Origin of the sequence: Acetobacter lambici (assembly GCF_011516885.1) — a bacterium.
Lineage (GTDB): Bacteria > Pseudomonadota > Alphaproteobacteria > Acetobacterales > Acetobacteraceae > Acetobacter > Acetobacter lambici.
Window position 1 is genome coordinate 1 of record NZ_WOTD01000018.1, and the last position, 51,440, is coordinate 51,440.

General features: G+C 55.6%; 68 protein-coding genes and 1 pseudogene. 54 read left to right on the top strand and 15 right to left on the bottom strand.

Translation table 11 applies throughout. The features are described from left to right. The 4 genes and pseudogenes from GOB86_RS09195 to GOB86_RS09210 all read left to right on the top strand — a co-directional run. Window positions 1-99, top strand: a pseudogene (locus tag GOB86_RS09195) (IS5/IS1182 family transposase); the annotation flags it as partial. 608 nt (window positions 100-707) lie between these two features. Then, window positions 708-1,802: a L,D-transpeptidase gene (locus tag GOB86_RS09200; protein WP_165992046.1), complete on the top strand. Its 1,095-nt coding sequence runs from the start codon at window positions 708-710 to the stop codon at window positions 1,800-1,802. A 76-nt stretch (window positions 1,803-1,878) separates the two neighbouring features. Then, a complete protein-coding gene (locus tag GOB86_RS09205) occupies window positions 1,879-2,862 on the top strand; it encodes a bifunctional enoyl-CoA hydratase/phosphate acetyltransferase (RefSeq protein WP_165992047.1) in 984 nt (327 codons plus the stop codon). A gap of 27 nt (window positions 2,863-2,889) precedes the next feature. Beyond that, window positions 2,890-4,095 carry an acetate/propionate family kinase gene (locus GOB86_RS09210; protein WP_165992096.1) on the top strand — a complete coding sequence of 402 codons (1,206 nt, stop codon included), beginning with the start codon at window positions 2,890-2,892 and terminating at the stop codon, window positions 4,093-4,095. Window positions 4,096-4,109: 14 nt separating this feature from the next. On the opposite strand, the gene GOB86_RS09215 is transcribed toward GOB86_RS09210, so the two are convergent. Then, complete coding sequence (locus tag GOB86_RS09215) at window positions 4,110-5,051, bottom strand: helix-turn-helix domain-containing protein (RefSeq protein ID WP_165992048.1); 942 nt, start codon at window positions 5,049-5,051, stop codon at window positions 4,110-4,112. A gap of 231 nt (window positions 5,052-5,282) precedes the next feature. Here GOB86_RS09215 and GOB86_RS09220 point away from each other — a divergent pair, with 231 nt between their 5' ends. The 4 genes from GOB86_RS09220 to GOB86_RS09235 all read left to right on the top strand — a co-directional run bounded on the left by GOB86_RS09220 (window position 5,283) and on the right by GOB86_RS09235 (window position 9,687). Next, on the top strand, window positions 5,283-6,248 hold the full coding sequence (locus GOB86_RS09220) for a thiamine pyrophosphate-dependent dehydrogenase E1 component subunit alpha (protein ID WP_165992049.1): 966 nt from the start codon (window positions 5,283-5,285) through the stop codon (window positions 6,246-6,248). Between the two features lie 25 nt (window positions 6,249-6,273). Further along, a complete protein-coding gene (locus GOB86_RS09225) occupies window positions 6,274-7,305 on the top strand; it encodes an alpha-ketoacid dehydrogenase subunit beta (RefSeq protein WP_165992050.1) in 1,032 nt (343 codons plus the stop codon). Window positions 7,306-7,308: 3 nt separating this feature from the next. Then, on the top strand, window positions 7,309-8,430 hold the full coding sequence (locus GOB86_RS09230; protein WP_165992051.1) for an acetoin dehydrogenase dihydrolipoyllysine-residue acetyltransferase subunit: 1,122 nt from the start codon (window positions 7,309-7,311) through the stop codon (window positions 8,428-8,430). A 360-nt stretch (window positions 8,431-8,790) separates the two neighbouring features. Next, the gene (locus GOB86_RS09235) at window positions 8,791-9,687 is read left to right on the top strand and encodes a transporter (protein ID WP_242012579.1); all 897 of its coding nucleotides are present in this window, start codon (window positions 8,791-8,793) and stop codon (window positions 9,685-9,687) included. A gap of 32 nt (window positions 9,688-9,719) precedes the next feature. Here the strand turns inward: GOB86_RS09235 and GOB86_RS09240 are convergent, their stop codons facing one another. Beyond that, complete coding sequence (locus GOB86_RS09240; protein WP_165992052.1) at window positions 9,720-11,048, bottom strand: Nramp family divalent metal transporter; 1,329 nt, start codon at window positions 11,046-11,048, stop codon at window positions 9,720-9,722. Between the two features lie 278 nt (window positions 11,049-11,326). Between GOB86_RS09240 and GOB86_RS09245 the strand changes: the two genes are divergently transcribed. Further along, entirely contained in the window at window positions 11,327-11,824 is a 498-nt protein-coding gene (locus GOB86_RS09245; RefSeq protein WP_165992053.1) for a peptide deformylase, read from the top strand. 283 nt (window positions 11,825-12,107) lie between these two features. On the opposite strand, the gene GOB86_RS09250 is transcribed toward GOB86_RS09245, so the two are convergent. The 9 genes from GOB86_RS09250 to GOB86_RS09290 all read right to left on the bottom strand — a co-directional run bounded on the left by GOB86_RS09250 (window position 12,108) and on the right by GOB86_RS09290 (window position 15,895). After that, window positions 12,108-12,371 (bottom strand): helix-turn-helix transcriptional regulator, encoded by a 264-nt coding sequence (locus tag GOB86_RS09250; RefSeq protein WP_338331280.1) that lies wholly within the window; start codon window positions 12,369-12,371, stop codon window positions 12,108-12,110. Next, window positions 12,344-12,637, bottom strand: a complete 294-nt coding sequence (locus GOB86_RS09255; RefSeq protein ID WP_165992055.1) for a helix-turn-helix domain-containing protein — start codon at window positions 12,635-12,637, stop codon at window positions 12,344-12,346. The genes GOB86_RS09250 and GOB86_RS09255 overlap by 28 nt, the downstream gene beginning before the upstream one ends. A gap of 95 nt (window positions 12,638-12,732) precedes the next feature. Further along, window positions 12,733-13,074, bottom strand: coding sequence for a hypothetical protein (locus GOB86_RS09260; protein ID WP_165992056.1), 342 nt, complete (start codon window positions 13,072-13,074; stop codon window positions 12,733-12,735). After that, entirely contained in the window at window positions 13,074-13,307 is a 234-nt protein-coding gene (locus GOB86_RS09265) for a hypothetical protein (RefSeq protein WP_165992043.1), read from the bottom strand. The genes GOB86_RS09260 and GOB86_RS09265 overlap by 1 nt, the downstream gene beginning before the upstream one ends. After that, window positions 13,304-13,561, bottom strand: a complete 258-nt coding sequence (locus tag GOB86_RS09270) for a hypothetical protein (protein WP_165992057.1) — start codon at window positions 13,559-13,561, stop codon at window positions 13,304-13,306. Before GOB86_RS09270 ends, GOB86_RS09265 begins: the two co-directional genes overlap by 4 nt. Further along, complete coding sequence (locus GOB86_RS09275) at window positions 13,558-13,887, bottom strand: hypothetical protein (protein ID WP_165992058.1); 330 nt, start codon at window positions 13,885-13,887, stop codon at window positions 13,558-13,560. The genes GOB86_RS09270 and GOB86_RS09275 overlap by 4 nt, the downstream gene beginning before the upstream one ends. Before the next feature lie 80 nt (window positions 13,888-13,967). Further along, entirely contained in the window at window positions 13,968-14,354 is a 387-nt protein-coding gene (locus GOB86_RS09280; RefSeq protein ID WP_165992059.1) for a helix-turn-helix domain-containing protein, read from the bottom strand. Window positions 14,355-14,773: 419 nt separating this feature from the next. Continuing rightward, window positions 14,774-15,073, bottom strand: coding sequence for a hypothetical protein (locus GOB86_RS09285; RefSeq protein ID WP_165992060.1), 300 nt, complete (start codon window positions 15,071-15,073; stop codon window positions 14,774-14,776). A 129-nt stretch (window positions 15,074-15,202) separates the two neighbouring features. Then, the gene (locus GOB86_RS09290) at window positions 15,203-15,895 is read right to left on the bottom strand and encodes a DUF4145 domain-containing protein (RefSeq protein ID WP_165992061.1); all 693 of its coding nucleotides are present in this window, start codon (window positions 15,893-15,895) and stop codon (window positions 15,203-15,205) included. On the opposite strand from GOB86_RS09290, the gene GOB86_RS09295 reads away from it, so the two are divergent. From GOB86_RS09295 to GOB86_RS09310, 4 genes are all read left to right on the top strand, one after another. Beyond that, complete coding sequence (locus GOB86_RS09295) at window positions 15,894-16,094, top strand: hypothetical protein (RefSeq protein ID WP_165992062.1); 201 nt, start codon at window positions 15,894-15,896, stop codon at window positions 16,092-16,094. The genes GOB86_RS09290 and GOB86_RS09295 overlap by 2 nt on opposite strands. Then, a complete protein-coding gene (locus GOB86_RS09300) occupies window positions 16,091-16,588 on the top strand; it encodes a phage regulatory CII family protein (RefSeq protein ID WP_165992063.1) in 498 nt (165 codons plus the stop codon). Before GOB86_RS09295 ends, GOB86_RS09300 begins: the two co-directional genes overlap by 4 nt. A gap of 99 nt (window positions 16,589-16,687) precedes the next feature. Then, window positions 16,688-17,866 carry a hypothetical protein gene (locus tag GOB86_RS09305; protein ID WP_165992064.1) on the top strand — a complete coding sequence of 393 codons (1,179 nt, stop codon included), beginning with the start codon at window positions 16,688-16,690 and terminating at the stop codon, window positions 17,864-17,866. A 455-nt stretch (window positions 17,867-18,321) separates the two neighbouring features. Then, the gene (locus GOB86_RS09310; protein ID WP_165992065.1) at window positions 18,322-18,816 is read left to right on the top strand and encodes a hypothetical protein; all 495 of its coding nucleotides are present in this window, start codon (window positions 18,322-18,324) and stop codon (window positions 18,814-18,816) included. A gap of 1 nt (window position 18,817) precedes the next feature. On the opposite strand, the gene GOB86_RS09315 is transcribed toward GOB86_RS09310, so the two are convergent. Both GOB86_RS09315 and GOB86_RS09320 read right to left on the bottom strand, forming a co-directional pair. Then, complete coding sequence (locus GOB86_RS09315) at window positions 18,818-19,534, bottom strand: BRO-N domain-containing protein (protein WP_165992066.1); 717 nt, start codon at window positions 19,532-19,534, stop codon at window positions 18,818-18,820. Then, a complete protein-coding gene (locus tag GOB86_RS09320; RefSeq protein ID WP_165992067.1) occupies window positions 19,531-19,914 on the bottom strand; it encodes a hypothetical protein in 384 nt (127 codons plus the stop codon). The genes GOB86_RS09315 and GOB86_RS09320 overlap by 4 nt, the downstream gene beginning before the upstream one ends. A 452-nt stretch (window positions 19,915-20,366) precedes the next feature. Between GOB86_RS09320 and GOB86_RS09325 the strand changes: the two genes are divergently transcribed. From GOB86_RS09325 to GOB86_RS09510, 40 genes are all read left to right on the top strand, one after another. Then, on the top strand, window positions 20,367-20,807 hold the full coding sequence (locus GOB86_RS09325; protein WP_253544129.1) for an Ltp family lipoprotein: 441 nt from the start codon (window positions 20,367-20,369) through the stop codon (window positions 20,805-20,807). Window positions 20,808-20,944: 137 nt separating this feature from the next. Then, window positions 20,945-21,184, top strand: a complete 240-nt coding sequence (locus GOB86_RS09330; protein WP_242012580.1) for a CopG family transcriptional regulator — start codon at window positions 20,945-20,947, stop codon at window positions 21,182-21,184. Window positions 21,185-21,518: 334 nt separating this feature from the next. After that, window positions 21,519-22,367, top strand: a complete 849-nt coding sequence (locus GOB86_RS09335; RefSeq protein WP_165992068.1) for a DUF6414 family protein — start codon at window positions 21,519-21,521, stop codon at window positions 22,365-22,367. 100 nt (window positions 22,368-22,467) lie between these two features. After that, entirely contained in the window at window positions 22,468-22,875 is a 408-nt protein-coding gene (locus GOB86_RS09340) for a hypothetical protein (protein WP_165992069.1), read from the top strand. 148 nt (window positions 22,876-23,023) lie between these two features. Continuing rightward, the gene (locus tag GOB86_RS09345; RefSeq protein ID WP_165992070.1) at window positions 23,024-23,899 is read left to right on the top strand and encodes a tyrosine-type recombinase/integrase; all 876 of its coding nucleotides are present in this window, start codon (window positions 23,024-23,026) and stop codon (window positions 23,897-23,899) included. A 5-nt stretch (window positions 23,900-23,904) separates the two neighbouring features. Further along, complete coding sequence (locus GOB86_RS09350; RefSeq protein ID WP_165992071.1) at window positions 23,905-24,528, top strand: DUF3164 family protein; 624 nt, start codon at window positions 23,905-23,907, stop codon at window positions 24,526-24,528. Then, the gene (locus GOB86_RS09355; RefSeq protein ID WP_165992072.1) at window positions 24,525-24,689 is read left to right on the top strand and encodes a hypothetical protein; all 165 of its coding nucleotides are present in this window, start codon (window positions 24,525-24,527) and stop codon (window positions 24,687-24,689) included. Before GOB86_RS09350 ends, GOB86_RS09355 begins: the two co-directional genes overlap by 4 nt. Next, on the top strand, window positions 24,686-24,898 hold the full coding sequence (locus GOB86_RS09360; protein WP_165992044.1) for a hypothetical protein: 213 nt from the start codon (window positions 24,686-24,688) through the stop codon (window positions 24,896-24,898). Before GOB86_RS09355 ends, GOB86_RS09360 begins: the two co-directional genes overlap by 4 nt. Next, window positions 24,891-25,559, top strand: coding sequence for a hypothetical protein (locus tag GOB86_RS09365; RefSeq protein ID WP_253544131.1), 669 nt, complete (start codon window positions 24,891-24,893; stop codon window positions 25,557-25,559). Before GOB86_RS09360 ends, GOB86_RS09365 begins: the two co-directional genes overlap by 8 nt. A gap of 150 nt (window positions 25,560-25,709) precedes the next feature. After that, window positions 25,710-26,282 (top strand): hypothetical protein, encoded by a 573-nt coding sequence (locus tag GOB86_RS09370; protein WP_165992073.1) that lies wholly within the window; start codon window positions 25,710-25,712, stop codon window positions 26,280-26,282. After that, entirely contained in the window at window positions 26,251-28,263 is a 2,013-nt protein-coding gene (locus GOB86_RS09375; RefSeq protein WP_165992074.1) for a phage terminase large subunit family protein, read from the top strand. Before GOB86_RS09370 ends, GOB86_RS09375 begins: the two co-directional genes overlap by 32 nt. Then, a complete protein-coding gene (gpW, locus tag GOB86_RS09380) occupies window positions 28,263-28,535 on the top strand; it encodes a gpW family head-tail joining protein (protein ID WP_165926170.1) in 273 nt (90 codons plus the stop codon). The genes GOB86_RS09375 and gpW overlap by 1 nt, the downstream gene beginning before the upstream one ends. Further along, a complete protein-coding gene (locus tag GOB86_RS09385) occupies window positions 28,532-30,187 on the top strand; it encodes a phage portal protein (protein ID WP_242012581.1) in 1,656 nt (551 codons plus the stop codon). The genes gpW and GOB86_RS09385 overlap by 4 nt, the downstream gene beginning before the upstream one ends. Continuing rightward, complete coding sequence (locus GOB86_RS09390) at window positions 30,184-31,047, top strand: S49 family peptidase (protein ID WP_165992075.1); 864 nt, start codon at window positions 30,184-30,186, stop codon at window positions 31,045-31,047. Before GOB86_RS09385 ends, GOB86_RS09390 begins: the two co-directional genes overlap by 4 nt. A gap of 36 nt (window positions 31,048-31,083) precedes the next feature. Then, complete coding sequence (locus GOB86_RS09395) at window positions 31,084-31,770, top strand: hypothetical protein (RefSeq protein WP_165992076.1); 687 nt, start codon at window positions 31,084-31,086, stop codon at window positions 31,768-31,770. 36 nt (window positions 31,771-31,806) lie between these two features. Next, window positions 31,807-32,463, top strand: a complete 657-nt coding sequence (locus GOB86_RS09400) for a head decoration protein (protein ID WP_165992077.1) — start codon at window positions 31,807-31,809, stop codon at window positions 32,461-32,463. Between the two features lie 100 nt (window positions 32,464-32,563). Then, complete coding sequence (locus GOB86_RS09405; protein ID WP_165992078.1) at window positions 32,564-33,598, top strand: major capsid protein; 1,035 nt, start codon at window positions 32,564-32,566, stop codon at window positions 33,596-33,598. Window positions 33,599-33,604: 6 nt separating this feature from the next. Continuing rightward, window positions 33,605-33,967, top strand: coding sequence for a head-tail joining protein (locus GOB86_RS09410; protein ID WP_165992079.1), 363 nt, complete (start codon window positions 33,605-33,607; stop codon window positions 33,965-33,967). Further along, the gene (locus GOB86_RS09415; protein ID WP_165992080.1) at window positions 33,964-34,488 is read left to right on the top strand and encodes a hypothetical protein; all 525 of its coding nucleotides are present in this window, start codon (window positions 33,964-33,966) and stop codon (window positions 34,486-34,488) included. Before GOB86_RS09410 ends, GOB86_RS09415 begins: the two co-directional genes overlap by 4 nt. Before the next feature lie 11 nt (window positions 34,489-34,499). Continuing rightward, on the top strand, window positions 34,500-34,703 hold the full coding sequence (locus tag GOB86_RS09420; protein ID WP_165992081.1) for a DUF2635 domain-containing protein: 204 nt from the start codon (window positions 34,500-34,502) through the stop codon (window positions 34,701-34,703). Next, on the top strand, window positions 34,700-36,178 hold the full coding sequence (locus tag GOB86_RS09425) for a phage tail sheath subtilisin-like domain-containing protein (RefSeq protein ID WP_165992082.1): 1,479 nt from the start codon (window positions 34,700-34,702) through the stop codon (window positions 36,176-36,178). Before GOB86_RS09420 ends, GOB86_RS09425 begins: the two co-directional genes overlap by 4 nt. A gap of 15 nt (window positions 36,179-36,193) precedes the next feature. Further along, a complete protein-coding gene (locus GOB86_RS09430; RefSeq protein ID WP_165992083.1) occupies window positions 36,194-36,571 on the top strand; it encodes a phage tail tube protein in 378 nt (125 codons plus the stop codon). Further along, window positions 36,568-37,227: a phage tail assembly protein gene (locus GOB86_RS09435; protein WP_253544135.1), complete on the top strand. Its 660-nt coding sequence runs from the start codon at window positions 36,568-36,570 to the stop codon at window positions 37,225-37,227. Before GOB86_RS09430 ends, GOB86_RS09435 begins: the two co-directional genes overlap by 4 nt. Continuing rightward, window positions 37,227-37,361 carry a hypothetical protein gene (locus GOB86_RS16375; RefSeq protein ID WP_277875467.1) on the top strand — a complete coding sequence of 45 codons (135 nt, stop codon included), beginning with the start codon at window positions 37,227-37,229 and terminating at the stop codon, window positions 37,359-37,361. Before GOB86_RS09435 ends, GOB86_RS16375 begins: the two co-directional genes overlap by 1 nt. A gap of 148 nt (window positions 37,362-37,509) precedes the next feature. After that, entirely contained in the window at window positions 37,510-39,357 is a 1,848-nt protein-coding gene (locus GOB86_RS09440) for a phage tail tape measure protein (protein WP_165992084.1), read from the top strand. A 3-nt stretch (window positions 39,358-39,360) separates the two neighbouring features. After that, a complete protein-coding gene (locus GOB86_RS09445; protein WP_165992085.1) occupies window positions 39,361-40,659 on the top strand; it encodes a DNA circularization protein in 1,299 nt (432 codons plus the stop codon). 16 nt (window positions 40,660-40,675) lie between these two features. Next, window positions 40,676-41,833 (top strand): phage baseplate assembly protein, encoded by a 1,158-nt coding sequence (locus GOB86_RS09450; protein ID WP_165992086.1) that lies wholly within the window; start codon window positions 40,676-40,678, stop codon window positions 41,831-41,833. Continuing rightward, window positions 41,833-42,357, top strand: a complete 525-nt coding sequence (locus tag GOB86_RS09455; RefSeq protein WP_165992087.1) for a phage baseplate assembly protein V — start codon at window positions 41,833-41,835, stop codon at window positions 42,355-42,357. Before GOB86_RS09450 ends, GOB86_RS09455 begins: the two co-directional genes overlap by 1 nt. A gap of 3 nt (window positions 42,358-42,360) precedes the next feature. After that, on the top strand, window positions 42,361-42,858 hold the full coding sequence (locus GOB86_RS09460) for a phage GP46 family protein (RefSeq protein ID WP_165992088.1): 498 nt from the start codon (window positions 42,361-42,363) through the stop codon (window positions 42,856-42,858). Further along, the gene (locus GOB86_RS09465; RefSeq protein ID WP_165992089.1) at window positions 42,858-43,973 is read left to right on the top strand and encodes a baseplate J/gp47 family protein; all 1,116 of its coding nucleotides are present in this window, start codon (window positions 42,858-42,860) and stop codon (window positions 43,971-43,973) included. The genes GOB86_RS09460 and GOB86_RS09465 overlap by 1 nt, the downstream gene beginning before the upstream one ends. 1 nt (window position 43,974) lies before the next feature. Beyond that, entirely contained in the window at window positions 43,975-44,565 is a 591-nt protein-coding gene (locus tag GOB86_RS09470) for a YmfQ family protein (protein ID WP_165992090.1), read from the top strand. A gap of 1 nt (window position 44,566) precedes the next feature. Beyond that, window positions 44,567-45,703, top strand: coding sequence for a hypothetical protein (locus GOB86_RS15855; protein WP_194301149.1), 1,137 nt, complete (start codon window positions 44,567-44,569; stop codon window positions 45,701-45,703). After that, window positions 45,703-46,149, top strand: coding sequence for a hypothetical protein (locus GOB86_RS09480; RefSeq protein ID WP_165992091.1), 447 nt, complete (start codon window positions 45,703-45,705; stop codon window positions 46,147-46,149). Before GOB86_RS15855 ends, GOB86_RS09480 begins: the two co-directional genes overlap by 1 nt. A gap of 67 nt (window positions 46,150-46,216) precedes the next feature. Beyond that, entirely contained in the window at window positions 46,217-46,714 is a 498-nt protein-coding gene (locus tag GOB86_RS09485; protein ID WP_165992092.1) for a hypothetical protein, read from the top strand. Further along, window positions 46,701-47,174, top strand: a complete 474-nt coding sequence (locus GOB86_RS09490) for a hypothetical protein (protein WP_242012582.1) — start codon at window positions 46,701-46,703, stop codon at window positions 47,172-47,174. The genes GOB86_RS09485 and GOB86_RS09490 overlap by 14 nt, the downstream gene beginning before the upstream one ends. Window positions 47,175-47,246: 72 nt before the next feature. Beyond that, window positions 47,247-47,615, top strand: coding sequence for a hypothetical protein (locus tag GOB86_RS09495; RefSeq protein ID WP_165992093.1), 369 nt, complete (start codon window positions 47,247-47,249; stop codon window positions 47,613-47,615). A gap of 65 nt (window positions 47,616-47,680) precedes the next feature. After that, window positions 47,681-47,974: a hypothetical protein gene (locus GOB86_RS09500; protein WP_165992094.1), complete on the top strand. Its 294-nt coding sequence runs from the start codon at window positions 47,681-47,683 to the stop codon at window positions 47,972-47,974. A 63-nt stretch (window positions 47,975-48,037) separates the two neighbouring features. Then, window positions 48,038-48,436 carry a hypothetical protein gene (locus GOB86_RS16070; RefSeq protein ID WP_242012583.1) on the top strand — a complete coding sequence of 133 codons (399 nt, stop codon included), beginning with the start codon at window positions 48,038-48,040 and terminating at the stop codon, window positions 48,434-48,436. 129 nt (window positions 48,437-48,565) lie between these two features. Next, window positions 48,566-48,727 (top strand): hypothetical protein, encoded by a 162-nt coding sequence (locus GOB86_RS16075; RefSeq protein WP_242012584.1) that lies wholly within the window; start codon window positions 48,566-48,568, stop codon window positions 48,725-48,727. A gap of 85 nt (window positions 48,728-48,812) precedes the next feature. Beyond that, window positions 48,813-49,601, top strand: a complete 789-nt coding sequence (locus GOB86_RS09510) for a hypothetical protein (protein WP_165992095.1) — start codon at window positions 48,813-48,815, stop codon at window positions 49,599-49,601. Between the two features lie 159 nt (window positions 49,602-49,760). Here GOB86_RS09510 and GOB86_RS09515 read toward each other — a convergent pair whose 3' ends face one another. Next, window positions 49,761-50,015, bottom strand: a complete 255-nt coding sequence (locus GOB86_RS09515) for a hypothetical protein (RefSeq protein WP_165992045.1) — start codon at window positions 50,013-50,015, stop codon at window positions 49,761-49,763. On the opposite strand from GOB86_RS09515, the gene GOB86_RS09520 reads away from it, so the two are divergent. Further along, window positions 50,014-50,391, top strand: a complete 378-nt coding sequence (locus GOB86_RS09520) for a hypothetical protein (RefSeq protein ID WP_242012585.1) — start codon at window positions 50,014-50,016, stop codon at window positions 50,389-50,391. The genes GOB86_RS09515 and GOB86_RS09520 overlap by 2 nt on opposite strands. A 273-nt stretch (window positions 50,392-50,664) precedes the next feature. On the opposite strand, the gene GOB86_RS09525 is transcribed toward GOB86_RS09520, so the two are convergent. Further along, window positions 50,665-51,318 (bottom strand): hypothetical protein, encoded by a 654-nt coding sequence (locus GOB86_RS09525; RefSeq protein WP_198912032.1) that lies wholly within the window; start codon window positions 51,316-51,318, stop codon window positions 50,665-50,667. Window positions 51,319-51,440 lie beyond the last annotated feature (122 nt).

The window sequence follows — 51,440 nt, forward strand, 5'->3', positions numbered from 1 at the left end:
ACGAAGGATGTCGAGGCAACAATCTCGTCATCCCACGCGTGGTTGATGATTGCCCATATCCGCAGAGTTCTGCGAAAAATCAATCAAACCCCTTTCTGATTCAGGCTCTTACAGGGCAGCAAAACCACCAACTGGCAATATATGCCTCCTTGCCAGAAACGGCAGGCCACCAGCAAACCCGTTGCTGCCCGAATGCTCCAAACTGCCGAATAAGAACAAAATGGCATAGCGGGGCGAAATAAGAACTCTGTGGTTCATAAATCTTCCCACCACAAAAATGTGAATAGGGAGGTATATGCAAATGATAATTACTGTCAACAACATCCGCACGAATAGCCCTCGGTCCCAACGGCGTGTTGTGTTTAAGCCACAATCGGCTGCAACTTCTAAGCCCCTCGCTATGCTTGATCTGGAACAGACGGCTACATGCACCATCCTCCACACCGGATTAAGCCTCTGGCAGGCAAGGGGGCTGCCTTGCCACGGCCCCAAGCAAACCGCCAGTTATCCAGTAGTGCGGGAGAATGCACATATGGGGTACGCAACCAAGACCCAACCAAAGTGCAGCCCTTACATGCAACATATTGAGAATAAACTCTTCATCTTGGATATTCCGCTTATGGGCAAGAAGTGCCATAGTCGCGAGCACTTAAAAAACAGGAGAACAGAACCCGGTGTGCGCGGCGAGACACTTAATCTTTCCGATTATGTTTGGCTGCCTTTTTGCTGCTCAAACTCTTCAGGCAGCGCCCTATTCCGCCAGTGCGGATTTTGCTGATGAACTCTCCAAGGCTGTAGGGGAGTCCTCGCCCCACGTTTTTTTTCCTAATGGAGACATAGGCGCGCCCCTGCATATTCCTGCTGCAAAAAAAGCCCCGGCGCCCGCGCCTCCGGTCAAATCCGCACAGGCAAAACCTGTGCAAACAGCGTCCGTAACAACAGTTGCAACGCAGCCAGTGCAGGTTACTCCACCAGCTCCAGCTCCAGCTCCAGCTCCAGCTCCAATTGCTGAGTTGGATGAGGCTCAGATACAAGCGGAAATCGACCGGCTCAGGCTTCTTTTTCAAAAAGAGGTACCCGCGGCATTTACTCCAAGCAGCAGCCAGAAAGATACATGGCTTATTCTGGCCCGCCAGCAGGCCAGCCTGTCTGGTTACGTGGTTCAGACCCCGCAGGCCGTTGTGATTGCCGACCGTAACCCCACAGTACAGCGCGCCTGTATTGTGGTGGCCCGCCCCAACACGCCTGAATGGACCATAATTGGGTGTACGCGCATCTCCACTGGCACAATTGGCCGTAAACATCATTATATTACGCCCGTTGGCATTTTTACCAACACAGCAGACAGGCTGGGCTACCGCGCACAGGGCACCAAAAATGAAAACGGTATCATGGGGAATGGTACCAAAGGCATGCGCGTATGGGACTTTGGCTGGCAGGTTGCTGAAAAAGGGTGGCTACCCAGCCGGGAACAAGGCCCCATACGGCTGGAAATGCACGCAACCGACCCTGTTTTTTTGGAGCGTCAACTCGGACATATGGCCTCGGCAGGGTGTATCCGTATTCCGGCAGCCCTGAATATCTACATCGACAAAAATGGTCTGCTGGACGCGGAATATGAACGCAAGGCAGCAACCGACAAGCGTTTTCGGGCCTTGTTGCGAACGGACAGAACACCATCCCAACTTGCCGGTATGGCGGTCATAGTGGTGGACAGCGCACCTCCGCCTAATGTTACAGCGCAACACAACCCATCACCCAATCTTGTGTCTGCCAGAATACCCAATTCGCCTATTCACTAGGTGGGCGCGATTGACTGGCGCGTCTTCCAACCTCGTTGCATAACCGGTGGAACATAAAGAGCGGGCCAGACCCAATATGAGACAGACCTCATCCCTGTTTGCAGGAGTAGCGCCTCCCTCGCGCCAGCCAACTTCTCACCAGCTTTTTTCGGATCTCATAAACCGTGCCATCGCACATAAACCAGTTCCCTACGGGCTTGTCTGGCCATGCGAGGAACACGCGCTGACAGGCCCACTGGAGGCCGCGCAAAAAGGAATTATCAAGCCCGTTCTGGTCGGGGACGAAACCAGCATGCGCGCAGTAGCGCGCAAAAACCGGATGGACCTGAGCCCTTACCAAATCATCCCTGCCGCAACGCCAGAAATTGCCGCGCAAAAAGCCGTTGACCTTGCCAGAACAGGACAGGTGCAGGGATTGATGAAGGGAAGTCTGCATACGGATGCATTAATGCATGCCGTAGTGTCTCCTACCAACGGTCTGTGCACGGGCCGCAGAATCAGCCATGTTTTTCTGCTCGCTGTACCGGGTTACAAAAAACTGCTCTTTGTAACCGATGCAGCCATTAATATTTTCCCCGATCTATCAACCAAACGCGATATTGTTCAAAACGCCATTGACCTGCATATCGGGCTAGGGCTCGGCCAGCCCAAAGTTGCCATTCTTTCCGCCGTGGAAGTGGTCAACCCCAAAATCCCCAGCACACTGGATGCCGCGAGCCTGTGTAAAATGGCCGAGCGCGGGCAGATAACAGGCGGCATGCTCGATGGCCCTCTGGGCATGGATAATGCCATAGACCCCGAAGCCGCCAGAATCAAAAATCTTGTATCCCCCGTAGCCGGACACGCACAGATTCTGGTCACACCGGACCTGGAAGCCGGGAACATGCTAGCAAAAAATCTGATCTTCATGGCACAAGCTGAATCTGCTGGCATCGCACTTGGCGCCAAGGTTCCCATTGTGCTGACCAGTCGGGCAGATAGCGTGCAGGCCCGTCTTGCATCTGCGGCCATTGGTGCCCTGTACGCCAGACATCTGGCGCAGCAGGATGCGGCGTTTTAAACCGCCATGCCAAGCGAGAATACGGCCCTGTCTGATGTTATTATTGTTTTTAATGCCGGATCATCCAGCCTTAAATTCACTGTTTTCCAGATAGAAAAAAAGACGACCATAAAAAAGCTGATCAAGGGTCGGCTTGAATATGACATTGATACATTCCATTTTTTTGCATCAGATCAGAACGATCAGCTTATTGAGCATGCAACCTATCCGCTCAGCCAAAAAAAGCCGCTGGAACATCTTTTTAGCTGGCTGGCCGAACATGAGCAGGGACGGCACAATATTGTTGGTGTCGGGCACAGAATTGTTCACGGTGGCCCTAATTTTCTGGCCCCTGTGCAGGTAACGCCAGAGGTGCTGGTCCAACTGGAAGCCCTGACCCCCTTTGCGCCACTCCATCAACCACAGACCCTCGCCCCAGTTCATGCCATTACCGACTATCGGCCTGACCTGATACAGATTGCCTGTTTTGATACGGCCTTCCACCGCACCATGCCCGATATTGCGCGCCTGCTACCGCTCCCCCGGCGTTATGCGGACAAAGGCGTTTGCCGGTATGGGTTCCACGGCCTTTCCTACGACTTTCTAACCCAGCGCCTATGCCAGATTGACCCGGCTCTAGCAAACGGGAAAACTGTTCTCGCCCATTTGGGGAATGGGGCCAGCCTGTGTGCCTTGAAAGAGGGTAAAAGCCTTGAAACCACAATGGGTTTTTCAGCCCTAGATGGGCTTATGATGGGGAGCCGGTGCGGCATGATAGACCCCGGCGCGCTGCTTTACATGATCAAGGAAGAAAAAGCAGACTGGAATACTGTGGTGAACACGCTTTACCACCAGTCCGGTCTGCTTGGCGTTTCTGGCGTATCGTCGGACATGCGCGTTCTGCGTGAACACATGACCACTGAGCCCGATACGGTATTACGCGGCCATATCCAGCAGGCACTTAGCCTGTCCGCCTATCGGATCGTGGAAGAAATTGGAGCCCTTGCCGCCATTATGGAAGGGCTGGATGGGCTGGTTTTTACCGCCGGAATAGGGGAGCACGACGCTCTGTTACGTCAGGACGTGTGTCTGGCACTTGGGTGGTTGGGCCTTAAGCTGGATAGGGAAGCGAATATGCGCCATGCCAGCATCATCAGTTGTCCAGACAGCGCAATCCGGGTGCGTGTGGAACCAACCCACGAAGAACTGGTGATCTGCCAGAATGTCATCCCTTTTGTGCAGGACCGGCTGTAACCACGCGCCAGATATTACCGCGCCGATGGAGGCGGCAGCTCAGCCAGAGTTTTCAACTTCCGGTAAAGAGTAGAGCGGCTGACACCCAGCAGGCGGGCAGCAGGCGCAATTTTGCCCTGCACCATGGCTAATGCACCCTCAATAACCGTGCGCTCTGCTTCCTGAAAATCCGGCACACCTGCGGCTCTGGCACCTAGATCAAAACAGACACTGGCCTGTTCAGGATCTTCTATCCCCAACATGGAGCGCGCGGCATAGGTTGCCCCCACAACAATACGCTTGTCATCCAACGCTATCATGGGGAGGGATATGCCGTTGCCTTCACCAAGCAATAAGACCGTTCTGTTGCGGAATGCCTCCAGAAAACTTCGTCTTTCCAGCCTTCGGGCGGCATCGACCAGCACGGCCTCCATCATCAGCACCACACGGCCCGATGGGTCCGAACGGATGGTACTGGCGTCCAACGCACCGGCAACACAACCATCTGGGCCGTAAAAGGGCACGGCCGAGCAGGTTAGGTAACGCAGCCCCGTACACCAATGCTCATCACGATGCACAGTAACGGGTTGTCCCTCTACAAGGCAGGTACCAATTCCGTTGGTTCCCGCCACAGCCTCCGCCCAGTTGGCTCCGGGCCACAGGTGCCAGCGGCGACACCCTTTTTCAAACAGAGGGGCACCACGACGGGCAACAACAATGCCTGCGGGGTCGGCCAGCAACACATTGTAGTCCAAGGTGGAAACAATACCGTGCAACCGGTCCAGTTCCGGGTCGGCTATTTTCATGGTGACCCCCATACGCTCGCGCGCCTGCCGAAGTTCTGCCGGACACAGAATATCCGTCCGCAGCGGGGTGTCCGTGGCAATGCCATGTTGCTCGGCACACCGACGCCATGAGTTCCTGATCAGCGGGGACAGGCCAGACCACACGCCTGAGGACATAGTGAGTGAGTTCATATGCGCTCATCCATCCACAAAAAGACTCTTCTGGCGTGTATTACGTTTCGGATATGCGACACTCCGCGTCAGGCATTCTCAAATACGCGTGAGACGAATTTTGAGCGGCCTTTACCCACCAGCATACCTCCTCATAACTGAGCGCATACCCGCTTCGCACTGTTATTTTTTTCATGCGGAATGGGGCGGAATAATTCCGTTGTCTTTTCCAACCCATGCCCGGGGGCAGATATGCAGATCGCACACAATATTCTTCTGCGTTCCTACCGTTCCATGCGGACAATCCGCGATTTTGAGGAACGTCTTCACGTGGAATTCGCCACTGGCGAAATTCCGGGGTTTGTTCACCTTTATTGTGGTGAGGAAGCGTCTGGTGTGGGTGTCTGCGCCCACCTGACCGATACAGACACAATTGCCAGCACCCACCGGGGCCACGGTCACTGCATTGCCAAAGGCGTTGGCGTGGAGGGCATGATGGCCGAAATTTACGGGCGCAAGACTGGCGTTTGCCACGGTAAGGGCGGGTCCATGCATATTGCGGATCTGTCTTTGGGTATGCTGGGGGCCAATGGCATTGTCGGCGGTGGCCCGCCACTGATCTGTGGTGCAGCCCTTTCGCATAAAGTGCTCAAGGATGGCGGCGTTGCCGTGGCTTTTTACGGAGATGGTGCCTCCAATGAAGGCACAACACTGGAAAGCTTGAATCTGGCCATGGTCTGGCAGTTACCCGCCGTTTTTGTCTGCGAAGACAATGGGTACGGCGAGGCAACGGGCGCATCCTACGCCTGTGCAGGCACCCAAAAAGCCCGCGCGGCAGGCTTTGGCATGCCCTATTTTGAATGTGACGGCACAGATTTTTTTGCCGTGCACGAAGCCGCCGGACAGGCCATAGCCCATGCGCGCGCAGGCAATGGCCCGGTCATGCTGCATGTTCATCTGGCCCGCTGGTATGGCCACTTTGAAGGGGATGCCATGACCTACCGGATCAATGGTGAAGTCGCCAGAGAACGGGCCGAGCATGATTGCCTGAAAAATTTCCGGCAGCGCGTGACCGAGGTCAGCCTGCTGGACCCGTCCGCGCTGGATGAAATTGATGCCAGTGTAAAAGACGAAATAGAGGCCGCTGTTAAAGCCGCCAAAAGCGCCCCATTACCCGAACCAGCAGACCTCGAAGCAGACGTTTACGTCTCTTACTGAGCCGAGCGCGAAACGGAGTATTATCATGTCCAAAAAAAGCTTTCGTCAGGCTATTAACGAAGCCCTGCGGCAGGAAATGCAGCGTGATCCACGCATTATTCTCATGGGGGAAGATATTGCAGGCGGGCAGGGTGGTTCTGCTGGCGTAGTGGATGCATGGGGCGGTGTTCTGGGTGTTACCAAAGGGCTGTACACCGAATTTGGCCCTGACCGTGTGTTTGATACCCCCATTTCCGAGGCTTCCTATATTGGTGCGGCCGTGGGGGCTGCCGCGACAGGCCTGCGCCCGGTTGCTGAACTGATGTTTGTGGACTTTGTTGGCTGCTGCCTTGACCAGATCATGAACCAGGCTGCCAAATTCCGCTATATGTTTGGCGGCAAGGCCCGCACGCCACTGGTTATCCGTGCCATGTATGGCGCCGGCTTTAATGCGGCCGCACAGCATAGTCAGGCACTTTACCCGCTTTTTACCCATATTCCCGGGCTTAAGGTTGTTATCCCTTCCTCCCCATACGAGGCAAAAGGCCTGCTGATTGAGGCCATAAGGGACGATGACCCCGTGATCTTCCTGGAAAACAAGGTCATGTATGATGACGAGGAAGAGGTGCCTGATGAGCCCTATACCATTCCGTTTGGTGAGGCCAATCTGACGCGTGAAGGCGATGATGTCACCATTGTTGCCTTCGGCCGCATGGTCAACTTTGCCAACGAGGCAGCCGACCGGCTGGAAAAAGACGGCATAAGCTGCTCAGTCATAGACCCACGCACCACATCCCCGCTGGATAGCGCGACCATACTGGAATGTGTGGAAGACACCGGACGTCTGGTGATTGTGGATGAATCAAGCCCGCGCTGCAACATGGCAACAGACGTAGCTGCACTGGTGGTGGAAGAAGCCTTTGAATCACTCAAAGCTCCCATACGCCGGGTTGTGCCCCCCCACACCCCAGTGCCCTTCGCAACCGTGCTTGAAAAACTGTACCTGCCGGACGCCGCCCGTATTGAATCCGCGGTCCGGTCCGTCATGGCCTATAAAAAAACAAAGCAGGATGCCTGAACAATGACAGACCTTATTACCCCCATCACAATGCCCAAATTTGGTCTGGCCATGACCGAAGGTAAAATTGCCAGTTGGAACATTCCCCCGGGCGGGCATGTGGACGCAGGACAGGAAATTGCGGACATAGAAACAACAAAAATCACCAATGGTTACGAAAGCCCGGCTTCGGGCACATTGCGCCGCCAGATTGCAACAGAAGGCGAGACTCTCCCTGTAGGCGCATTACTGGGTGTTCTGGCTGAACCTGCGGTGAATGACGCCGATATTGATGTGTTTATTGCAAAATTTCAGACCGATTTTTCATCAGACAGTGCGGCATCCACACAGGCCGATCACGCTGAGCCCGTTCTGGTCAGCGTTGGGGAACTGACCCTCCGTGTGCAGGAAGCCGGGCAGGGTAGCGGCACGCCCCTTTTGTTCATTCATGGTTTTGGGGGAGACCTGACCAACTGGATGTTGAATCAGAACAGTCTTTCCACCGACCGACGTACAATTGCCTTTGACCTGCCAGGCCACGGTGGATCATCCAAAATTGTGGGGGACGGAAAGCCTGCGACCTTTGCCGCAACAGCCGCCGCCCTGCTGGATAAGCTGGACGTTACCGCAGTCCATGTGGTTGGTCACTCACTTGGTGGGGCTATTGCACTGGAGCTTGCCAAAGCTTTTCCGCAAAAAGTTGCGTCTCTTTCCCTCATTGCCCCAGCCGGGCTGGGGCAGGGCATCAATATGGATTTTATTGAAGGCTTTATCTCCGCAGATCGGCGCAAAACCCTTGAACCGGTTCTGAACTATCTTGTGCATGATAAAACTCTGATTTCTCGTAAAATGATCGAAGATATCATTCGTTTTAAACGACTGGACGGAGCACTGCAAAGCTTACAGACAATTGCACAGGCCTGCTTTCCCAACGGCCGACAGGCTGATGACATTCGTCCGGCCTTGACCGCTTTTTCTGGCCCGTCTCAGATCATCTGGGGGGCTGAGGACGAAATTCTGTCCCCTGCCGACGCAAAGGGCCTGCCAGACACCATAACCGTGACAATTCTTCCTCAGGCAGGCCACATGCCCCAATTGGAAAATGCACCGGCCGTTAATGCCGCCATTACGCAGTTTGTAAAATAACTCCCCTTACATGTTTACTAAACTCGCCCTTGCAGCATCCCCTTTTGCTGCAAGGGTTTTTTATAATCACCCCAATTCCGATCAAAAACACCGATAGATCATATCTACTAAAATTTCTGCATTGTTCTGCCTGTCTCAAAAATGGAACAGTTTTAAGGGAGACAGACACACTCCCGTGAACTCATGCGGATTGTAGTTATATCATATTCATTTATTTTCGTATTTATGCCGCCAACGCGCAAACGTCACCCTTCCAAGCAGGCACATTACAAAGGCCTGCTTTTTACAAATGGTCATTTTATCACACCAACCTGCCGTCATCCGTTTTTACAACGGCACCCTCCATAATGGAGATTTTCGATGCTATGTAATGCAAAGCCCGAACGGCTCCTGCTGGCCTTGGGCCTGTGTGGAACCTGTTTGTTTTTACCTATCCCGCGCCTGTCTTATGCTGCGGACATAACATTGGGTATTATTGGCCCGCATGAATATGACCTGCCCGTGGATTACAAACCGTTCAACGTGTTGGTCCAGTACGGTAATGGCAACGCATCGGGCAATACCTATAACAGCACGGGGGAGCGTATGCCTGCCCATGGTGGAAGCCATACATGGTCAGGACTGACCAAATACGTGCATTTTCGCACATTTGACGCGCTGCCCCATGTTGGCTTTGCTTTTGAGGTCATACAATCTGAAAACTATACTCTGGCCGGCGGCACAAATTATGGCGGTCTGGGCGGCACAATCGTCGGGCCTGCCGCATGGTTTAAGCCCAATACACACAGTACCCTTGGTTTTCAGACATTCTTGCAAACCCCATCAGGCACGCGTGATACCTTGGCCTCCGGTTACTGGGCCAACATATCCAGCATTATCTTTGACTATGAATGGAAACACTTCAGTTTTGATGGTGATGTGGGCACAGTAGTCGGCTCTACACAGCACAAGACCAACCAGCACAGCTATTCTCCCGGTGTGGTATTTTACAGCAACTTACGCTTTAGCTGGAAAGCGACAAAACTGGTCGAACCTTTTTTTGCATTTGACTGGCAGAATGTTGGTGGAACATACGACCAGAGCGCACATTACGACCTGAGCAACTCCAATAGCCGGGAAATCGCCCCCGGTCTGGGGATCATGTTCAACATCAGCCGGACCATCAGCTTTACAACGCGCTACACTCACTCCATCGAAGGCCGAAATACACCAGAAACCAATGCCTATTATGTTAAGTTCCTGTACCTTTGGCCATAAACTGTGGCTAATAATGGCGCAGCATCACGTCATTACATTATGGTATCATACAGCAATTTGAAATTCAGAATAAGAATCAGGCCAGCGACAAACCATGCCAGAACCGCCAGAGGTCGGGAAATAACAAAAACTCCCATAAGCCTCCGGTCAGAAACAAACAGAACCAGTGGAATAACAGCAAAAGGCAATTGCATGGACAGCACAACCTGACTGGCCATTAAAAGCTGACCAACACTTGCATTGCCGTAAAGCACAGTCCCTATAACAACTGGCACAATCGCCAGTCCACGAGTTACAAGCCGCCGCGCCCAATGTGGCAGTCTGAGGTGCAAAAAACCTTCCATAACAATCTGCCCGGCCAAAGTGCCTGTAATGGTCGAATTGGTACCTGCTGCAAGCAGGGCAAGACCAAACAGGGCAGACGCAACCCCAAGCCCCAAAAGGGGAGAGAGCAGGTGGTAGGCATCCTGAATCTCGGCTACGTCCTGATGTCCGGTTGTATGGAACGCCGCGGCTGCCACAATAAGAATGGCAGCATTAATAAACAGTGCAAGCATAAGAGCTATTGAACTGTCCCATGTTGCCCAACGTATGGCGTCCTTGCGGCCCCGTTCGGTTCTTTCATACGCCCGGCTCTGCACGATGGATGAATGCAGGTACAGATTATGGGGCATAACCGTAGCCCCAATAATACCAATGGCAATATAGAGCATCTGACTATTGGTCAGGATTGAGAGCGATGGCTTTAATCCGGCAAACACAGCCGCTAACGGGGGAGCCGCAGCAATAAGTTGCACGGCAAAACATAGGGCAATAATGCTCAACAGCCCGATGATAAATGCTTCCAGATACCGAAAGCCACGGTTCATAAGGAACAGAACAAGCAGTGCATCGAGGCTGGAAATCAGCGCCCCCACAAGCAGCGGAATATGGAAAAGCAACTGCAATGCAACAGCGGTGCCAATAACCTCCGCAAGATCACAGGCAATAATGGCCAGTTCGCAGGCTACCCAGAGCAGAATATTCAGAACGGGATGAAAGCGCCGCCTGCATGCCTGAGCAAGATCCAGCCCGGTGGCAATACCCAGACGGGCAGACAATGCCTGCAACAGAACTGCCATAAAGTTGGACAACACAATAACAGACAGCAGCGCATAGCCAAAACGCGCGCCTCCCTGTAGGTCCGTTGCCCAGTTGCCGGGGTCCATATACCCGACAGACACCATATACCCCGGGCCAACGTAACTTAGAAAACGCCGCATCCAATGGGTATCATCCTGCGGCACCCGAATGCTGGCAAATGCTTCAGGCAGGGAATGCCGACTATCGGCATGGTCGGGTTGAAAAGCAGGTCTTTGCATTATCTTTTGCACTCAGGCCCCCATGGTTGTGCGGCCTGACCATAAGTCAGCCCAACCCCACACGACCCGACGCCACAAATAAGTACTTTATTAGTCCTCATTAGCAGACTGTGGCAACAGATACGCCTTTGGGCAAGCCCCCAACGCGTTCTTGAATACTGCCCAATACCCGGTACAATCCGCAGCACTTTCTCCACGGCTTATTCCATGTCCCGCTCTACAGCACCAAGCAGCCCGGAGCGAGTTGGAACAAACCGCAGATCAGTCAAAGAGACTCCATGACCGTACAACCCATTGTCTTTTTCCCCGACCAGCGTTTGCGGCAGGTTGCCGCTCCTGTAGTGCTCTTTGATCACGCCTTGCGCACGCTCACTGCCGATCTGCTAGACACACTCCGCGCCGCTCCGGGCATAGGTATAACCGGTCCGCATATTGGAGTTGACCTGCGAGTGATTGTTCTGGACTTGCCTGACGCGGATGAACCAGAAATCTACATCAATCCTGAAATTATCTGGCTATCAGACAACATGGTGCACAACGAGGAAGGAAGCATATCCATGCCCGGTGTCTCGGCTGGCGTTACACGCCCGGCCTCGCTCAAAATCCGGTATGCTGAATTGAATGGGGATCTGCGGGAAAAGCAGGCTGACAGCCTACGCTCAATCTGCCTTCAGCACGAAATTGACCAGCTGGACGGAGTATTCTGGTTACAAAGACTGTCCAGCCTTAGGCGGAACCGTCTGATGGCCCAGTACAAAAAGCTTGTCCGCCCTTGACCACAGACGGACAACCGGCAGCAAAACCAACTCTGACCAGAACCCTAACCTGAATAGACGCCGCAGCCACACATGATTGTAGCAGAGCAGACAACAAGCCTGTCTGACAATCTATAGCAACATAATTATTTATTTTCAGGGGGGGAAGTGGAGGTCCGGGCGTCTGTCGATCATATTATTCAATATGCTGATTTATATTAGTAAAAATTTGCCACCATTAGAAAATACCCCCTAAAATACCCCCATAATTTTTCGGTACCGGGGGTATCTCAGGTCCGCCCCCTCATCGAATCGATGAGGCTGATACGGCTGTAGCTCGAGGCATCTCAAGGCTTGATATCCAACTTTTAACATCCTGTTCCCTCCAGCGTACGCAATTTTCGCTGAACTTTACCGGCTTGGGGAAATTGCCACTATCCATCCGCCTGTAGAGCGTGCGAGTCGTTACCTTCAGGCAACTCGCAACCTCCTTGGCGGTAAGAAATTGTTCCAATGGCTCGGTCTGTGAGAGTTGTTCACTCATGCGTCTGAACTTTCGAAAAACCATGTAACTGGCACGGCCAGCGTTTCTGCCAGCACGGGCACCAGTGCGGCTTTGATTGCGTTGCGGCCCAGCTCGTATTTTTGAACTTGCTGGTAGGAGCAGCCCACGGCCTCGGCCACGCGGTCCATGCTCAGGCCAAGCTGAGTGCGGCGGTGGCGGATGCGTTTGCCCAGGGCTTTATCCCACCGGATGCGCTGTGGCTCCTGTTTGGGCACCACATTCCGCTTGGTGCCGAGCAGATCCTCCAGATCAATCTGGTTGCCCGCCATCAGGCCGACAGCAGGGCAAGCAGGCTGGCGCCAAGGCCAATGGTGCCCAGCAGAAAGAGCAGAAACGCTGGATGCGGAGCAGGGGCGCGCATGGCTTAATGCTGCATGGTTGAGCATGGCGTTTGCTCCCATGGTTTTTGCTGTGGGTCTTGCTCTGCGTTCATGTAGTGATTGACCACATTTGCGATCTGCTGCGGTGTTCTTCCTGCCTGATAGCTGCGCATAGCCTCGGTAAAGGCAGATGCCACGCATGGAAGAATGAATTTGATACACCCAAAGACAGCTATTTTGTTTTCAACGCTTTTGCCGCTTTGTTCAGAAATAGTCAGGCTGCCGACATATGAAAAATTAGCGTCAGGCCCAGCATTATCAATATCGCTGCGTATTTTGGCATATACCTCTTCCAGTTCTGCCAATGCGCGTTCTTTTCTGCTCATTATGCGGCCCTCACTTCACCCAGAATGAACTGGCGGATGCGCGCGACCGGGGCGCGGTGCAGGGCGTGGGAGTGGTGGAGGCGGGTTGTGGCCTCGGCTTCCTCCGCCTGCATGGCTGCGGCCATGTGCTTGATGTGTTGCAGCATGGCGCTTGCAACGTGGTCGCTGGGGGCGTGGGTGTGGACCAGCTGCTCCAGCTTGGCCCGGTGGGTGTTAAAGTGCTGGCTGTTCATCGCAGGTTCTCTTGCAGACGGTCTATGCGGCGGACGTATTCGTGCGCCTCGTTCCGGGTGTGGTTGGCCAGGCGCTGCCATGTGCCTGCGCCATCGGGGTTGTTGCTGGCCATGCAGGCCTCCCGCCAACGCTCCTGCTCATCCGCACGGATGAACAGGGTATCGGCCATGGCCTGAAATAGCCCGATCTTGCGTTGGGTCGCGGCTTTGCGCTGGCGCGTGGCCACAAGCTGCGCGCTTAAAGGGCAGGTCATGCTGCCTCCTGATTGTTCTGCTGGAAGCGCAGGCGGATAGTCGGCGGGAAGTAGCCGGTGCCTACGTTCAGGTTTTTGCGGAGTAGGGAGAGGTCGGACAGAACCTGCTCAATGCTGGCGCACTCCATGGTGGCCAGATCAAGCGGGCGGGTGTGCAGATGGCACTCCCGCAGCAGGGTTCCCGTTACGTCAAAAATTCGCTTGCGGACCGCCCGGTCCTGCCCGCCGCGTGAGTGTTCGGCTACGCGGATGCAGATGCGCCTAATGCGCTCGTTGTCGTCATAGGACACGCACGGGGTCTGTGCTGGGTCTGCCGGTTTCGGCATGGGGTTTCTCCATCACGGGTTGTGATGAAAGAAACTAAGCAAAACTAAGAAATGGCGCCAATCAAAAAAACTAAGGAAAACTAAGTTTCTTTGTTTTGGAATGCTTTTGCTGCTGATCTCACTATGTGCATGAACTGCTCTTGCTTTTCGATCGGTATGCCCCTGAGCAGCTCCAGTTGCTCTAATTCAGTTTCTGTTTGTGCCTTACGATTTTCAGCAGGGTCATCACCAGTCAGAAGCCACGTCATAGGAACCTTCAGAAGCCGTTCTAACAAAGCGGCTTTCTTTGCAGTGAGACCAGTTTTCCCAGTTTCCCACTGACCTACAAGTCCAGCCGAGACTCCGAGCATATCAGCTAACTCTGTTTGTGTCAGTTCCATATTTGTTCTTGCTCGCGCGATACGTCGTCCGCGAGCCTTATCAGCCTCGGTTATGACCTTCTTTTTGTCTGTATCAGGTGCTGTCATACCATGCATTGTTGCATAGGCGAGAAAAGGTCGCACTTAGGCGCGCTTGCAATACGACCTTAGTTTCGCTTGCATTCCCTTCTTAGTTTTCCTAAGTTTCGTTTTATGAGAGATGCAGTCCTGACCGAGATCATGATGCGCCGGAACGCAAACAAGCGGATTTCTGCGGCTTGTGGGCTGTCCACTGCGGCCGTTTCCCAGTGGACACGCGTGCCACGGAAGCATGTGGAAACTGTTTCCAAGCTATCTGGAAAGCAGCCCCACGAATTGCGGCCTGATCTCTTTTCCGTACCAGCCCATAAGGAAATTGCAGCATGATGGTCTCTCATGTGACCAATCATGCTGCTGGTGGTTTCCCCTGTCAGCCGAACTCGGTTCGGACTGGTAGGTCGATGGGCATCATAGAGGCTGACGTTTTGTCACTGCTCTTGCTCTCTAAACCATTTCAGAATGTCGGTGACCACTTCGCCGGTCTCAGGAACGACCAGTTCTTTGACACTGGATGCTTTAAAAGAGCGCGGGCTATTCCGCTCATGGCAAAAAGCTTTGATCGTAAGAATCCGGATTTCCCCATTGGGAAGCTGCTCTCCATTGAGGCCGTTAACTGTGATCCGTCGTTCACTTTCACCCTTCGTGCCCGCGTAACGCATAAGGAAATCCTGCTTGATTTCCGTAATGGAGACTGGGGGCAGGGAAGGCTTACCAATTTCAATTTTCATATTTCAGTTCTCACGATGGTTCGGTCTAGCAACCCCATCGTGCGGCGTACGGGCCGGTGTGGCAATACACTGGCCCGTGTTGCGCCTATTGCAGGGAGTGGCAGCATGAAGCACGTGGATAACCGCCGTTTAGCCCGCGGTATTGGGAGCGGGAGCAGGCAAGGCAGCCTGCTCTTCCTGACCACGCATGGCGGCCACTCGACCGGGCAATTCAAACAGATAAACCAGCAGCATGCGTGTCAGGTTAGCCAGATCAAGCACGTCCTTGGCTTCAGGCTCGCATTCATCATGGGCGGTTTCATTACCGATAATGCGTACCTGATGAGCCCAATCGGCAAGGTCTTTCGTCAAGCGCCCGTTTGCTGCCAGCAGATCAATGCGCTTCATAAGGTTGCCTTCGTTTTTCAGATCGGCTCCCAGTTCTTTTGTCGCGGTTTCCAATACCTTTCGGTACATAATTCCGGCGGCATCCCAGTTTTTTTGCGCTTTGTTGGCCTCCGCCTGCTGAAAAATACGGCTTACGTTGGGCGAGGTATAATCAGGCGCACCCTCAATATCGGGTTTGGGCCAATAATCGACCATAATGAACATGCCGTTAATAGAGCCATCAGTTTGGAAGACCCTATAAAAATCAGGCGTATTAAGAATTGGCTGCGGTTTTTGTCTAGCAATAAAGCCGATACTCATGGAGCAGTTTCTACAAAAGGCGGCAACAGATCTCTGCTCACATCCAGCATGATTACTGAAATAAACCACTCCCATTATATCAAAAGTCATTTTTTGTTCTGCACAATGTGGGCAGGTGAAGGAAAATGTTGCCATGGATAATTTTTCTTTCGGTCGAGACAAAATGGCTGCCAGTGAAAGAAGAATACGGGCTGCATTAACCGCAGAGACCCCATCTGATCGCCTGACAATGTTGCGGCAAGCATATGACAGAACAGTAGAAAATGAACGCTATGCTTTTGCATTGGTGCTCATAACCCGTGTTGCCATGTTCCCGCGGGAGAATGACGCATGAAACAGCCATTTTCTGCTGCGTGCATTGCCGCCATAAAAACCGCTACCAAACAGGCCATTGCCCATGTGGGCGGCATCGATGCTGCTGCCTGTATTGGCAGAGTAGGGCGCACGCAGTTTTCCGATTACTCCAACCGCTCGCGGGATGCGGTTATTCCGCTGGATGTGGCGCTGGATCTGGACCACTGCGCGGAGCACCCGTTTTTGTTGCATGCCATGGCGCAGGCGTTGGGGTACGCGGCCATTCCGTTGCACGTGGGTCCCGGTGACTTTGGGCAGGACATGAGCGAATACGCCATTGCCTCGGGCGACATAATGGCCACGGCCATGCGTATTCTGGACGATGGCGTTGTGGACCGGCAGGAGGCGCAGGAAATTGCCCCCAAGATGATGCATGCCAAGCAGCTGCTGGACCGCGCTCTGGCCTTTGTTCACAAGGTACAGGAGCAAAGCCGCCCCAGCGTTGTTGCCGGTAAGGATTCCGCCAATGGTTAGGGCAGCAGGCAGCAGGCAGCAGGCAGCAGGCAGCAGGCAGCAGGCAGCAGGCGCGGGTGACATGGCCCGGATACTGATGCAACACTTTATGGGGGTAGCATGATGCGGCCTGTTCTTGCTGAATTTGACCCCTCAACCGTCACGCCGTTTAAAATGCTGCGCTCCATGCCAGCAGAACTACGTGGGGTTGTGACCAACCTGCATGATGCGTTGCGGGAGTTACGCTCAACCGTGTTCCGCGCCGGGCAACTGGTGTTAACAGACGGACAGGTGGCAACACAGGCGTGGCTGGAAGGCGATGTGCTGGCCCGTACGCTGCCCACCATTCTCCAGTCCGGCTTTATGGCGCGGGATGATGAAGGTGCGCTGTTCAGCCCCCACCTCTATGCCAAGCTGCTGCGCAAGGAAGACCGCGAGGCCCGTAAGGCACAGGCCGATGCGCAGTGGGAGCAGTGGCAGGAAAGCGGGGATGTGCCGGAAGGGATGAGCCGCAAAACCGTAACTAACCGCCAGAATGGTGGGGCAGGTGGTCGCCCACGCAAAGGCGAGAGTGCGGAGCAGGCCCGGGCCCGACGTGCACGGGAAATGGAGCAGCAGCAGGCCCAACGCCATATGCCGTTGGTGGCAACCGTTGCCGGTGGAAAAACCGAAACCCAAAACCCAAACAAAAAACCCAATGGGTTTTCGGTTACGGAAAATTCGGTTTCTTCGGTTTCCATAGATCTAGAATTAGAGAGAGATAAATATATTCTTTCTGATTCTAATTCTGGAGAAACCGAAAAACCCAAAACCGAACTGGACGATGCTCTGGTGCGCCGGGTAGCGGCCCGCATGGTTTCGGTCGCCGGTATGGAAGACCAGATAGGTTTTGGCATTTCCCTCGCTCGCAAATGGATGGGGCTGGGGGCGACAGAAGAAACCATAATCTCTGCCATTCAGGAGCAGCAGGCCGCCATACGCAATAATGGTGAGGAACCGCGCCGCCTGAAGGTGTTTGAAGCAGCCGTATTGCGCGGGATTGAAGCGCAGCAGGTTATGGAAGCCATGCCAGCGTCCCAGTCATCAGAAGCGCACAAAACTGAGGATATGCGCCAGTTTGAGGACGCATGGGGGCGGGCTACGCAGGTCTGGAAAAAAGCCTTTGATGACTGCCGGGACTTTGGCGCGGTTACCCGCCAGTGGTCCGATCTTGCGCAAGAACATGGCCTGCCGGACGTGCCGTATGACCGTGCCGCCTATCAGCAGTTTTTCAGCAGAACAGAGGCGGTGGCGGCATGAGATCAACGGTTGGATGGATTGCTGACGTAAAGGAGGCATCATGACTGGCATAATAGCCCCATGGTTTTTGATCATTTGGGCTTACACCTCCCATGGTTTCCGGAGCGATATGGTTCCGATGGCAACATCAGCCATCTGCCAGTCAGAGGGGCACCGACTGACATATGAATTAGGCTGGGCACAAAATTGGGACGGATTCCAATGTGTGCGCTCAGGATACGAAGAGGCACATAAGCCATGAGCCTGAGCACACTTCTGCGAAACCTGAGGTTGCGAGCTGAAGGAAAGTCCAACCCGATAACGGCATTGGAGGAATTGCGAGAAAAGCTTGCTCAGGAACAAAAACGGCGGGCAGAGGCGGAATTGGAAGCCTGCACTCTGCGCCGCCGCTTATCTGCTTACGAGAAACCCCGTGACACTCAGGGACGGTACACCAAACCACACGGGGCAGCAACGTGCACAAAACAGTCAACGCCACACCGGAACGCCTTGCCAAAGGTGACGTAACCGAAGTTTACGTTCAGGAACACCAGAACCTGCCGCCCGAAAAGCGCCTGCGGTCATCCGGGGCGCTTTATGCGTTGCACCGCGCTGGCACCATTACCGATGCCCACGTAGCCGCAGCCGAACACTGGGCGCGGGATTATGAGACAGGCGTGCTTGGCGCCAGAGACCCGGAAGCAGGCCGCAAAGGCGGCGTGCCAGACCCCCACACCATAATGCTATCCCGCGCCGCTGCCGTAACTCGGTGCGAATACGTGCGCAAAGCTCTGGGGCAGGTGGGTGAGACCTTCCTGCGCCAGATGATGGTGGACGGGATGAGTGTTCAGGCTATTGCTGGAGCCAAAGGCACCCACAAACTTAGGGTGTCGGGGGCGATTGATCTGCTTCTGGAGCAGCTGGTTGAGACGTATGAGGTGATGCCGGGAAAAATGTTTTTTCCCGGCTGAATTATGTTCCAGTTACTGGATTTGTTTGCTGTTCCGGGTGCGTTGCATAGGTAATAACAGTACACTCCTTTCCATCGTCTGATGGGCGTATCTCTTTTTCGACCATATGAAAGCGGCGCGCTTTAGCCTGTGCTGCCGTTTCTCCTTTTCGTGGCCGACCCGAAAATACTGCATTATGTCTGTTAGCAATAAGCTGCTTTATGGATGCAGATTTTGCTATTGGTACGGGCATATCCAGTGTGGCTTCCATAAGCATTTTTACGCCTTCTATGCGGGGCATGGGGCATCCAATGCCTATTTTTTGCCATTCGCTCTCCGCCGCCTGTTCACCTAAGGTCATCCACAAACCAATTATACGGGAAAAGCGGTTGAACCACTCTGTTTTGTCCGTAGGCATGGCGTAGCTACCCGTCCTGCGGATGCTCGGTAGCACTTCGCCCGTTACCCATTTGCGGAACCGCTTGGCCTCGGGTTTGCGGCTGGTGAAAATGAGGTTGTAGAGACCACTTTCGTTGATGATATTCATCTCTTGGGGACCGCCGGGGGTGTAAATAGTGCTTACACCCTTTTCGTCCTCATCAAGTCGTTCTGCTGCAACACGGCTGTTGGTATGTTCCAGCACGTTGCATACATCAGACAGCACAAACCACGGTTGAGCGTCTTGTGTGATTACGCGCACCGCATGGTCTTCAAAGCTAAAGGGGATGATGTTGCTCATGCTGCGGCCTCCCGCGTGAGGTCTGTCAGTAACGAGACTTCAAGCCAGGTCATGCTGTCCCCCAGCTCCTCCTCACCAGGAGCAATCTGGTCTCGCAGCATGGTCAGTGCGGCAATGGCTTTGGCCTGCTGACCGGCCTTCGTTGTGGCGGGTATGGCTGCCATAGCAGCAACAAGCTCATCCTGTTCAACAACGAGCGCATTGAGTTTGTCTTCGTGCAGCCGTTCTTCCGGCGTCCCGAAGACATGATTTTTTGCCAAACAATGTGCGTCTATGCGCTTGCGGCAGTCCTGAAACTGGTTAAACGCGACCAGCAAAGCAGCATCGGCATGTAGGTATGCCTCTGCATGAGCAGTTGCGGCCAGAAATGGCACAGCCATGATTCCCGCGAGCAACGACCGGCGGTGTGTGGTAGATAAGGCATCAGCCATAGGCATGGGGTTCTATCCCTTGCTTGAGGTTAGGCCGGGCTTGGCGTTGGTAGCGCCTTCCCGGCTGCATTGTGTTTATCAAGTTGATAAACTTTTACAAGTGTTGTTTTTCATATTGTGTTGGTTTATAAAGTTTGAATGTCAGACGAATTGAAATCAGAGCGCGTCACAACCATGATGACCCCTTCAGAAGTGAAGGGGATAGACGATTGGTCGTTCGAGCAGAGAATACGCAGTCGTGGGGAAGCGATCCGTCGTCTTATCCAGCTTGGGCTGGAGACAGCGAAAGGGAGTAAAGAGCCGTAATAGCCTGTGTCTGAAGGCAGGGAGTTATGCTAGGCCCGATTGGACTTGCACTCATATATATTTGAAAGGTGCGAGTCTGATCAGGAGATAGGTTAGTGACTCATTTAAGAACAGCATTCTTGGCATTTACTGTTGGTATGACGGTTTATGGGATTACTTTGGCACAGGCAGAACCATCGGTTGTTGATCCTGTTGGTGATGCGGACAGTTCTGAGAAAAACAGTTTAACGCCAGTTCAACGTAATGCAGTAAGGTCAGCTACAAATTACTTAAGCGTGTCTGGTTTTTCACGTGCTGGTCTTATTCAGCAGTTATCATCCGATACTGGAGATGGTTATCTTGTCGCGGATGCCACTATTGCAGTGGATAGTCTGGGTGTAGACTGGAATGAAAATGCAGTAAGGTCTGCCAAACAGTATCTTGAAGTGTCAGGGTTCTCATGCAAGGGGCTGATTCAGCAGTTATCTTCAAGTGCCGGCGATAAATATACAATAAATCAAGCAACATATGGCGCGCACCAAGCCGGAGCATGTTGAGGAAAGTGAATAGCCTGAGGCATTAGGCCCTTTTCCTTGCTGCAGAGTAGTAACCATCCAGTGATTAAAATGTAGATAAGGCATCAGCCATAGGCATGGGGTTCTGTCCCTTGCTTGAGGTTAGGGAAGCAAGCGGCTTGACTCCGCTTGCTTCTCGGCTTTTTTGGCGCTATAAAATCATTATGTCAATAGATAGCGCTATAAAACCAAAAAAGGGGCGTCCAAAGGTTGATTCTGAAGCGGTTAATGTCCGTTTCGAACGTGCTGTTTTGGATGAGGTGGACGCATGGATAGCCGCAAATGGCCCGCCATATGTGACACGCCCGGAAGCTATCCGGCGGTTGGTGCAGGTGGGATTGAAAGACAAAAGCCCATAAAGTCTATGCTTTAGAAGCATGTAGTTTCTGGAATGTTTTTTGATTGCAAGCGGGTTAAATAAAATTGTCTTGATCTGTATATTTTTGTGGTGAAGGCTGTTGCTCTACAAGTCAAACATTGTCTAATTTTAATGTGTCGCGCGACAAGACTGAAAGCTAAGGGAGGTAAACATGTCGAATGAAGACTTTGCTCGGCAAGTGCAAGCTGCCATTCAGTCTGGGAAAGTCGGAACTCATCTCATTGAGAAAGGAGTGAGAAAGGCTCTATCCATAGCCTCAGAAGCTGCGCGTCAAACAGAAGAACGAACTGAACGCATTAAAAAGGATAAACTACGTGGCGCAAGAGGCACAACCCACAGAATCTCTTTATGATATTTTATACGCAGATAGAGCGCGACTTTCATCATATCTGGCTCAAATTGACCCAAATGGGGTAATAACAGGTTATAAAACCTCCACTACTGACGGTTCTAGTGTTGGATCGGAGTTGGGGGGAGGAGTGCCTACAGTTGCCTCTGCTAAAGCGAGGTACAGTATTGAAAACAAAGACTTGGCTGAACGAACTTTTGATCCAGCGGCAGCTTTACCAATAGAAGTAATGAATCGATTGGACGAAAACGGATATATACACCGAGATTTAAAAAATGTTCCAATAGGAGGTCTTCTTCTTGTAAAAGGAAGATTTGCTCTCCGTGACTTTAGTCAGTTTCCTGCATTCTGGCCACTCATGAAAAAAATTCTTCCATTTAAAGATTTAGCAACTAATGCAAATAATCAATTTTCTAAAAAAACTATATCTGTAAACGATATAGAGAGTTTATTTAAATCACTTCTTGAGGATATACCACAACCTGTTCAGCTTACATTTGAAACATCAAAAGAGTATTTATGGTCAACTCTGGCGGAAGAAGGTTTTGCCACATCCCCTATAGATATTTTTTTAAAGCATAAAGGGATTATACCGGGAGAGTGGTATATCTTGGCTATTGTGGACGGACATCCCATTTCTACCGAGAATGCAGATGACGCGTCAATACCAGATTCTTTTGGTGAAAGTCTAGGAATACCTTTTCATCAACTAGCTCAAGATATGCGATCTTTATTCGGACGACCTGATAATAATTACGGTGTCTCACCATTGGTTATTTTCAGGCAGGTACATTGTAGTAAGGTCAACGGTTGACGTTTACCCCAAACGCGCTCTAGATTATCAAAATCTTCGAAGCCGTGTGCCCATTAGGGTCCACGGCTTTTTTATTTCCAAAACAAAAAATGGCGGTTGCATGGGCAAAGGGCAGAGTTTCTGCCGTGGCCAAATTGCACTGTATGGGAAAAAGCCTGTTCTGATACTGGCGTTGGATGGCGCGGTTTGCCTTGCTGCAAAGCTCTACCTTCCACGCACAGCCCGGCATCGCTCCGATATTGATCTGAGCGAGACGCCCCTTCTTTTACGCAACACTATTGTGCGCGCGGCGGATTTGCTCCGCTGCCGTGTTACGGACCTGCGGCCTATGGCTGACGGGTTACTTTGCGTTGGGGAAGGCATTTTGCAGCGTGTGGAACGTGCCGCACGGCGTGAGATGGAATGCCAGGCTAGTGAGCAGCTCCCTGCAGGTGTGGTTCGGTCCACTTGGCGCGCTCCCCGATGGGGGAGTTGTGGTAGGAAAATCGGCGGCGTGCCGTCCGAATAATCCGCAATGATAACCCGGAGTTATCTTGCACCCGCTTGTGCGGCACCCGCAAGATAACCCGCAGACACCCCCATAAACCCGCAAGATAAGTGCAGTTATCACGCGGATTTTGAGGGGACGAAATGGACCACTAATGTAGGAAAATCATATGGTTAGCGGAGATCGCGCAAGATCGCCCGCGCCGGGGGGCGCAAAAGCGGCCTCAGTTTCTGCCGACAATCTTGTGCTGAGAACGTGGCTCCACAACCGTGGGGAGAACACCCGGCGGGCTTATGAGCGTGATGCCCGCGAGCTGCTGGCGCATGCGGGTAAGCCACTGACTGAGATTGTTCTGGCGGACCTGCAAGCATGGTACGACAGCATGGGCGATGCGTCCGATGCCACACGGCGGCGCAAGCTGTCCGCTGCAAAATCCCTGCTGGCTTACGCGGCGGGGACTGGCGTTCTCACGCACAATGCCGGGGCAGCGTTCCGGCTGGAGCGCGGGCGCGACACGTTGAATGAGCGCATTCTCACACGTGAGCAGGTTCTGGCCATGATTGAGGCCGAGATGGAACCGCGCAAGCGGGCGCTGCTGGATGTGCTCTATCGCATGGGGCTCCGCATCTCAGAAGCCTGCGCGCTGCGTTGGCGGGATGTTACGCGCCGCCAGCAGGGTGGCGTGGCCTCTGTGTTCGGCAAGGGCAACAAGACGCGGGCCGTTCAGGTCCCTGCAAAGCTTTACAAGCAGCTCGTGGCGCTGCGGGTTGATAGCGGGCCGGATGCGCCCGTTGTCCCCGGCCACGATGGCCGCCCGCTTTCGCACGATGCGGCCCACCGCATCGTCAAGCGGGCGGCGCGGCGTGCCGGATTATCTGGGGCTGTTTCGGCCCACTGGCTCCGGCACGCCCATGCATCGCACGCGCTCGACAACAATGCCCCGGTGCATGTGGTGCAGGCCACGCTGGGGCACGCATCGCTCGCCACGACGACAAGATACAGCCACGTCCGAGAAGGGGATGGCTCCGCAAACTATTTGGATTGATCACCATGACGACTGCTTCCGATACCGTGCCCGAAGGCTACATGAAGGACACCAAGGGGCGACTGGTGCCGCTTGAGGCCGTCAAACCCGAACACCTTCTGGAAGATGAGCTTGTGCACCGTCTGCATGAAGCGGCAGCGCAGCTTGCGGAGCAGCTTGCCGCCTTCAAGCGCGCCGGGTTTGCTGATGTAGCTGCCCTGCAATCCCTCCTGCATGAAAAGTATGGGGTCAGCATGGGCGGCCAGAAGGGAAACATCACGCTCAGCACCTATGACGGTCGCCTGCGTGTGACTGTTGCCATGGGCGAGAGCATTACGTTCGGCCCGGAAATTCATGTAGCCAAGACGCTGCTGGACCAGCTCTTTGAACGCTGGACCGAGGGGGCAAATGCCAGTCTCCGGGTTGTCGTCATGGATGCGTTTGACGTGGGCAAGGAAGGGAAGATGCAGACCAGTAAAATCCTTGGTCTGCGCAGGCTTGATGTGCCTGATCCTGAGTGGAAAGAGGCCATGGAAGCGATTGCCAATAGTATCCGCTCCGACTGCACCAAGTCCTACCTCAGGTTGCATACGCGGGAAACGCCGGACCAGGCATGGAACATGGTGCCGCTGGATTTGGCCAAGGCATGAAGCGCTGGCTCACGGACGTGCTTTCAGGCCGTCGGGACAACTTCAGGCTTAGGCGGGAGTTGGGGCGCAAAGAGCGGCTTCTGCGGGACTGTCACGTGGAAATTCGTCGTTTGCATGAACTGATTATCAAGGCCGGTCGGTCTGTTGAGAGGAAGAAATGAAGCACCAAGGCAACAGTCATTCCAACAGACACCCGAAGCGCAATCACCCCTTCCATGGAAGCAAGCAGGCGTCGGACCATGCGGTATGGATCCGGGCGGCCCAGCACTATGCTTACATGAGCCAGAACGACCGGCGTCCGGGCATTCGTGTGTGGGCCGAAGAGCGGGCTGCTGACTGTATGGATCGGGCGGACAAGGCCTGTGGCTGACTTTCGCATCAAGGTCGATGTGAAGGCTGCTCAACGGCAGCTTTCAGACATGGCCAAACAGATACCATTTGCTGCCTCTGTTGCGTTGAATGACCTGGCCTTTCAAGTCATGCGCAAAGAGAACTCGGCCATGTCTGATATCTTCAAGGGCCCGAGGCCCTTCACCCAGCGCGCCACACAGGTTGAGAAGAAGGCGAGCAAGTCAGATCTGACTGCAGTGGTTTCAATCAGGCCTGCACAGGATAAATACCTGTCTCCATATGAAACGGGTGGTGATCATTGGGTCGGTGCGAAAGGTGGGGACGGGGATCTGCTCGTGCCTGTTGATGGCAAGACCGATGCCTATGGTCAGATACCAAGAGGGCTGATCAAGCGTCTGGTAGCGCGGCCTGATGTTTTTGTTGGGACTGTGCGTGGTATTCGCGGGATATGGCAGCGTCCGCCAACAGGTAATCAGCGTAGTGGCCAGCGCGGTACCAAAGGAAAGCTTGGGACTGTTGGTGGAAAAAGGACGGGGCTGAAGCTGCTCTATGCGTTCAAGTCCAACAGGCCAGTCAGAAAGCGATTGGGCTTTGATCAGGTCGCACTCGAGCTGGTGCGGGAGCAGGGGACCAAGGCGCTTGAGGCTGCCGTTGAAAAGGCGATCCGCTCAGCGCGGTGACCGGCATATTCGTCCCTCCCGTCACTGGGGGTACCCCCCCCTTCTTGGGTCCCTCCTGGGGGGTGCCCCGATCACGGGTATTGCGCGAGCTCGTTTGATCCCTAGCTAACGAATTTTTTTCGGGTTGCAGTTGCAGGTGGCAGTTTAGGCATGAGTGCTGACACAATTAGCCAGAGTGAGGCCGCAAGGCGCGCGGGTGTAAGCCGGTCTGCAATTCAAAAACATCTTGCATCTGGAAGAATTATTTCAGAAGGCAACCGCGTAAATCTTGCCTCTTTTAATGAATGGCTCGATCTTAAAAAGGAGACACACTCAGGGGTGCAACCACCCCTGCCACCTGAGGTGCAACTCCCGCCAGAGGTTGCACCTCAGGTGGTCAGTCTGGATCGTTCCAGTTCACCTGACCTTGAGCCACCGGCAGGCAGCCTGTTGGACATGAAATCAGCATTGCTGCTTGAGCAGAATGCAAAGGCACGTATCAAACAGTTGGATTTTGATGAGCGCTCAGGATCTGTGGTTGAAATTGCCGTTGTTACGGCCAGAGTGGGCAAGGAATACGCTGCCGTGCGGCGCAAACTTCTGGCGTTGCCGGCAGAGCATGCCCCTTCAATCCATCGCTGTAAAACAGTTGCAGACGTGCAGGAGAGGTTAAGGGTTCTCATCACACGAGCCCTGGAAGAACTGACAGCAGATGGAGGCTCTACGATACCCACAGGGGTATAAGAATTTTGTCGCTGCTCTGGTGGCGCAACGGCAGGCCAACCTTAAACCCCCGCCCAAACTCTCCCTGAGCGAATGGGCCGCTGAATATGCTGTTCTTTCAGCAGAGACCAGCGCGCAAACAGGCAAGTTTGAAGCCTTTGCGTATCAGGTTGGCATCATGGATGCCTTCACAGATCCCGCTGTGGAGAAGATCTCGGTCATGAAGTCAGCCCGCGTGGGCTATACCAAGATACTTGACCACGCCATTGGCTACTATCTGCATCAGGACCCATCACCCATTTTGATGGTGCAGCCGCGTGAGAGCGATGCGGAGAGTTACAGCAAGTCCGAAATCGCGCCCATGTTGCGTGATACTCCCGAGCTTGCGGCACTAACAGGAGACCCAAAGGCCAAGAGCAGCGAGAATACACTGCTCAAAAAGACCCTTCTCAATGGGTCCTCCCTTACACTTGTGGGAGCAAACAGCCCGGGCGGCTTTCGTCGTATCACCGTGCGTATTGTGCTGTTTGACGAGGTGGATGGTTACCCAGTGGGTGGCGCTGGTTCAGAGGGTGATCAGATCGCCCTTGGGTCCAAACGAGCGGAGACCTATTGGAATCGGCTGATAGCCTTGGGGTCTACTCCTACTGTTGCTGGCATAAGCCGCATTGAGCGCTCGTTTGATCAAGGCGATGGCCGCTACTATCACGTGCCATGCCCGCATTGTCATGAATTCCAGGCACTGGAATGGGGCGGGCCAGACACACCTTATGGCATAAAATGGGATAAGGACGCGGATGGCCACCACCTGCCAGAGACTGCCCACTATGTGTGCAAGCACTGCGGCTGCGTCATTGATGAAGCCGAGAAGGCAGACATGGTTGCCCAGGGGAAATGGGTGGCCTCACGTCCGTTCAAAGGCCACGCCTCGTTCCATATCTGGGCCGGGTATTCTCTGTTTCCGAATGCTGCATGGTCAAAATTGGTGGCTGAATGGCTGGAGGTTAAAGACAAACCGCTAGAGCGCCAAACTTTCATCAATACAGCCCTTGGCCTGCCATATGAGGACAGGGGCGACGGCGCACTGAATGAAATTGCACTCGTTGCCAGGGTGGAGAATTGGGCGGGTGAAGTCCCTGACGGTGTAGTGCTGATCACCGTTGGTGGGGACGTGCAAGATGACCGTGTTGAGCTGGAGTTTGTAGGTTGGGGCCGGAACGAAGAGAGGTGGTCTATCGCCCATATCGTTATTGAGGGTGATCCTGATGGGCCTGAGCTATGGAACAGGGTTGATGAAGCGTTAAAGCGCCACTGGTTCAGGGCTGACGGTCGGCCTTTCTCCGTCATGGCTGCATGCATAGATTCCGGTGGGCATCATACCCAGAAGGTCTATGAGTTCTGCCGCGCGCGGCTTGGGCGAAAAATATGGGCCGTCAAAGGGGAGTCCGCACGTGGTGGCGCACGCTCCCCCGTGTGGCCAACCAAGCGGCCCACATCGCGCAGCAAGGCCAGCTTTCGGCCCATCATCATTGGCGTCAATGCGGCCAAGGATGTCATCCGGAGCCGTCTGCACCTTGCCTTGCCTGAACCGGGGCAACCGGCACCCGGTTACATGCATTTTCCCGCAGACCGGGACATTAACTACTTTGCCCAGTTGTTGGCCGAACGATCAGTCAGAAAGCACAAAAACGGCCATATATACCGTGTGTGGGAGCAAATTCCCGGCCGTGCGAACGAGGCCCTTGACCTTGCTGTGTACAGCTACGCAGCCCTGTGCGGGCTGATTTATCGAGGTTTCTCTTTGAACAAACGCGCAGACCTCATGGAGCAGGAACGTGCCAGCGGGCACGTGCCGTTTGAGCCCAGAGAAAACCCACCCGAAGAGGCCCAGAAGGCGGCACCACCACGGCGGGATCAGGCAAGACCGGGCCAGAGAAAAACTGATGCGGCGCCTGAAAAGTCCACAACCACAGGTCCCCGTCGATCACGCTGGAATTACTAATGGCAAAATCTGTCTTTCCTGTTCCCCGGGGCACCTATGCAGGCATGACCGAGGCACAGGTTACCCAAGCCCGGAACGCGGCGCAGCAGGCCCTTTTGTCTCTGCTCAATGGAACACGGCCCATGTCGGCTGGCTACAATCAGGGTGATGGTGGCCGGAACGTGTCATTTGCCGGCGCTTCTGAAGCTCAACTCCGTAACAACCTGCGTGAACTGAACACCCTCTTGGGGGTAAGCACTTCACGGCGGGCGATGAGGATACGCTACCGTTGAAAAAACCCGGACTGTTACGCCGCGCATGGAACAACCTGAGTGGCACAGGCGCAGGTCAGGGTGCGAAGGCTTCATTTCCCATGACGTTGCCCGGCAACTGGATGGGGGGCATGGGCGGCATGTTCGCCTATGACGGCGCGGACATGATGAGCAATGAAAGCTCTGAATGGAACCCGTGGCTGCGCTCACCTGATGCGGAGATCAATCTCGACCGTGACCGCATGGTTGCTCGGGCGCGGGACCTGTTCCGCAATGACGGCTGGGCACGTGGCAGCATCAACCGCATTACCGACAACGTGGTAGGTGCGCAGTTCCGCTTGGTTGCCAAGCCTGATTATCGTGCTTTGAAAGGACGCTACGGCAAAGCATTTGATGCCGTGTGGTTTCGTGAGTTCAGGCAGGCTGCGGAAGCCGAATGGCGTATGTGGTCAGAAAACCCACTGCTTTTTTGTGATGCGGCCCAAAAGCTGACAATCACCCAGCTCTTTCGTCTGGCTTTCATGCATCAGATGAAAGATGGAGAAGCTCTGGGGGTCATGCGCTGGCTACCGGAGCGGATAGAGCAGGGGGCCGATTACGCGACTGCCCTTCAGCTCATTCATCCCGATCGGCTCTCCAACCCGTACCAGCAGATGGATACCCACACGATGCGTGGCGGGGTGGAAATAGACGATAACGGGGCGCATATCGCCTATCACATCCGCCAGGCCCACCAATTTGATTATTTCGATGCGGTGGAAAGCATGATCTGGGACCGCATACCCCGCTTTACTCCGTGGGGGCGCTCCATTGTCGTACATTCCTATGACTTCGATGATGCAGGCCAGCATCGCGGTCTGAGTGTGTTTATTCCCATTCTAAACCGCTTTCGCATGCTTGGCCGGTATGATCAGGCCGAACTCCAGCAAGCTCTTGTCCAGACCATTTTCGCCACGTTTGTGCAAAGCCCTTACGATCCCGAAGATGTGCGGTCAGGCATGGAAGATGGCGAACTGACCGAATACCAAAACCTGCGGGAAGGCTGGCATAAGGATAACCCGCTGACCATTGGTGGTGTTCGGGTGCCGGTCATGCCGCCCGGCGAAGAGGTTAAAACTGTTGCGTCCACAAGACCAAACAGCGGTTTTGATGCCTTTCAGAGTGCCTTTCTTCGTAATTTTGCAGCCGCTATTGGCACATCTGCCGAACAGCTGAGCATGGATTATTCCAAGACGAACTACAGCTCCTCCCGCTCATCCATGCTGGAAATGTGGAAGACCATGAACCGCCGGCGGGGCGACTTTGCTGTCAGTTTTGCCAACCCGGTTTATTGCTCGGTGCTGGAAGAGATGTTCGACCAGAAGCGCCTGCCACTCCCCAACAATGCACCGGATTTTCTTGAAGCCCGGACAGCTTACTCCCGTTGCCACTGGATTGGCCCAGGTCGTGGGTGGGTTGACCCGGTGTCCGAACGTCAAGGTGCTGTGCTGGGGCTGGATGCCGGTTTTGGCACGCTTGAACGCGAATGTGCCGAACAGGGCCTTGATTATGAAGAGGTGCTCGATCAGCGCCGCGCTGAACGGCAGATGATGGAAGAGCGCGGGCTTCCATTCCCGCAGTGGGCCATGGGTGCGCCTGTGAACCAGACAACACAAACACCGGATCCAGAATGAGCCGTCTTCCTCACCTTGCGCAGCGGATGTTCAATACACCCATTGCTATCCATCCGCAGAAAGCCGAGATCGTTGTAGCGGCCTTGGCGGACCGTCTGGGCATTGCACATATGTTCCATGATGGCCGGTCCATTGCCATGGGGCCGGGCATGATTGCTCTGGACGAAACAGACCGTGCCGCTGAAAAAGCCTATGACGTGGTGGCTGGTGTTGCGGTCATTCCCATTCAGGGCACGCTGGTGCAAAAACTGAATAGCCTGCGCCCTTTTTCAGGCATGACTGGCTATGATGGCATCCGCCTGAACGTCCTTGACGCCCTGAATGACAAGTCAGTCAAAGCCATTGTGCTCGATATTGACAGTCCAGGCGGGGAAGTGGCCGGTTGCTTTGATCTGGTGGACCTCATCTTTCAGGCCCGTGGGCAAAAGCCCATTCATGCCATTCTGGATGAGAATGCCTTCAGCGCTGCCTATGCGCTGGCCTCGGCGGCAGACCGTATCACCGTGCCGCGCACGGGTGGTACCGGCTCCATAGGCGTCATTCTTATGCATGTTGACCTCTCACAATCGCTTTCCAAGGCGGGAGTGGTGGTCACAATGGTGCGGTATGGCGCTTACAAAGCGGAAGGCTCCGAATATGAGAGCCTGTCCGAAGGCGCACTGGCCCGTATCCAAGCCGATATTGACCAGATGGGCGCACTGTTCTGTGAAACGGTTGCCCGCAACCGGGGATTGAAAACCTCGGTCGTAAAAGGGTTTGAGGCACGCACATTCATGGGGGCTTCCGGGGTTTCCGCCGGACTGGCCGACCAAGTGTGCGCACCCGACGCAGCTTTTGCAAACCTCATCCGCTCTCTCTGACCTGCGCTTGCGCAGTCTGTTCAAGGATATACCCGAATGGCGAAATCACGCCTGAAGAGTGCTCTCTCGTTCTCTCACCTGATTGGTGGCGCATCAGCAGGCCGCAGTGCCCGCCGCGCTGAGGATGATGACCAGGAAAATAACACCCCTCCCGGTGCCGATAATGGTGATCCGGAAGATGATGGCAACGCCACACCGTCTGGTCGCCGCCGTGCTCGTGGTGATGATGACGACACCGACCCGGGTGACGACAACCAGGACAATGCTCCATCTGGCCGCCGTGCGCGTGGGGATGACGGCAATGATGGTGATGATGACGACAATGCCACGCCATCTGGCCGCAGCCGTGCCCGTGGGGACGATGATGGTGATCCGGAAGATGATGAAGAAGACGAAGAAGATAACGACGACCCCAAAGCCCGAGCAGCCCGTACGCGGGAGCGTGCCCGCTGTGCCGCCATCTTTGCAACCAAGGCTGCAGCGGATCGGCCAGACCTTGCCGCTCACCTTGCCTTCAACACGTCACTTCCCCGGGCTGAGGCCAAAGGCCTTTTGAAAGCAGCGGCAAAAGGGACATCCCGTCGTGGGAGCGCGCTGGCGGATGCTATGGCCCAGTTTGGCCAGCAGCGTGTGAGCGCCAGTGCCCCCGGTATGTCGCGCCAGACCAGCATTGATGCCGGTTGGGATGCCGCGGCGAAGCGCGCAGGCGTTACCCGCAAGTAATTCTTCCACCACTTTGGAAAAGCAAAGGCGGCCCAGATGGTCAGTCCTGTTCTGAACGAACATTTTTACACCGGCGCCTTCCTTGTCCGTGAAGCCAACGGCTATCTCTCACGCGACAAAGGGGAGCTGGTAAACGAAACCTCGGCCGATATTTCATTTGAGGCCGGGCTTGTCCTCAGTGATGTCTCGACAGTCATCCCCGACTTTGTGGTGGGTGGCAGCAATACTGGCAATGGGACCATCGGATCCATTACCGTTGCAGCAGGCACAAAGCCCTCCAATTACGAAATCGCGTTTACGGATGCGACAAACTACACCGTTTCCGGGCCGGATGGCTCACAGCTTGGGGTAGGGGTGGCAGGCACTGCGCTCGATGTAGGGGGGCTGTCCTTTACTGTATCCGCAGGAACCACAGCTTTTGTTGCCGGAGACACGTTCACCATTGTTGTCGTGCCAGGTGGCCCCAAGCAGTACGTCCCATATACGGGGGCGGCAGCGGCTGCCGCTGTTCTGTTTGATCGTGTGTATGTCGAGGCCGAAACGGCCCGGCATGTAGCCGTTGTCTTACGTCTGGCAGAAGTTAACGAACAGGAGCTCTGCTGGGATCCTGCCGTTACGAGTGCAGCCAATGTTGCAACGCTACAGTCCGAAGCACTGAACCAACTGGCCGTCGCAGGTATTGTTGCGCGCTAAGGCGCGCTTTACTTCGTTTCTTTTTCACCTGAAGCAATAGCTCGGCATCAAACCGACAGCATGAAGGCTGTCGGTTTTTTTGTGAGCTCAGGATTGGCATATGAGTATTCTTGACGTCTTCCGGCAGGATCCGTTTACCTCCATTTCTCTCACAAGTTATGTGGACCGGGTCCCCTTCCTGCCGACTGGCATTGGTGATCTGGGTCTTTTTGAAGATCTACCCATTCGGACCACGGCACTCGCGGTCGAACACCGTGATCAGCAGCTGATCGTTATTCCGACCAGTGACCGTGGTGCTCCCCTTACTGAACGCCGTACGGAAAAGCGCAAGCTGCGCTATTTTGAGGCGCCACGTTTGGCCCATGGCGATACCGTTTACGCCACGGAATTGCAGAACGTGCGTGAATTCGGGACGGAATCCGTGCTGATGCAGGTCCAGACCGAAGTGGCGCGCCGTCTGTCCGGCCCAACCGGTCTTACGGCCAATATGGAATACACCTGGGAGCTACACCGGCTTGCGGCAGTTCAGGGTCTTCTGCTGGACGCGGACGGCACACTGCTCTTTGACTGGGCAAAAGAGTTTGGCATCACACGCCCGAAGGAAATTGGCTTCAACCTTGATGCGGCTGATCCTGTTCTGGGCAGCCTGCGCCAGCAGTGCAACAAGATCGTGCGGTATATGGCACGTCAGGCGCAGGGCGCGTGGCTTCCCTCCACCCGTGTCATGGCCATGTGCGGCGATGACTTCTGGGATTATCTGATTGCCCATAAAGACGTTCTGACTACCTACTTCAACTGGGAAGCCGCGCGTGAGCTGCGCAAGGGCACCGCGTTTGAAGCCATGGATTTTGGCGGGATCAGCTGGTTCAACTATCGTGGCTCTAACGATAACTCCACCATTGCGGTACCTACTGACAAGGTGAAGTTTTTCCCCCAAGGGGCACCCGGCGTGTTCCAGCGCGCACTGGCTCCGGGGGAGGCAGTGGAGTGGGTGAATACCCTCGGGCGGCCCATTTACATCATTCCCATTTTTGACCGTGACCGTAATTTCTGGTGGCGTATGGAGGCCTACTCCTACCCGTTGCACATTTGCACACGTCCAGAAATCCTGATGTCTGGCCGGCTCGGCGGCTGAGCAGCCATGGCGATAGATTGGGCAGGCCTGGTTCTTGCCCCTAATCTCCGTATTTTTGGTGAAGATCCGGAGAGGGAAGGTCCTGTCATCTGGACCGCTGCGTCCAATGGCGTTTCACAGCAGGTTCCTGCCATATTTGATGAAGGCTACAGGCCACTCGCCGTCATTGACGATGCCGATGGGCTTATGCCGACAAACCTGACCACGAGTGTGCCGCACCTGGGCGTTTCTCTTTCTGACTTCCCGACTGAGCCGTTACAGGGCGACACAATGGTGGTACGGGGCAAGGCCTACACGATCAGGGAAGTTCAAAAAGACAGCCACGGTGGGGCTGATATTTTCCTCAATATTGCGAGTGCCAGCCCATGACCCTCTACCGTGTGTTGCTCAAGGATGCGGCGGCCAAGGCGCTCATTGCCGGTAAAACTCTTGCTGGCGAGAACATCATGGTCGACCGCAGTTTGCCTGCAACGCCTGATATGCTCCCTGCCATACTTTTAACGGCTCCACGGGACAGGGCGACCAGTACAGGCCGCAACGGTCCGGGCTTTACCCGGGTTAGCACGCTGGCCATCCGTGCTTTTCTGTATGGCAGAACCCCAACCGAGGTTTCTTCCAATCTGGATATATTCGCTGAGCAGATCGAGCTTGCCCTTGTGCTCGACCCGACTTTGCAAGGCATGATTACCCAGATCACGGACATTGAAACCGAATTGATGATTAACAGCCAGACAGCCGAGCATACAGGCGAAGTGCGTATGCTGCTGGGGCTGGAATACATCGAGTACTATCCCCAAGAGGGCACGCCCATCACTGAGCTCGTCGGGCAGGTGCAGGCTAACGGCAATGCAGATTTTGCCGGGATCAATGTGCCTCTTTCCTCTAGCTGAGGTTCGCCAACATGTTTGTAAAACCAGCTCCGGGCCGCACGGTCCGGTGGCCGGCATCCTTGCGTCTTCTGTCTGAACAGGGGGCCGAGGTGCCGTCTACGGCTTTCTGGCTGCGCGCTCTGGCGTGTGGTGATGTGCAGAAAGCCTCTCCCGTAGTGCAGGCCCCGGCCACAGCACAGCCCGCCACAATTGAGCCAAAAGGGACCGCAGCATGAGCAGCATCATGGTTCCGGGGTATTCGACCAGCAATCGTGTGCCCGGCTTTTATCTGGCTCTGGACAACACCGGGGCTAATACGGCCAGTGCCGCGCGCCGCATTCTGCTGGTTGGGCAAATGCTGGCCACGGGCACAGGCACGCCCGGGGTTATGGCAATTTCTGGCGGGGTCAGTGACGCCATTGCCAAATACGGCGAGGGCTCCCAGTGCCATATCATGGTCCGTGATTACCGGACGATTGATAGCTCTGGCGAAGTCTGGGTCCTGCCTCTTCTGGACGATGCGGCCTCCCAGCCTGCTGTGGGGAGTTTTACGCTGGCTGGCACAGCCACATCCGCAGGAACTCTGGCGCTGTATGTTGCCGACCAGCTTGTGCCGGTAGGCGTGTCAGTGGGGGATACGGCGCAGGCAGTGGCTGCCAATGTGGTGATCGCGGCCAAGGGTGTGACGGGTTTACCAGTCAGTGTGACGGCAGCCGCTGGTGTTGCCACGGTGACAGCCCTGAACAAAGGGCTGGCTGGTAATGCCATCCAGCTTGGCGTCTCCCTGATGGGGACCGCTGGCGGGCAGAGCATTCCGTCCGGTCTGAGCGTGACCATCGCCCAGCCTTCTGGCGGAACACAGAACCCCACCAGCCTTGCTACAGCACTGGCCAGCATGGGCACCCGTGTTTATGATCTGGTCGCCCACCCTTATACCGACACGGCCAGCCTGACAGCGTTCAAGGACCTGTTCGATAATAGCATTGGCCGCTGGTCCCCCATGGAGCAACTCTATGGGCACCACATCACCGCCCTGCGTGGCACCTATGGTGAGGCGACCACGTTCGGTCTGGCGCAGAACGACCCGCATGGGACCGTTATGCCCATCTCGGATAGTCCATCGTCCCCCATGTCATGGGCAGCGCAGCTGACCGCTGTTACTGCCGTTTCCATGCGCGAAAACCCCGCATTGCCTGTGCGTGGTCTGGCGCTGACTGTCATGCCCCCCACCGATGCAGGGCGCTTTGCCTTTGATGAGCGTAACAGCTTCCTCCACGATGGTCTGGCCACCTTTACGGTGGATGACAGCGGAACGGTCCTGACCGAACGGCTGGTGACCACCTATCAGGAAAACGCCTCTGGCGTGCCTGACGACAGCTATCTGGACATTGAAACGCTGCTGACCGCTCAGGTCTGCATGCAGGACATGCGGACATATCTTGCATCCCTGTATGGCCGCTACATCCTTGTGGCGGACGGCAACAAGATACCGGCAGGCGCACAGGCAACCACGGCCCAACTGATCGCGGCATCCGCCGTTGCCCGTTACCGCTGGCAGGCAACACAGCTCTGGGTCCAGAACCCGGATACTTTCGCAGCTCAGATTGTCTGGGAGAATGCCGGGGGCGGGCAGGTCATGCTGCAATTGCCGTACGACTTTTCCAACCAGCTGTGGGTGCTGGCGGCGGACATTCGCTTTACCAAATCATAAGGGACAGCAAGAAACATGGGTGTTTATCGTGGCCCCCTCGCGGGGTCTGCCTCCCTTACGATCAATGGTGAGGCATGGAATGTGGTCGGGGAACTGCAGTGGCAGCCCTCTGGTGATGTAAACGAAACCCTCAAGGGCCAGTCCATGGTCGAGGGGTTTCAGTCCATGCCCGGGCAGGGCTTTATTCAGGCCACATTGCGTGACCGGCGCGACCGCAAGGTGTCCGATTTTCAGGGCGCATCTGGTCTGGAAATCATCGCTGTTCTGGCCAACGGCAAGGTGATTACCTGCGTGAATGGCTGGCAGGTTGAACAGATCAACCTCAACACGCAGGAAGGTACCTTCGAGTTGAAGGTCGAAAGCGACACCGTTACGGAGGATACCGCATCGTGAGCGCTCTGACTGATGCTGAGGTCCTGTGCGCCGTGGCTGAGCAGGATGATGCCGAACAGGTTGAGGATGGCGTATTCTACCCGGACAACACCATCACAACCAAGGATGGTGCTGAATGGAAAGAACTGCGACTGCGTGAGCCTACAGTTTTTCACAGCTTGAGTGCTGCACGGGTGATTGGCAAAAAGCCAAGCATTGAAAGTATCTATGACAGCCAGATCGATCTGGTCTGTCGTCTTTCGGGTTGGCCAAAAATGGCGACAGGCCAACTGCCAACACGCATTTTGGATAAAGCCGTGGCCTACGCTTCTGCTTTTGAGGAAAATGCCCGGCGTAAACAGGATGAAGAGCCGGAATGCCCCGAAAGCCTGATCCTGCTCTTCACGCCTCCTATTGAGGCCGTCAATCAGTCTTTTTCGGAAATGGTGCTGCGTGAGCCTGTTGTTTCCGAACGGCGCAAGTACAAGGCCACGGAATCGCGCGGCAGTTTTGCCGACTTCCTTCAGGCCGAGATTGATCTTGTCAGTACCATAAGTAGCTGGCCTCTGGCGGCAGTGCTGAAAATGCCGATCAGCAAGTTTGCCAAGGGCGCAGATTATCTGACCGGTTTTTTTATGACTGGCCATCAAACTGGGAATCCCTCCCAGCCGATCTGATGGCCTACTTTTCCGGAATGTCCCTGAGCGAAGCAGAAGGCCTGAGCGGCCAGATGCTGGTGCATTGGGTCGGGCAGGCCAATCGTATCGCTGAGCGGCAGCGCAAAGAGGCAAAAAATGGGCGCAACCGTTAGCATTGTTCTGGATGCGACAGACCGGGCCAGTAAAAAGTTTGATGCGTTTAATAACCGCGTCGCATCCTTGCAGGCACCTATCAGAAATCTACAGCGTTCTTTAGGACGCTTTTCTGACGTGGTAGGGATAACCCGCCTACATAAGGGTATGCAGGACCTCTCCCGCTCAACCCTGAACACTTTCCGCTCAGTCGGTCGGCTGGTGCCGGAAATGGGAACGCTGACGGGGGCCGCCTCTATTGCCGGGGTGTATAAACTGGCCAGCGCCTGGGCGCAGGTTGGCACAAATTTGCGCACATCTGCACGCAGTATGGGTATGGCCCCCGGCCGGCTTATGGCCCTGCGCAATGCAGCCCGTCTGTCTGGTGGCTCTGCTGATGCCATGTCAGGCGCTTTGGGCCAGCTTTCCACTCAGAAGTGGGAAGCCGTAAATGGCTTTGCGCCAGAGGCGGCTGCTCAGTTTCAGGCTCTGGGTATTTCCATGGAGGAGCTGAAGAAGCTCTCCCCAGAGCAATTGTTTGATCGGATCGCCACCAAGATCCGCGCTATCAAGGACCCTGCTGCCCAGAGCATTGCGGCTCTCAAGCTGTTTGGTGAGGCAGGGCAGGGGCTTTTGCCCGTGTTCCAGCAAACAGCGCAGGAATACCAGCAGAATATCCGCCTTGCTGAGCGGTATGGGTTGATGAACCAAAAGGGGGCAGATGCCGCCGCCCGAATGCAAAATTCCCAGCGCCAGCTTTCATTGGCAGTTGAGGGATTTGGTTACAGTGTGGCCGAGGCGGTTGAGCCCGCGATTACTCCCGTGCTCCAGCAGATGGCTGAATGGATTGCTGTAAACCGGCAGTGGATTTCTCAGGATATTGCCGGTTATGTGAGGCAACTGGTTACTTGGCTCAAAAATGGCGGTTGGGACGAGATAAAAACCAAGGTCACAGCGGTATTCCAAACAATTTCATCTGTGGTGGACAAGCTCGGTGGCTGGAAGTCTGTTGCCAAAGATGTAGGCATAGGTATGGCCGTGTTATGGACAGCATCTGCGCTGGCTGGGCTCGCCAGTTTGACTGCCTCTCTTTTGGGTATTGTCGCCGCCATGAAAAGCATTGCTTCAACTGGTGGCGCAGCTGGGGGAGCAATTAGCGGCATTGCAGGCAGCGGGGCGTCTATTCGCACAGCATTGACGTTACTCGAAGCCTATAAAGCCCTTTCTGATGCTTCGCAAAATGGGGTCACACCAGATCAGCAAAAAGCTAACCGTGAATGGTTTTCCAACCTGCCCGGGATGAAAACACTGGCGGCACCTTATGCGTGGGCATACCGTCAAATTTATGGTCAGGATCCTGATGATCTAGTCTCTTCTGAAGAAGATAATCAGCGCGGCAGCGCGTTGATGAAAACACTCAGAGGTAATGGCGATCTTGGTCTGAATGAGAGTGCCATCAGAGGTGTGACGGCTGCGGGGGTCGCTGAATCTCATCTATCTTCTGGTGCAAAAAACCCATTTTCTTCAGCCAGAGGAGCCTACCAGTTTATTAGGTCAACCAGAGATCAGATATTGGCGGAGCAAGGGGTGGATGTCTGGAAGTCTGATGTGAATGGTCAGGCAACGGCAGCTTTACGTTATTATCGCCAACATAATCCGGCCCAATTCGCACAATTTGCCCATGCTGCTTCAGCAGATGCAGCCATGAGGATGTTTACCAGGGACTTTTTGAAGCCAGGATCTGGAGAAGATGATGATTTAGCGCGTGGGTCTGCTTTTCTTCGTGGTTACCACGAGCCTCCATCTGCACCAGCAGCATCGGTTCCGGCTCCTAATGGGCAAGGTAATGGCAGTGGTCTAGATGGCACCATATCTCGGCTGCGGGTTGAGATCAGCCATGACAATGCCCCGCCCGGTTCTTCGGTAAAAGTCACATCAGCCAGTTCCAACCTGAAGGTTGCATCTATATCGCAACAACGGGCGATGGATCCAACCAATACCGCTCTAGGCAACTGAGACATGTCCGGTTCACTCATCAACACAGCGCTGGAATATCTCCAGTGCTCATTCCGTGCGGTGCCTTTTGCCGTTCTGGGCAGTGGGGGGGAGACCGGGCGCAAGCAGGCTGTGCACCAGTATCCATACAGGGACGGTGTCTATGTTGAGGACCTGGGGAAACGGGGCCGGGTCTATCATATCCATGGGTTTGTAACGGGTGCCACCGCCGCTGCGCAGCGTGATCTTCTGGTCATGGCGGCAGAAACGGCAGGTCCGGGGTTGCTGATCCACCCGACTATTGGGGTCATCAAAGCCGCATGCATGAATTTTGCATGGGGCGAGCCAGACGGCATCACGGGTCGGATTGATGTTTCGTTCGATTTCCTCGAGCAGCAGGATCTGCTGGGCAGTACAATCAAGATTGCCCTTGATGCCGCTGCAGCTGCAGCGGCACTTGTAGCGCAGGCTGTTTCCGCCAGCAGTTATGCCAAAACGGCCACTGCCGCTTTAGCCGTTGGCCAGCCCGTTGTTGCAGCCGCGCAGGCAGTAGCGACGGGGTGGGGGAGGGTCGCCAATCAAGCTGTTCGCTCCCCACGGGCTATGGCATCGGCAATCAGTATCCTTCCTGGCAATAACGGCAGATACACCTCAGGAAATGCTGCGGTGGTCGATAATACGGCCACGGTGTCAACCGTTCTGGCTGATCTGACAACCTCCCGCGTAGCCATGGAAAGTGCCGTGGCGGATCTGGGAGCAGGTGGTTCGGCGGATGCTTTATCCACTGCTGCTCTGAACGTGGCGGAGCTAGTACGGACGTCTCTGGCAGATCCCGGCGCGCAGCTGGCCGCTCTGCTATCTCTCGCCACATTCGATGTGGAAGCCAGCGCAACACTGGCCCCCATTGGGGCAGCAATCGCAACGGCCCGTTCTGCCACGGCGGAAATGTGCCAGCAGATGGCTTTGGCGTCCATCGCCCTAGCCTGTGCGGACTGGAACACAACATCATCCGATCAGGCAGAAGCGCTCCGTAAGCTGGTTGCCACGCAAATGGATGCGGCAGCCACCAAAGCTGCGGATGAGGGCTACACGGATGTCTGGCGGGCGTTACGGGATCTTCGCTCGTGCCTGACCACCTTTCTGGCACAGCAGGCCAGCCAGTTGCCGGACCAGATTACCGTTACCCGCAACGGGCCTGTGCCAGCCCTGGTATTGGCCCAGCAGCTTTATGCCGATGGCTCCCGGTCGGATGATCTGATCGGCAGGGCTAACCCTATCCATCCGGCCTTCATGCCGACAAATTTCCAAGCTTTGTCCTCCTGATATTGCGGAGCCCTCAATGAGCCTTCTGAGCGATGCATCCACAGTGCTTGGGTATGACAGTCAAACGGCTAAGGGCGTTACAATCAGGATTGGCCAATACGTCATTACCGGCTGGGAGCGGGTTTCCATTCGTATCGGGCTGGAAATCATGCCCTGGGCGGCCATGCTGGAAACATCCAGTTGGCAACCCACTGCAACTGGAGGCAGTGACCTTTCAATCAACGAAGGGGATGCCTGTAGTATCCTTATCGGTAATGATCAGGTCCTGACAGGCTACGTCCAGAGTATTGCCGAGGACATTGGGCCGGAAGAGCATTCCTTACGGATTGTCGCCACGTCCAGGTCGGTTGATGCAGTGGAATGCTCGGCCCTGTTTTCCACCTATCAGATGAACAACACGACCGTGCTGGGCATTGCCCAGCAGGTCTGCCAGCAGGCGGGCATACAGGTCAGATCTATTGGGGGTGCCGGGGAGACCAATATCCAGCAGTTCTCCGTCATTCTGACCGAAACCGCTTATGAGGTCATCGAGCGCGCTACGCGTCTGGCTGGATGTCTGTTTTACGACCAGCCAGATGGCAGCATCGTGCTTGCCCCTCTGGGCACCAAAAATGTTGGGTGCCTGACTATGGGGCAAAATATTGAGCGCATGTCTGTCCTTCGCTCGCTCAGCGGTCGCTACAGTAACGTGCAGGCCATTATCCAGAATATGGCGGTGCTGTTCACTCCACCCGATGACGGCAACAAGCAGACACAGCAGATGCAGGCACAGACTGCTCCTGTACAGGCATCAGCGAATGATAGCGGGGTAAAGCGACCGCGCACACTGCTCATCCCGGTTGAAACAGGGGATGCGGATTACGCTGTGGCTCGCCAGCGAGTGCAGTGGGAGGTCGCGCGCCGGTACGGTCGATCACAGGTTGTGGAAATAACCAGCGATAGCTGGCGGGATAGCAACGGAGACCTCTGGCAACCCAACACGCTTTGCACGCTCTCGCGGCCACAGACAGGGTTTAAGAGAGAGGCGCTAATTGCTGAAATTGAATTTGTGCAAGGCGAGAGCGGAACCCACGCCAATCTGGTTTTGATGCCCCCGCAGGCATTCAAACCCCAGCCACTGGTCCTGCCTCTGGCCCAGAGCGAGGGTGTGGCAGCCACCACAAGGAATTCCTGATGTCCAACGCATTCAGCCGCATGAGCCGGCGTGTGTCCATGGCTCTGGGGTTGGGCCGCCTGACGGCCAATACGGATGAGGCGGCCTCTACCCATACCGTGCAGGTTGCACTGGCCGGCGGAGAACTCCGCAGTGATGTGCCTCTGCTCCAGCAGGTTGGTTTCCATAGCTGCCCTCTACCGGGCTCGGATGTCGTGGTGTTGTTCCAGGCGGGGGACCGGTCGCGCGGTGTTGCCGTGGCGACCGGGGACCAACGGTCTTACCCCCGGGACCTGCAACCGGGTGATGCATGCCTCTACCACGTTACAACAGGTGCTCGGGTGTGGCTCAAGGCGGATGGCAGCATTTCCATCTCCACATCAGGCCCCCTCAATGTTGCCGCGTCTGAGGCAGTCTTTAACTGCCCCATAACCAGCAGCGGAGACATTTCGGCAAAGGGGGATGTGCTGGCCGGCAAAATCAGCCTGACCAACCACAAGCACCCCGTGCAGGCTGCACCAGGCACTACAGGGGCACCGGAATAAAGCATGGATATCGCACTTTCGTGGAACGTGGCCCGTGCGGAAGGGGAATGGATTGTCAGCAGCGGTGATCTGCTGCTTGGCAGCGCTCTGGCCTCTGCCGTGATGGTCAGCCTGTTCACAGACCGGGTGGCGCCAGAAACCATAACCACACTCGACGGCGCGGTTGGAATTTCTCCCGCGGCTGGCGCTTCTGGTTCCCGCACAAACAACCGCCGTGGCTGGTGGGCCGATGCCTGGGCAGACAGCCCCATAGGCTCGCGGTTGTGGCAGATGGAACGGGCCATAAAGGCCGGGCAGTCCAGTGTCCCGCGTGAGGTCGAAGCCATCTGTCAGGAAGCGCTGCAATGGCTGGTGGATGATGGCGTGGTCCAGAGCGTGGTGGTTGCCGCGCAATGGAATGCCACCAACAGGCAGGCGGTGGAATTCCGCGTGACCGTACAGGAGCCGGGGCAGGTTGCTTCTCAGGTGTTCCTGTTTTCATGGGCATGGAAGGGGCTGTAATGCCATATGCAAGACCAACCCTGACCGACCTGCGGCAACAGGCGCTGCAGGATGTTCTGGACGGTGGAATATCCGGTGTTTCCGCCGTACTGCGCTTTTCTGTTCTCAGCGTTCTTTGTTACGCGCTGGCGGGCCTGTCCTACCTCCATTACGCCTATCTGGACTGGATATCCCAACAGGCGGTCCCCTGGACGGCGACGGATGAATATCTGGAAAGCTGGGGGACATTAAAAGGTGTGACCCGCAAGGCACCGTCCGCAGCCTCTGGCAACGTTGCTTTCAATGTTACGGGGGATGGTACCATTCCAGCGGGCACTGGTATCGCGCTGGCTGGTGGCCTGACGGCGACAACAACAGCCGACAGCACAACCAGCAATAGTATTGCCACAGCCCCGGCCACATGCAGCGTAACAGGCAGTGCTGGCAACCTGCCATCTGGCAGCATTGCTACATTGTCCAGCCCTGTGCCCGGCATACAGACAGTTGGTCTGGTATCCGCCGCCTTTGGTGGTGGCGCGGATATTGAGGAGGAGGAAGACTTCCGCTCCCGCGTCCTGCTCGCATGGCAAGGGGATGGGGAAAACGGCAAAAAGCAGGATTACATCGACTGGGCTCTGGCTGTGCCCGGTGTAAGCCGGGCATGGGTAAACCCCTTGGGCTTTGGAGCCGGGACAGTGGTGGTTTACCCCATGCGGGATGATGCCAATGCAGCCAGTGGTGGCTTCCCGAATGGGACCGATGGGGCAAGTGCTTCAGATACACGCTATGCCACGGCAACTGGGGACCAACTGGTCATTGCCAACGCGCTTTATCAGTCGCAGCCGGTCGATGCACTTGTCATCGTCTGTAGCCCCGTGCCCCAGCCCGTGGACTTTACCATCGCGGATCTGGGCACCGGCAATACGGTTGCCAACCAGACACTTATCAAGGCCGCATTGACGGACATGTTTCTCCGCCTGTCCGCCCCCGGAGGCACAATCCACCCCAACAACTGGGATGAAGCCTTGTCCGCCCTGAACCTGAGCACCTTCAGCGTCTCCCAGCCTACAGGCCCAGTTACGGGTGCCAACGCTGCCGCCATGCCAACGCTGGGCACCATCACCTTCGAGAGCTGACATGCCTCCTGTCTTTACCAAGGATATGTTCCGCTCGGCATTTATGAGCCTGCTGCCAACCGGGCCGATATGGCCGAGGGATCAAGGCAGTGTGCTCTATCAGCTGAGTGCAGCGTGGGCGGCCAGCTTTGCGCGCAGCTCAGACCGGGCCGCTAATCTGCTTGTCGATGCTTTCCCCACCAGCACGATGGAACTACTGCCCGAGTGGGAGGCCACACTGGGTCTGCCAGACCCATGTGCGGGAACCAACCCAAGCATTGCTCAAAGGCGTGCTCAGGTTGTGGCGCGGCTGACGGATACCAATGGATGCTCGGTCCCGTATTTCATCGCCTTTGCCAAAGCCCTTGGTTACGACATTACCATTACCCAGTTTGCCCCCCGGCGCTTTGGGGCGCGCTTTGGCACGCCATTTGGGGGGGAGGCATGGGCCTACGCATGGCAGGTCAATGCCCCCCAGTTCACAATCAACCGGCTGAAGTTTGGTGACAGCTTTGGCCAGCCATGGGCGCAGTGGAGCAATAATGTTCTGCAATGCGAACTGAAAGCCCGCGCCCCGGCCCATACAATCCTTTTATTCAATTACGGGAACTGACATGGATCTGCTGATCGCAGCCAACACGGTCATACAGGCGCAGGCCGACACGGCCCCCGCCTCTGGCACACCCGGTTGGGCAACAGACGGAAACCCGGCGACCGGTCTTTTGGCAACAGATGCACCTGCATGGCATTATAATATGATGATGGCAGAACTGATCGCCATCATCAAAGCTGCGGGTTTTACACCAAGCAACGCAGACTGGTCGCAGGTCCTCAAGGCCATGCAGACCATTTTTGCTCCTGCTCAGTATGGTGTCGCTCCCTTCAGTGCATCGCTGGCACAGTTGATCGGGGGTTACCCGTTAGGTGCTATCGCGTTCGATGCCGCAGGCAATTATTGGCAGTCTACCAAGGCGAACAACCTGACTGTGCCAGGCGCAGATGGTGCAACTTGGGTGAATTTTTTTGCCGGGGTTATGACACAGCAGCAGGCTGACCTTCGTTATTTGTTGCTGACTGGCGGTAACGTCAAAGGCGCAATGGATTGGGGCGACAAAACCGCTGCTGGCACCACCACTCACCGCTTCTGGTCGGCAGGTGCGCCAGCCGAGGGTGATGCTACCCCAGATGCCACACTGACCATAAGCGGCGGCACACCGGGCACAGCCAATCAGGGCAGCGTGGCGCTTTCTACCAAGGAGTTGGACCTTAGCGGGACGGGACAGGTGCTTGTTCCTGACGTGGAGGATTTTGCTACCAAGCAGGCACTGAGCGCACAGATTGCTGAAGAACGTTACCCGGCATCTGTTCCCACAACGGGGCAGGCGCGCATTACCAGTCTGGTACAGGATGCCAATGGGCGGACATTGTCCAACGGTGCGGTGCTAGCCAATCTGGCAGATTTGCCCATTGCTCCTACCGACAAGATACAGCGGTTTACCGTTACGGGGGCGGTGTATGAGCAAACTATTCCTTACCCAGAAGCATTTTCCTCGGAGGATGTAACTCTAATTATGACTGTTCAGGCGGTAGATGATTCACCCAAAGGTCTTGTTCTTGCCAATTACCGCTCGGGAACAAAAACCCCCACCGGGTTTGGTATCCGCCTTATTTACTTAAACGGATATGGCAACCAGGCCCTTCCCTCATCCGATCCGGCCAACGTGGATATTATTGCAATAGGACCAGGATAATGAACGCGCCCTATACCGATGGAACACGCACATGGACCAGTCGCTATTATGCAGACCTGAATACGCCGTGCGGGTATTACGATCTGGCTGGCCTGTCCACGCTGGCTAATGTGCCAGACCCCGACAAGCTGTTTGCGCTGTGTGATGCTCAGTGGACTGCCCGCATGAACGGGAACAGTGTTCTGTCTAAAGCAGTGGTCAACGGTATCTGGCAGGATTATACCGCGCCAGCGGTCATCATCCCCATGAAAACGCAGGCGGTCACCGCGCAGGCATGGGTCCAGCAACAGGCCAACCTTGCTGCTGCAATGGGTGAGGTCTTTACGGCGGACATGAAGGCTTATGTGGCTGCCATTAACGCCATTGCCGACGGCACGGACACCACCAGTAAGGCATTGCCTGCTCAGCCCACGGATGTGTTGGCAGCAAGTGCTGCAACAGCCTGACTTGCATTAAGGTCTCGTACTGACCCGCCGCCCTGTGAGGCGGTTTTTTTATGCCCGGATAAAACGAATGACTGAAACACAGGGCGTGGCATCCTGCGCGTCTGATAATGACCTGCGCGCAATCGTGGGTGAGCATGCGCAAGAAATTTCTCAGATTAACGTCCGGTTGGATGGGCTGGGAAAAGAGCAGCATAATCTGATGCGTGAAGTTGTGGCGGTTCGCGCGGAAGGGAATGCCCGTTCGGAGGCTTCAGTTTCGGCACTCTCGGACATCCGGGGCAGTGTAGAAGGGCTTGTCCGCCAATTGGCAGAGCATACTGGTGCACAAAAGCGGCAGAATGAGCTGAAAGAGCAGGAACTCCGGGCAGTCAGGTTGCGTGGAGAGAAGATCAAAATATGGGGGACTGTCATCGGTATTATTGCCACCCTTGGTGGCATGATTGGTGGAACGCTCCTATCCAGCCAGACATGGGATGACTGGGCTTTTGGGGGTGTCCATTTCCTCCACCGTCACCCACACATGGATGATGGCCAGCAGGAGGCGGGGCAGCATGACCGGCCTTAACCTCTCCCAGTTCAAAGCCCGCATTGTTCTACCTGTTGTTCAGGCTATGGGGCCGGGTGGGGATGCCGCAGTTAACCTGCTGACCGGTACCGCGCTGGCGGAAAGTGGTCTGAGCTATCTGGCCCAGATCCAAGGGCCAGCACTAGGCCTGTGGCAGATGGAACCGGTAACACATGATGACTGCTGGGCAAACTGGCTGCGCTATCAGCCTGACCTCACAGATGAGATTTTGCACCTTTCCGGTATGGTCGCTCAGCAACCGGCCATCACCATGGTTTGGAACCTGCGCTACGCCTGCGCCTTGGCGCGAGTGAAGTACCTGCGCGCACCAGCTCCGCTACCGGCAGCTAATGATGCTGCAGCACTCAGCGCCTACCACAAACAGAATTACAACACGGTGCTGGGTGCGGCCAATGCGGCCCACAACGTCGGGTTGTTTCAACAGGCCATTGCAGCCTGAAGAAAGGAGCCAGCCATGCGGCTTGCTCTGTTGCGCCAACTTGCATGGCGCCTTTTGACCAGGGAAAAATTGATGGTGGATACACCGCCCCAGCCCGCCAGAACGGCTGTGTTGACAGCAAAAGCTGTGAGCAAGCCCACGGTTCTGGTCGGGATTGTTCTCAGTATCCCAGACCCGTATCGCGAATACGTTCTGCTCGCATGGATTGCCGTAGCACTGGCCTGCACGGATCTCACACCCCCTGTCGGCCATGGCCGCATGCAGGTGGTTCTGATGCTGGTCTACCGGGTGCTCAACTTTATCGCCTGCAACTGGGGGGCTGCGGCCAATGCGCTGACAACCCTCTGGATCAGCAAGGGGAGCGGCCTTCGCCCCCCGGTTGTGGCTGGCCGGGCAATTGTTCCGCCCAGCCCTTTGGCGCGGGACAGTCCCCCGGACTGACCACGCCTTTTTCCCCCAATGCACAGCCGCCCTCCCAGGCGGCTTTTTTTATGGAGCACCCCCATATGAACGAACTTCAGTCCGCCTCGGCCCTGAATGGCCTGGTCTCCCAGATTGCCGGCAAGCATGAGGATGCCGCGGTTAAGGCCGACCTCAACCTCGCGGGCACAGCAATCAGCCTGCTGGTGCAGACACTGGTGCCCCGGCTGGATCCCGCGCTGGATCTGAACGGGGTTGATACGGCCCTGTCCGAAATTTTCTCCGGCATGACCAAGCTGGCCGCTTTGACGGCGGGCACCACGGTTGCCGCACAGGTTACGCAAGAGCCTGCCACAGACCCCACACAGGCCTCGGCCTGACCCATGCGCCCCGTTGCCAACGCAGCGGGGCTTTTTTTGTTATCTGCCCAAGGACGATACGAAATGAAAATATTTTCCCGCCGCAATATCCTGCGCTCCGGCACCCCCGAGAGTGTTCATGCCGTTCAGATCGAGGCTGTTGATAAGGGCAAGCGCCGCTTTATGGGGAATGCCCTTATGTCGGTCGGCGCTCTTGTGGCCGTTGCCACTATGGCCGGTTGTGCTGTTACAACCACGAACGGCGTGACAACCATCACGCTGGATGTGGCCAAGGTAAAGGCTTACGGGCAGGCGGGCCTGAATGCGGCCGCCACCGTGAGCAGCTTCCTTTCCGCTTTCCCGGCACTCGCGCCCTATGCTGCTGCCATCAGCGTTGCCGATACCGCTCTTTCCGGGGCGCTAACTGCATTCTCGGATGCCGCCGGGTCCACGCTGACCATCAACTACAATGATGCGTCGTGACAAACCCGTGTCAGCAGCGTTCTTGATGGCATTACCACGGTCTCTAGTTCGATCAACAGCGCCATAGCTGGTTCCGGCTCCGTCCTGTCCGCGACCGTCATTGCCGATGCCAAAACAGCTGATAATGCGTTGGTCACCATCGTCAGTGTGTTTGAGGCATTGCTTGGTATCTCCTCCACCCGCGCGCCGGTTCGCGCGCGCATGACCCGCGATATGGTGTTTGTGGGGGCTTCCAACCCCGCCACCAGCATGACCGAGGCGCAGGCTCTGGCCATTCTGGGGGTGAAGTAATGCGGCCATTCGCCTTGATTGCCTCGGCCGGGGCTATTCTGGCCGGGGCGTGGATGGCAGGCGTCTATGTGCGGGCGTGGTATCTATGAGCTGGCGCAAGCTCGGGTGCCGTCCGGCAGTTGTTCTGCCGGGACAGCCCCGCCTGAACGGTCTGCGCATGATGGCCCGCAAAGCTCCTGCCGTGCTGGACCGGTCGCACATCGACCCGGCTCCGCGCATGTTGGGGAATGACCAGATCGGAGATTGCACCAGCGCAGGGTTGGCCAACGCCCTGCGTGCCACGGCGGCCCTCGGTGGCTTTCAGATCGGTGTGGATGACGACAGCGCTATCCAGTTCTATGCCGAGAGCACCGGATACAAGCCGGGATGTCCAGAAACAGACCAGGGTGGCGTGGAGGTCGATGTTCTAAGGTTTACGGTGGTTTGTGGCTACCGTCTGGCATCTGGGGACTACTACCCCCTGTGGGGCACGGCCGACGCACAGGACCGCAATGCTCTGGCGTTGGTTATGGCCAGTCTCGGCACGGTCTATCTGGGCGTCCAGCTTTCCCAATCAGACATGAACCAGATTGAAGCCACCAATGGCACATGCGTGCTGGAGGCGGATAACAACGCATATGGCGACACTACGCCGGGCAGTGCTGGCGGCCATTGCCTGCTGGGCTGGAGCTATAGCGGCCTGTCCGATTCCGACACAGTGGACCTGCTGACGTGGGGCGCAATCCAGAAGGCCACATGGGGCTGGCTGCATAGCCGGATCATGGAGGCCCACGGCCTTGTCTGGCCACAACTCACGCTGGCCAACGGCTTGTATCCAACCGGGCCTGATCTTGATGCGCTCCGTGCGCAGAATGTGGAGTTCCTGACGCCGTGACGGTCATTGCATTCACGGCCACCACTATCGCCGGGGTGGCTGTAGGGCTTCTCGGCGGTTTTGTCTTTTATGCTTATGCAGCGAGTAATTCACAATGAACTATCTGATCGCCGCCGGGTGCGGCATCGCCGGGCTCGTGGTCGGTTTCTTTGCGGGCGTTTACTGGCTCGCACTGTACAGCCAGACCATAGGATGACCCCCGACAACGAATTTTTCGCCATCGCCGGGGGTGCCTTTGTCGGCCTCGGCATGGTCCTGCTGGCGCTCATATGGCGCTGGCGGGCGAGTGCTGGCAGCTTCTGGGGCCAGCTTACGAAAGGGCAGGATGATGCGGATTAAAGCGTTGGCCTGCCTGCTGGCGTTGTCGGCCTGCTCCACCGTTCCCATTCGGGCAAAGCACGACTTGATCGGCATGCCCCGCTCGGACCTTATTGCCTGCGCTGGGGTGCCGGATAACGCGGCTACCCTGCCGGATGGCGAGGTGCTGCAATGGCGACAGGACCAGCAGGTGCAGGGTCCATTCACGATCAAGGGGCCGCTCTCGCTGGAACTGGACCTGTCCGGCCATGGCACATGTCACTTTGTCGCCCGGTTACGGCAGGGGCGTGTGGCGCAGGTGGAATACACCGGGCCGAGCGGTACCATGCTGGGGCCATACTCCGCCTGTCGGCCTTTGGTGCTGGCTTGTGAGCGGCAGGCGCGTTTGGCGTTAAAAAATGATATGACCAACGGCGCTCATGGACCGCAGAGAGCCGTTGGTTGTTACGGCTTGCCACATAGCCAAGTGTAGAAGCAGATTAGGGGGGGGCAACGGACAGTCTGCTGTCTAACATCAGAGGGAGAAAAACGGTCATTCATATAATCGACGTCCGCGATGGCTATGCGTCAGTCAGTCGTTCGCGGGGCCAATTCCTGCCTTGGAAGCCGACGTTATTTTATGCGTGGTTGCGCGTGCCGATCTTCATCAAGATCCGGTTAGCCCGCACACATTGACGTATTGTTGCCCTCTTTTCTGCCACCTTCGACGACGGGAGGGGCCGTAGATTCAGGAACGGCGGATGAACTATCTCGCAGACTGATAGGCGGCGATCGCCGCTTCTTTGGCATCGTTCAACGTTTGCAGCTCGTCCTGCAGCTTCTCGGTCGCGTTCTGGCCGGACAGCGTAATGATGCCGATGATGGCAAAACCGAAGTCGAGGCACGCGCAAATGCCGCGGATCGTCTCATGGTGACCTGAGCCGTATAGGCTGTTGTGGGTGACGGCCACCATGCCGTCCGGTCGATCTTCGTTGATCGACACATGTCCGAAAACGCCCTTAAAATTGGGATGCGCGCCGTAATCGATCGCAGCCTCGTAGGCGTCTTTGGCGAGCCTATCAATATCTGGAGCCTTATGGGCAAAACCCTTGATCGCTTTATCGAAGGTGAAGGCGTTGCGGCAGGCCTTCTTGTCGGCCTCGCTCCGGTGTCGGTTGCTCCAGACCTCGGAGAGGGTAGGCTGCTGCTCCATGAGATAACCATAGCTAGCAGATTCAAGGGCAGTCCGCACAAGTGGAAAAACCGCTGCTGGATGCCCGCTTAATGCCATACGTGCCGCGCCGAGAAACATCTGATAGGCGTTGAGGAAAAGGATATTGGCGAAGGTGGGTGTCTGGGATACGTGCTCCCACAAGTCGTGCCGAAAATAGGCGTCGTACTGCAGAAGCACCTTCAGCAACGGGTTGTCGACGCGGATTTCTCACACTTGAGGCAATTTCGGGTCATTTTGTAGAATTCAGTCATCCCACAGGAGCCCGATCTGGAATATTGACGATATTCTGCTTCTGGCGGCGGGTTCTG

Coding starts and splice junctions, on each gene's coding strand:
- GOB86_RS09200 (WP_165992046.1), top strand. CDS start 708: ATGTTTGGCTGCCTTTTTGCTGCTCAAACTCTTCAGGCAGCGCCCTAT.
- GOB86_RS09205 (WP_165992047.1), top strand. CDS start 1,879: ATGAGACAGACCTCATCCCTGTTTGCAGGAGTAGCGCCTCCCTCGCGC.
- GOB86_RS09215 (WP_165992048.1), bottom strand. CDS start 5,051: ATGAACTCACTCACTATGTCCTCAGGCGTGTGGTCTGGCCTGTCCCCG.
- GOB86_RS09220 (WP_165992049.1), top strand. CDS start 5,283: ATGCAGATCGCACACAATATTCTTCTGCGTTCCTACCGTTCCATGCGG.
- GOB86_RS09225 (WP_165992050.1), top strand. CDS start 6,274: ATGTCCAAAAAAAGCTTTCGTCAGGCTATTAACGAAGCCCTGCGGCAG.
- GOB86_RS09230 (WP_165992051.1), top strand. CDS start 7,309: ATGACAGACCTTATTACCCCCATCACAATGCCCAAATTTGGTCTGGCC.
- GOB86_RS09235 (WP_242012579.1), top strand. CDS start 8,791: ATGCTATGTAATGCAAAGCCCGAACGGCTCCTGCTGGCCTTGGGCCTG.
- GOB86_RS09240 (WP_165992052.1), bottom strand. CDS start 11,048: ATGCAAAGACCTGCTTTTCAACCCGACCATGCCGATAGTCGGCATTCC.
- GOB86_RS09245 (WP_165992053.1), top strand. CDS start 11,327: ATGACCGTACAACCCATTGTCTTTTTCCCCGACCAGCGTTTGCGGCAG.
- GOB86_RS09250 (WP_338331280.1), bottom strand. CDS start 12,371: ATGGTTTTTCGAAAGTTCAGACGCATGAGTGAACAACTCTCACAGACC.
- GOB86_RS09255 (WP_165992055.1), bottom strand. CDS start 12,637: ATGGCGGGCAACCAGATTGATCTGGAGGATCTGCTCGGCACCAAGCGG.
- GOB86_RS09260 (WP_165992056.1), bottom strand. CDS start 13,074: ATGAGCAGAAAAGAACGCGCATTGGCAGAACTGGAAGAGGTATATGCC.
- GOB86_RS09265 (WP_165992043.1), bottom strand. CDS start 13,307: ATGAACAGCCAGCACTTTAACACCCACCGGGCCAAGCTGGAGCAGCTG.
- GOB86_RS09270 (WP_165992057.1), bottom strand. CDS start 13,561: ATGACCTGCCCTTTAAGCGCGCAGCTTGTGGCCACGCGCCAGCGCAAA.
- GOB86_RS09275 (WP_165992058.1), bottom strand. CDS start 13,887: ATGCCGAAACCGGCAGACCCAGCACAGACCCCGTGCGTGTCCTATGAC.
- GOB86_RS09280 (WP_165992059.1), bottom strand. CDS start 14,354: ATGACAGCACCTGATACAGACAAAAAGAAGGTCATAACCGAGGCTGAT.
- GOB86_RS09285 (WP_165992060.1), bottom strand. CDS start 15,073: ATGAAAATTGAAATTGGTAAGCCTTCCCTGCCCCCAGTCTCCATTACG.
- GOB86_RS09295 (WP_165992062.1), top strand. CDS start 15,894: ATGGATAATTTTTCTTTCGGTCGAGACAAAATGGCTGCCAGTGAAAGA.
- GOB86_RS09290 (WP_165992061.1), bottom strand. CDS start 15,895: ATGGCAACATTTTCCTTCACCTGCCCACATTGTGCAGAACAAAAAATG.
- GOB86_RS09300 (WP_165992063.1), top strand. CDS start 16,091: ATGAAACAGCCATTTTCTGCTGCGTGCATTGCCGCCATAAAAACCGCT.
- GOB86_RS09305 (WP_165992064.1), top strand. CDS start 16,688: ATGATGCGGCCTGTTCTTGCTGAATTTGACCCCTCAACCGTCACGCCG.
- GOB86_RS09315 (WP_165992066.1), bottom strand. CDS start 19,534: ATGAGCAACATCATCCCCTTTAGCTTTGAAGACCATGCGGTGCGCGTA.
- GOB86_RS09320 (WP_165992067.1), bottom strand. CDS start 19,914: ATGGCTGTGCCATTTCTGGCCGCAACTGCTCATGCAGAGGCATACCTA.
- GOB86_RS09340 (WP_165992069.1), top strand. CDS start 22,468: ATGGGCAAAGGGCAGAGTTTCTGCCGTGGCCAAATTGCACTGTATGGG.
- GOB86_RS09345 (WP_165992070.1), top strand. CDS start 23,024: ATGGTTAGCGGAGATCGCGCAAGATCGCCCGCGCCGGGGGGCGCAAAA.
- GOB86_RS09350 (WP_165992071.1), top strand. CDS start 23,905: ATGACGACTGCTTCCGATACCGTGCCCGAAGGCTACATGAAGGACACC.
- GOB86_RS09355 (WP_165992072.1), top strand. CDS start 24,525: ATGAAGCGCTGGCTCACGGACGTGCTTTCAGGCCGTCGGGACAACTTC.
- GOB86_RS09360 (WP_165992044.1), top strand. CDS start 24,686: ATGAAGCACCAAGGCAACAGTCATTCCAACAGACACCCGAAGCGCAAT.
- GOB86_RS09370 (WP_165992073.1), top strand. CDS start 25,710: ATGAGTGCTGACACAATTAGCCAGAGTGAGGCCGCAAGGCGCGCGGGT.
- GOB86_RS09375 (WP_165992074.1), top strand. CDS start 26,251: ATGGAGGCTCTACGATACCCACAGGGGTATAAGAATTTTGTCGCTGCT.
- gpW (WP_165926170.1), top strand. CDS start 28,263: ATGGCAAAATCTGTCTTTCCTGTTCCCCGGGGCACCTATGCAGGCATG.
- GOB86_RS09390 (WP_165992075.1), top strand. CDS start 30,184: ATGAGCCGTCTTCCTCACCTTGCGCAGCGGATGTTCAATACACCCATT.
- GOB86_RS09395 (WP_165992076.1), top strand. CDS start 31,084: ATGGCGAAATCACGCCTGAAGAGTGCTCTCTCGTTCTCTCACCTGATT.
- GOB86_RS09400 (WP_165992077.1), top strand. CDS start 31,807: ATGGTCAGTCCTGTTCTGAACGAACATTTTTACACCGGCGCCTTCCTT.
- GOB86_RS09405 (WP_165992078.1), top strand. CDS start 32,564: ATGAGTATTCTTGACGTCTTCCGGCAGGATCCGTTTACCTCCATTTCT.
- GOB86_RS09410 (WP_165992079.1), top strand. CDS start 33,605: ATGGCGATAGATTGGGCAGGCCTGGTTCTTGCCCCTAATCTCCGTATT.
- GOB86_RS09415 (WP_165992080.1), top strand. CDS start 33,964: ATGACCCTCTACCGTGTGTTGCTCAAGGATGCGGCGGCCAAGGCGCTC.
- GOB86_RS09420 (WP_165992081.1), top strand. CDS start 34,500: ATGTTTGTAAAACCAGCTCCGGGCCGCACGGTCCGGTGGCCGGCATCC.
- GOB86_RS09425 (WP_165992082.1), top strand. CDS start 34,700: ATGAGCAGCATCATGGTTCCGGGGTATTCGACCAGCAATCGTGTGCCC.
- GOB86_RS09430 (WP_165992083.1), top strand. CDS start 36,194: ATGGGTGTTTATCGTGGCCCCCTCGCGGGGTCTGCCTCCCTTACGATC.
- GOB86_RS16375 (WP_277875467.1), top strand. CDS start 37,227: ATGGCCTACTTTTCCGGAATGTCCCTGAGCGAAGCAGAAGGCCTGAGC.
- GOB86_RS09440 (WP_165992084.1), top strand. CDS start 37,510: ATGCAGGACCTCTCCCGCTCAACCCTGAACACTTTCCGCTCAGTCGGT.
- GOB86_RS09445 (WP_165992085.1), top strand. CDS start 39,361: ATGTCCGGTTCACTCATCAACACAGCGCTGGAATATCTCCAGTGCTCA.
- GOB86_RS09450 (WP_165992086.1), top strand. CDS start 40,676: ATGAGCCTTCTGAGCGATGCATCCACAGTGCTTGGGTATGACAGTCAA.
- GOB86_RS09455 (WP_165992087.1), top strand. CDS start 41,833: ATGTCCAACGCATTCAGCCGCATGAGCCGGCGTGTGTCCATGGCTCTG.
- GOB86_RS09460 (WP_165992088.1), top strand. CDS start 42,361: ATGGATATCGCACTTTCGTGGAACGTGGCCCGTGCGGAAGGGGAATGG.
- GOB86_RS09465 (WP_165992089.1), top strand. CDS start 42,858: ATGCCATATGCAAGACCAACCCTGACCGACCTGCGGCAACAGGCGCTG.
- GOB86_RS09470 (WP_165992090.1), top strand. CDS start 43,975: ATGCCTCCTGTCTTTACCAAGGATATGTTCCGCTCGGCATTTATGAGC.
- GOB86_RS15855 (WP_194301149.1), top strand. CDS start 44,567: ATGGATCTGCTGATCGCAGCCAACACGGTCATACAGGCGCAGGCCGAC.
- GOB86_RS09480 (WP_165992091.1), top strand. CDS start 45,703: ATGAACGCGCCCTATACCGATGGAACACGCACATGGACCAGTCGCTAT.
- GOB86_RS09485 (WP_165992092.1), top strand. CDS start 46,217: ATGACTGAAACACAGGGCGTGGCATCCTGCGCGTCTGATAATGACCTG.
- GOB86_RS09490 (WP_242012582.1), top strand. CDS start 46,701: ATGACCGGCCTTAACCTCTCCCAGTTCAAAGCCCGCATTGTTCTACCT.
- GOB86_RS09495 (WP_165992093.1), top strand. CDS start 47,247: ATGGTGGATACACCGCCCCAGCCCGCCAGAACGGCTGTGTTGACAGCA.
- GOB86_RS09500 (WP_165992094.1), top strand. CDS start 47,681: ATGAACGAACTTCAGTCCGCCTCGGCCCTGAATGGCCTGGTCTCCCAG.
- GOB86_RS16070 (WP_242012583.1), top strand. CDS start 48,038: ATGAAAATATTTTCCCGCCGCAATATCCTGCGCTCCGGCACCCCCGAG.
- GOB86_RS09510 (WP_165992095.1), top strand. CDS start 48,813: ATGAGCTGGCGCAAGCTCGGGTGCCGTCCGGCAGTTGTTCTGCCGGGA.
- GOB86_RS09520 (WP_242012585.1), top strand. CDS start 50,014: ATGCCCCGCTCGGACCTTATTGCCTGCGCTGGGGTGCCGGATAACGCG.
- GOB86_RS09515 (WP_165992045.1), bottom strand. CDS start 50,015: ATGCCGATCAAGTCGTGCTTTGCCCGAATGGGAACGGTGGAGCAGGCC.